We start from the raw sequence: 55,238 nt of genomic DNA on the forward strand, positions 1-55,238 counted from the left end.
CTACCTGATGAAGCAAGTGCTCGAAGGCCACGAGCCCACGCGCGCCACTCAACTGCACTTGGACCGCTGCCTGACCTGCCGCAACTGCGAGAGCACCTGCCCCAGCGGCGTGGACTACGGTCACCTGGTCGATATCGGCCGCAAGTTGGTGGACGCCAAAGTGCCGCGCCCCGCGGGCGAAAAAGCGCTGCGCTGGGCCTTGAAAGAGGGCCTGCCCTCTCCGCTATTTGCACCGGCCATGAAGCTGGGGCAATGGATGCGCCCGCTGCTGCCGCTCAGCCTGAAAAACAAAGTGCCCGCTCCGCAAGCTTCCGGCCAGTGGCCTGTGCGCAAGCATGCGCGCAGGATGCTCATGCTGGCCGGTTGCGTGCAGCCGGCCATGTCCCCCAATATCAACAGCGCGACCGCCCGTGTGTTGGATGCCGCAGGTATCCAACCGGTCTTGGCACCCGCAGCCGGATGCTGCGGCGCCGTCAAGTTCCACCTCAACGACCAGGACGGCGGCAAGGCCCAGATGCGTGCCAACATCGACGCCTGGTGGCCGCATGTGCTGGACGGTGTGGAGGCGCTGGTGATGAATGCCTCCGGCTGCGGTGTCACGGTGAAAGAATATGGCCACATCCTGCAGGATGACCCGGCCTACGCCGCCAAGGCGGAGCGCATCAGCGCCTTGACGCGCGATGTGAGTGAGTTGCTTCCCGAGCTAGTGCCCGTGCTCAAGCCCCGCCTGCAACTGGGAGCCGGCACGCCTGCCTTGGTGTTTCACCCGCCTTGCACCTTGCAACACGGCCAGAAGCTCAAAGGGGGTGTGGAAACCCACATGGCTGCGCTCGGTTTCACGGTGCGGGTGGCTGCGAATGAAGCCCACCTCTGCTGCGGCTCGGCAGGCACGTATTCGGTACTGAACCCCGAGATCTCCTACCAGTTGCGGGACCGCAAACTGGGCCAGCTAGCACCCCAGGCCGACGAAGTCATCATCAGTGCCAACATCGGATGCATCACCCACTTGCAGAGCGGTACCACCACCTCCGTTTCCCACTGGATCGAGGTGCTGGACGCGGCCCTCAGCCACCCCGCCTGACATAAGGGCGGCCTCGGGGCCGGCCTATGAGGCGGGGCGCCGGGCTTACAAGGCAGCCTGAATATCCTTCGCCAGGCTCGCCGGCGTGTCGGTGGGGGCGTAGCGTTGGACAACCTGCCCCTCTTTGCTGATCAGGAATTTGGTGAAATTCCATTTGATAGCCTTGGTGCCGAGAAAGCCCGGAGCCTCGGCGACCAGCCACTGGTAGAGCGGGTGGGCGCTTGCACCGTTGACATCGATCTTGGCCATCATCGGAAAACTCACCCCGTAATTGAGCTGGCAGAACGATGCAATTTCGTCGTTACTGCCTTTGTCCTGCGATCCGAACTGGTTGCACGGAAAACCCAAAACCACCAGCCCTTGAGCTGCGTACTCTTTATGTAGGGCCTCAAGCCCCGCAAACTGGGGCGTGAAGCCGCAGGCACTGGCCGTGTTCACGATCAGAATGGGTTTACCCCGGTAGGTGCTGAGTGGCACGCTGGTGCCCTGGATCGTCAAGGCTTCAAAGTCATAAATATCGGGCATGGATTTCCTTGGGTGCAAATGACGCTAGAGACGATACCAGTTGCGCAAAGTGCTTGTTTAAATCCGGCAATACGACGAAGATTTCGATGGGAGGAGAATTCAATTGCAAACCCCTGCTTGGCTTTTCCAGTGCGTGCAACGGTGGCGGTCTGCCCGGCTGGATGGTGCCTCGGTGCAGGGCGAGGCCACCATGGAGTCGCTGCGCCGCTACCGCACGATTGCGTGTTGCGTGCTTCCCTTGCACCTCGCAATTGCATGGATCTTTTCCCGCTTCAGCCCCCCGACCAGCCACCCCGAATGGGCCCGCTGGGCCGAGCTAGTGTCACTCTCTCACTGGTGCGCCGCAGCGGGTGTTGCGGTCAGTGGCTGGTGGGCCCATTGGTACCTGGTGAAGAGGCAGCGTGCGACAGGGGGGGCTGTTGCCTTGCAAATCGGGATAGCGGCAGCCTATTTGTACTTCGGGGCCCACGTGGCTTTGCTGGATCTGCGGTTTGAGACCGGTGCCGGTAGCTCGACCTTCATGGTGATTTGCGTCATGTTCGGGGTGCTGGCCCTGATGCGGCCAGCCATTACGGTACCGCTGTTCAGCGCGACCTATGTGATCTTTTCCTACCTGCTGGAAAACACCGAGGTCAACCCCAATCAGCTGCTGAGCCTGCGCGTTATGGCTTTCGTGGCGCCTGCGCTGGCACTGCTGACATCGACGATCAACTGGTCCCAGTATTCACGCGCAGTGCTGCTGCGGCGACAACTCCGCCGTAGCAACGAGGCCTTGCAGTTACAAAAACAGGAGTTGGCTTATTTGGCCGACCATGATGCATTGACCGGGCTCTTCAACCGCCGCGAATTCATGCGGCTGGCGGACATGGAGTTGCAGCGCGGGCGCAGGGTGCCCGCGGAGACCTCGGTGATCATGCTGGACATTGATTTTTTCAAGAAAGTGAACGACCAGTTCGGTCACCCGGGTGGCGATGCGGTGCTTCAGTCCACCGCTGCCACACTGCGCAAGGCACTTCGGGTCACAGACACTTTGGCCCGTATGGGCGGGGAGGAGTTCATTGTGTTGCTGCCCGGTACCGGGGAGGACGGTGCGCGGCTGGTTGCCGAAAAAATGCGGGAGGCGGTCGAGGACATGGTGACCCCGTTTGAAGCTGAAAGCATCGTGATCACGGCCAGCCTTGGTGTCAGCACGTTGCGTGCAACGGATTGGAGTGATTTTGAGGCGCTGTATGCCGCCGCCGACCGCGCCCTCTATGTGGCCAAACAGACCGGGCGCAACCGGGTGGAGTTCGCCGTGCCCGAATCTTCAGAGCGCAAGCCGCACCGCTAAAGTTCAGCCGTGCAGGTTGTCGTTGCGGGCGATGTCCAGAAGGTGATTGACCTCGTCCGCATGTTCGCGGCAGTTGCGCTCGTGCCAGCGCTTGATTACCCACATAAAGCCCGCCACCACAATGCCGAACGCGCTGATGGCACCAAATGCCGACAGCCCCATGCTGGTCGATAAGGCGTAGAACCCGCCTAGGCCCAGAATGCAGGCTTGCTCGTTGAAGTTTTGCACGGCGATGGAGCGGCCCGCGCCCATCAGGTTGTGGCCCCGGTGCTGCAGCAGGGCGTTCATGGGTACCACGAGAAAACCGCCCAAGCCACCCAGAAGGATCAGAAACGGTGCCGCAAGCCAGACGTTGTCGATAAAGTTCAGCAGAATCACCAGCAGCCCCATGGCAATGCCGAGGGGAATCACGTTCACCGCGTGCTCCAGTCGCATGCGCATCGAGGCGACCACGGAACCTACGGCGGTACCGATGGCTACAACACCCACCAAGGCAGAAGCCTGCGTCACGCTGTAGCCCAATGCGGCAGAGGCCCAAGCGAGCACGATGTAGCGCAGATTCCCGCTGACACCCCAAAAGAGCGTGGTCGTGCCCAGCGAAATCTGTCCCAGCCGGTCCTTCCAGAGCTTGGTGTTGCAGCTCCAGAAGTCCGGCAGCAAGGTCAACAGATTTTGGGGAAGGGCCCGCATGCTGACTCCGGTCTCGGGAATGCGGGTGTTGAACCAAGCTGCAATCAGGTACACAAAAATCAGTACACCGATAGCGGCTTCAGGAGCCGTGTCGATGCTGGTGGTGATGAACGGGAAATCAAACGACAACAGAGCGCTGGAGATCATCGGTCCTACCAGCTGCCCGCCCAGAAGTACGCCCAAAATAATGGAGGCAATGGTCAAGCCCTCGATCCAACCATTCGCTTTGACCAACTGGGAGGCGGGCAATAGCTCGGTCAGGATGCCGTATTTAGCAGGCGAGTAGGCGGCTGCCCCCAAGCCCACAATGGCGTAGGCCATGAGCGGGTGGGTGCCAAACAGCATCATCAAGCACCCGATGACTTTGATGCTGTTGCTGATAAGCATGACCTTGCCTTTTGGCATAGCGTCGGCAAAAGCCCCCACAAAAGGAGCCAACACCACATAAAACAGGGCAAACATCGGAACCAGTGCAGCTTGCTGCCACTCCGGCGCGCCAGAGCTGCGCAGTAACTGGACGGCTCCCACAAACAAGGCGTTGTCGGCCAGCGAGCTGAAGAACTGCGCTGACATGATGGTGTAGAAGCCGCGTTTCATGGGTAGGTGCTGGGCGCATTAGCGGAGCTAATGCGCCGGATATTGTTGTGAGTCTCCAAACGTGGGTCGGTTATAGCACGGCGCGGAATGTCAAAATCCGCCCGGTCCCTTGTTGTTCCTCACGCCATGCCACGTCCCATACTCGCCACCATCCACACCCAGGCCTTGCGCCACAACCTCGAAGTCTGCCGCCGTGCGGCGCCGGACTCGCGTATCTGGGCGGTGGTCAAGGCCAATGCCTACGGCCACGGCATTGAGCGCGCATTTGAGGGTTTGCGTGGCGCGGATGGCATTGCTTTGCTGGACCTGGAAGAGGCCCGTCGCGTGCGCCAACTCGGCTGGCGCGGGCCGGTGTTGTTGCTCGAAGGCGTGTTCGAGCAACGCGACCTGGAGCTGTGCTCCCGACTGGGCTTGTGGCACACCGTGCACTGCCAGGAGCAGATCGATATGCTGGCGATTCACAAGACCAACGAGCCGCACCGGGTGTTCCTCAAGGTCAACTCCGGCATGAACCGGCTGGGCTTCCAGCCCGAGCAGGTGCGCTCCGCCTGGACGAGGCTGAACGCTCTGCCGCAAGTGGACGAAATTTCACTGATGACGCATTTCAGCGATGCCGATGGCCCCAAAGGCATAGCAACGCAGGTGGCGGTATTCAAAAAGGCGACCGATGATTTGCCCGGTGAACGCACCGTGAGTAATAGCGCGGCAACTTTGCGGCACTCCGGCTCGGGCTTGGTGTCGGATTGGGTGCGGGCCGGTATTGCCACCTACGGCAGCGCACCCGACTACCCCGAGCACAGCATCGACCACTGGGGCCTGCAACCCACCATGACGCTTGCTGCAAAAATCATAGCAACCCGCGATTTGTCGGCGGGGGATACGGTCGGATATGGCTCTCATTTTGTGGCCGACAGGCCCATGCGTATCGGGGTGGTGGCATGCGGCTATGCAGATGGCTACCCCCGCATTTGCCCCACAGGCACGCCGGTACTGGTCAACGGCATACGCAGCCGCGTGGTGGGCCGCGTCAGCATGGACATGATTACCGTCGATCTCGACCCCGTTCCCGGGGCCGGCATGGGCAGTGAGGTCACGCTCTGGGGGCGTGCCGCCAATGGCGCGGTGTTGCCCATCGACGAGGTGGCCGTGCAGGCGGGCACCGTCGGCTATGAATTGATGTGCGCGTTGGCTCCGCGGGTGCCGGTGGTCGTGGCAGACGAGCCTGCATGAAATACGTGCCCATTCCCATTGCCATGCTGGAAGTGGGCCGCCCTTTGCCGATTGATATTTGGAGCGACACCGGACAGCTGTTGCTCAAACGCGGGCAGCCGGTCGTGTCGGAGCAGCACCGCAACAAACTCCATTCTTTCAATGCGTGCTCCACCCCGGGCGACGCCTTGGCGTGGCAGCGGGCCTACGAGCGCATGGTGCATGAAATGTTGCGCGACGGGGTCGATGTGCAAACCATCGCCAAAGCGCCCATGCCTGATCGCATTCGCGAAATGGACTATGTGGTCGGCACCCCGCTCAGCGGCGGTTGGCCCGATCTGCAGGATGTGCTGCGTGGCATCCTGTACCAAGGGGGGTTGGCCATCAACCCGATGCCCCGCTTGGGTGGTATTGCGCGCACGGTTCAAAAATTGGTGGCTTCTGACCCGGACGATGCCTTGTTCCGTTTGTTCCAAATGCTCAGCGATAACAGCCTGGGCTACTGCTCCACGCATGCTTTGTTGTGCGCCACCATCAGCCAGATCACGGCGGAGCGCCTGGGGCTCGATGCGAGCCTACGTGCCAATTTGCTGGATGCCGCATTAACCATGAACATCGGGATGGCGCGGGAGCAGGATAGTTTGTCGCGACAAGGGTCGCCGCCTACGGAGTGGCAACGGCAACGTATCCATGAACATCCGGAATTGAGCGCCCGCACGCTGCAGGAGTTCGGTGTTGATGACGCAGACACACTCGATCTCGTGCGCTGGCATCATGACCCTCAACATGCCGAGGCCCTGCCCAGAAACAGCCTGGCGCGCCGGATATTGGCCACGGTGGACGCGTTTGTGGCCAAGATGGCGGCCCGCAAGGGCAGGGCGCCCTTGCCGCCGATCGCTGCGGCCAAATCGATTTTTGCGGGTGCCCAGGGCGAGGCTGCGACCGTGGGCGCCGCACTGGCCACCACGACCGGCTTTTATCCGCCCGGCACCTTTGTGTTGCTGTCCAACGGAGATACCGCTGTCGTGGCCCAACGGGGTGTGCGAGCCAACACGCCCTGGGTGATTCCGGTGATGGATAAGAACAGCATGCCCATCATTCAGTACACCTGTCGCGATACCCAGGATCCGGCTTGGGGGCTGGTGACGCCGCTCAACTTCCAGAATGTGCGGATTGCGGTGACCGCGGACAAAGTGGTGCGCGCGCGCTCCCGCCTGCCGAAAAATCCCTGAGCCGTGATCGTTGCTCATGATATGTATTTATATACAGTATTATGAGCATCATGGCCAAAGACAAAACCATCTACACCTGCAACGAATGTGGCGGCACCAGCCCCAAATGGCTGGGCAAGTGCCCGCACTGCAACGCCTGGAATACCCTGATCGAATCGGTCGCCAGCAGCGACGCGCCGGCCAAAAACCGCTTTGCCGCGTTGGCCAAAACGGCCGAGGTGGCGGTGCTGTCCGACATTGAGGCGTCGGATGTGGAGCGCACCCCCACCGGCCACGAGGAACTGGACCGCGTGTTGGGTGGCGGCATGGTGGAGGGCGGCGTGGTGCTGATCGGTGGCGACCCCGGTATCGGCAAGTCCACCCTTTTGCTGCAGGCGCTCGATTCATTGCAGCGCTCGGGCAAGTCCACGCTTTATGTGACGGGCGAAGAGAGTGGGGCGCAGGTCGCTTTGCGCTCGCGCCGCCTAGGCTTAGACCACTCGCAGGTGAAAGTGCTGGCTGAGATTCAGCTCGAAAAAATCCTCGCCACGCTGGAGGCCAACCGCCCGGATGTGGCCGTGATCGACTCTATCCAGACCGTGTACTCCGAACAGCTCACCAGCGCGCCGGGCTCGGTGGCCCAGGTGCGCGAATGTGCGGCGCACCTGACCCGCGCGGCCAAGGCCAGCGGCACCGCCATCGTGCTGGTCGGCCATGTGACCAAAGAGGGCGCGCTGGCCGGGCCGCGGGTGCTGGAGCACATGGTGGACACGGTGCTGTACTTTGAAGGCGACACGCACAGCCAGTTCAGGTTGGTACGCGCCATCAAAAACCGCTTTGGTGCGGTGAACGAGATTGGTGTCTTCGCCATGACCGAAAAAGGCCTCAAGGGCGTGAGCAACCCCAGCGCCATCTTTTTGAGCCAGCACGCGGAGCCGGTGCCCGGCAGTTGCGTGATGGTCACGCTGGAAGGCACCCGCCCGCTCTTGGTCGAAATTCAGGCGCTGGTGGATATGGGCGGCCCGTCGCCCCGGCGTTTGAGTGTGGGTTTGGACAAAGACCGTCTGGCCATGCTGCTGGCCGTGTTGCACCGCCATGCCGGCGTGGCGTGTATGGACCAGGACGTGTTCATCAACGCGGTGGGCGGCGTGCGCATCGGCGAGCCGGCCGCGGACTTGGCGGTCATGCTGTCCATCACGTCGAGCCTGCGCGGCAAGCCGTTGCCCAAAGGCTTTATCGCGTTTGGCGAAGTGGGGCTGGCCGGCGAGGTGCGCCCCGCACCCCGTGGGCAAGAGCGCCTGAAGGAAGCTGCAAAACTCGGTTTCACCATAGCCGTGGTGCCCAAGGCGAATGCACCCAAGAAGCCCATCGAGGGCATGACCATCCATGCGGTGGACCGGGTGGAAGAAGCCATGAACGTAGTGCGCGGCTTGACCTGAGGCAACACGCGTCGGCCCGGGTTTACGTACACTGGCCGGCATGCGTTGGCTGACCAAAATCCCGGGTTCTATCCGCTCTGCTTCCGGGCTGGAGTGGGCCTTGTGGCGCAAGCTGCCCGCCATCTGGGCGGTAGGCACCGCGCTACCGCTCCTTGCTTTGGGCACCTACCACTGGCTGGCCGATGCCTCCACCCCTTCCGCGCAGCGCGCCCTGCAGTTGGCAGACTATGTGGTAGCGGGAATCGTGGTCTTCCACTGGACGGCGGTGCTCACCACCGCCATAGGCTGTGCGGTGGTCATGCTGATGAAAGGGCCCGCTTATGTCGCGGACGCCCTGGAAGTGAGCCACAGCGACCAGCCCCGCCTTGACCCAGAGGCCTGAAGCAGGTACCCCGAGCCGCCTTAAGACCCCGTTAATGTGGGCTTCCTACCATGCAGGACATGGAGGTTTACATGCACTGTTTTCGCCGCATTGGGCTGCCCCTGTTGGCAGCCGCCCTGTGCTCCACCGCGCTGTGGGCAGGCACACCCCCCGAGCAGCTGAACGCGCTGGTAGCCCAAGCGGGCCGCAGCCCCAACCCGACCCAGGGTCAGCAGTTCTTTAACGCGAAACACGGACGGGAGTGGAGCTGCGCGTCCTGCCACAACGCCTTGCCCACCGGTGAGGGCAAACACGCCAGCACCGGCAAGGCCATCACAGCGCTGGCACCGGCCTTCAACCCCGAGCGCTTTGCCGACCCGGCCAAGAGCGAAAAGTGGTTCCGTCGCAACTGCAACGACGTGCTGGCCCGCGAATGCACCGCCGCCGAGAAGGCTGACGTGTTGGCTTGGCTGATCAGCCTCAAGCGCTGAACGGTTGCGCCACACCCATTTCAAGGAATTTATGAAAAACAAGCCTCTAGCCCTTTTTAAATATGCGCGAGTAGCTCCTAAATGCATAGCAATTTTGATCTGGGCCAGCCTGTCGCTGGGCAGTGCCTGGGCCGACTCCAAAGGCCCTGTGGTGCCGCCCCTGCCCAAGTACCAAACCGAGTGCGCGGCCTGTCACATCGCCTACCCGGCGGGCATGTTGCCGGCCCCGTCCTGGAAGCGGCTGATGGGTTCGCTGGACAAGCACTACGGCACCGATGCCTCGCTGGACGAAGCCAGCGTGCGCGAGATCAGCCAGTGGCTGCAGGTGAACGCCGGCACCTATAAGCGGGTGCGCGAGGACCCGCCGCAGGACCGCATCACCACGTCCGCCTGGTTTGTGCGCAAGCACGATGAGCTGGACCCCGCCATCTGGAAACAGGCTGCGGTCAAGAGCGCGTCCAACTGCATCGCCTGCCACACGCGGGCCGACAAGGGCAGCTTCAGTGAACGTGACATTGCTTTCCCGAAAGGGCTGGATGCGCGCTTTCGCCGCAACTGGTCTGACTGACGCACTGCCAGAACTCCCACTTAAATCCGCCTTTTATTGCTCTGTTTGACGAGGCCCCTCATGACGACCACGACCTTTCCCTCCGGAGCTGCCCCCGCACAAGCTGCGCGCCGCCGCGTAGTGGACGCGCCCACCCGCGTCTTCCACTGGCTGTTTGCCCTGAGCTTTCTGGGCGCCTACCTCACGGCGGATGGCGAACGCTTTCGCCTGCTCCACATCACGCTGGGCTACACCATGGCCGGTTTGCTGGTGTTTCGCGTGTTGTACGGTCTGCTGGGGCCGCGCCACGCCGGCTTGGCTTTGTTGTGGCGCAAGCTCAGCGGGCTCTGGCCTTGGGCGCAGTCGCTCAAGGCCGCTGTGAATACCACTGCGAAAGCCGACACACCTCCGGCGGTGAACTGGCGCCAAGGGCAAAACCTGTTCATGGCGCTGGCCATCGTGGCCTTGCTGGTGCTGGTGTTGCCGCTCACGCTGTCGGGGTACGCCACCTTCCACGAGTGGGGTGATTTTCTGGGTGGCGACTGGATAGAAGATGTGCACGAGTTCTTTGGCAACACGGTATTGGCGGTGGTGCTGGCCCATATTGCTGCCATCGTGGGCCTGAGCCTGCTGCGCCGCAAGAATCTGGCAGCGCAAATGGTGACGGGCCGCGTCGATGGCCCGGGCCCGGACCTGGCCAAGCGCAACCATGCTTGGCTCGCGGCCCTGCTGCTGTGCGCCGTGTTGGCCTACTGGACTTGGGAGTGGCAGCAGTCGCCCCAGGGGCTGATTTCAGGCTCCGCAATCAGCGCGGTCATCAGTGGGCAAGGCGATGATGAAGACGACTGAGCCGATCACCATGCACAATCGTTTGATGAGTTTTCACGGAGTCCCTTGAATGCGCGTGTTGCTAGCCGAAGACGATGCCATGTTGGGCGACGGCCTGCGCGCCGGGCTGCGCCAGCTCGGCTTTTTGGTCGACTGGGTGCGCGATGGCCTGGCCGCCGAGCGCGAGTTGGCGGGCGGTGATTACACCGCCGCCGTGCTGGACCTGGGCCTGCCCGGCAAAGACGGCCTGGACGTGCTGCAGGCGCTGCGCAGCGCGGGCGTGGCCACCCCCGTGCTGGTGCTGACCGCGCGCGACGCGGTGCCCGACCGCATCCGTGGGCTCGATCTGGGTGCCGATGACTATGTGCTCAAGCCGGTGGACCTGCACGAACTGGCGGCACGCCTGCGCTCGCTGGTGCGCCGCTCCCATGGCGCAGCGCACGAGGTGTTGCAAGCAGGCGCAGTGGCGCTGGAGCCCGCTACCCGCCGGGTGCTCTGGCAGGGTGCGGAAGTGACCTTGTCCACCCGCGAATTCGATTTGTTGCATGCCTTGCTGCGCAGTGGCGGGCGGGTGCTATCCCGGGAGCAGCTGGAGCAGCAGATGTACAGCTGGGGCCACGAGGTGGAGAGCAACACCATTGAAGTGCACATCCACCACCTGCGGCGCAAGCTGGCGGCCGATGCCATCCAGACCGTGAGAGGCGTCGGCTACCGCGTGAACCCGCAGGCGGGCGCCTAATCATGGCAAGCGGTCGCTCCCTGCAACTGCGCCTCCTGGTGCTGCTGTCGGTCTCGCTGGCCTGCGTGTGGCTGGCGGTGGCGGTATGGACCTGGGTAGACGCCCGCCACGAGGTGGACGAGCTGATGGACAGCCACTTGGCCCAGGCTGCCGCCATTCTGGTGGTGCAGCCGCTGGACTTGGAAGACGACGCTGTGGCCGACGCCCCCGCCCTGCACAAATACAGCGCGCGCGTGGCGTTTCAGGTGTTTCACGAGGGCACGTTGGTGATGCGCTCGGCCAATGCCGGTACAGAGCCCTTGAGCCGTGAACGCCGTGGCTTCGACACGGTGCGTCGCGGCGGCGAAAGCTGGCGTGTGTTTGCTACCCGTGGTGCAGAAAGCGATGTGCAGGTGTATGTAGGGGAGCAAGAGAGCTCGCGAAACGACATTGTCTGGGCCATGCTGCGCGGCATGTTGCTGCCCATGGCTTTGGCCCTGCCGGTGTTAGCCGCCTTGCTGTGGTGGGCGGTGCACCGGGCGCTGCTGCCGCTGCGCGCACTGGGCCACACCCTGGGTCAGCGAGCCTCCGATGCGCTCAACCCGGTTGTGGTGCTCGACGTGCCTTCTGAAATGCAGCCGCTGGTGGCCGAGCTCAATAGCCTGCTGACCCGCATTGAGCGCATGGTGGCGTCGGAGCGGCGCTTCACCGCCGATGCCGCCCACGAGCTGCGCACCCCGATTGCAGCCATACGTGCCCAGGCGCAGGTGGCCATGGGGGCGGGAGACGATGCCGGTGAGCGCGAGCAGGCCCTGCGCAACACCTTGGCCGGCTGCGACCGCGCGACACGCGTGGTAGAGCAATTGATGGCCTTGGCACGGCTGGACGCGTCCGGGCAGCCTGCGGACTCTGGCGGGAAAGGCCATGGCAACCCTGCGGTGACGGACCTGTCTGCGCTGGCCCGCAGCGTGGCGGCAGACCTGGCGCTGCTGGCACTGGCCCGGGAGCAGGAACTGGTGCTGCATGCGCCCGAGCCCTGTGGCGTGGTGGCCGACGAGGCGCTGCTGCGTATGTTGCTGCGCAATGTGCTGGACAACGCAATCCGCTACGCCGGGACGGGGGCCCACATCCGGCTGGACATCAGGCCGGTGGCGGGCGGCGTGGAGTGCACGGTTCAGGACAGTGGGCCGGGGCTGAAGCCCGAGGACATGGCCCGCCTGGGCGAGCGTTTTTTTCGGGTGCTCGGGTCCGGGCAAACCGGCAGCGGCTTGGGCTGGTCGATCGTGCGCCGCATTGTGGCGGCCACCGGGGGGCAGGTGCTCACCCGGCAGTCCGCTGAATGGGGCGGGCTGGAGGTGCAGCTGCGCTGGCCTGCGGCCTGAAAGCCGCATATAGGCCAGGGAATCTCCGGCCGCGGCCCGGAGCCTGCGAAAATCGCCGGATGATGTTCCAAAAACTCCAACGTTTCTTGATACCTGCGGCCGCCCTGGTGGCCTTGTTCCTCGGCTACCGGCACTATGGCTGGCCCGGTGTGGCTTTGGTCGGTGGCGGCTTGATCATGTGGCAGTTGCTGCACTTCACCCGCATGCTGCAAGTGCTCAAACGCGCTGCCGACCGGCCCATCGGGCATGTGGACAGTGCCGTCATGCTGCATGCCAAGCTGCGCGCCGGTGTGCCTTTGCTGCATGTGGTGGCCATGACCCGCTCGCTCGGGCAGCTCGAATCCCCCAAAGACACCCAACCCGAGCGTTATCGCTGGAGCGACACCTCGGCCAGCTCGGTGCTGTGCGTGTTTGCCGGTGGCAAGCTCCAAAGCTGGGACCTGCAACGCCCTGCGCAAGATGACGCAGTGGCAGAGTCCGACCGTGCCGCGCCGGCGGCGTCGGCCTCGTAAAATCCCTTTTTTTGCAAATATCTGCAAACCCTTCTCTTCAAGGACACCCGATGAGCGTACTCCCACCTTCCATGTCTGATCGCGACGGCAAAATCTGGATGGATGGCCAGATGGTCGAATGGCGCGATGCCAAGATCCACGTGCTGAGCCACACGCTGCACTACGGCTGCGGTGCCTTTGAGGGCGTCCGTGCGTACAACACCGTCAACGGCCCGGCCATCTTCCGCCTGCAGGAGCACACCGAGCGCCTGTTCAACAGCGCCAAGATTCTGCGCATGACCATTCCCTTCACCCAGGAGCAGGTCAACGAAGCCCAGTGCGCCGTGATCCGCGAGAACAAGCTCGAATCCGGCTACCTGCGCCCCCTGACCTGGATCGGCGACAAAAAGCTGGGCGTGTCCCCCAAAGGCAACACCATCCACCTGATGGTGGCGGCTTGGCCCTGGGGCGCGTATCTGGGTGAAGAGGGCATGAAGCGTGGCATCCGCGTCAAAACCAGCAGCTACACCCGCCACCATGTCAACATCACCATGACACAGGCCAAGGCAGTGAGCAACTACACCAACTCCATCCTGGCCAACATGGAAGCCACCGACGACGGTTACGACGAAGCCCTGCTGCTCGATAGCTCCGGTTTCGTGTCCGAAGGCGCGGGTGAGAACATCTTTGTGATCAAAAACGGCGTGATCTACACGCCCGACTTGTCGGCCGGTGCACTCAACGGCATCACCCGTAATACCGTGTTCCATATCGCCAAAGATTTGGGCTTGGAAATCGTGCAAAAGCGTATCACCCGCGATGAGGTGTACATTGCCGACGAAGCCTTCTTCACCGGTACCGCCGCTGAAGTGACCCCGATCCGCGAGCTCGACCGCATTGCCATGGGCAAGGGCGACTACGTGGGCAGCCGCGGCCCCATCACCGAAAAAATCCAATCCGCGTTCTTTGACATCGTCAACGGCCGCAACCCGAAATACGCCCACTGGCTCACGAAAGTCTGAATATGTCCCAAGCAGTAGTTGAACTCAAGGCCAGCGACCTGAACCACCAGGGCGGCGTGTTCTGCCCCAGCCCGGTGGCGGGCATGCAAACCTGGAATACCCACCCTAAGGTGTACCTGGATGTGGGCCGCGCCGGCGAAGCCAAGTGCCCGTATTGCGGCACCGTCTATAAGCTGAAGGACGGCGAGCACTTCGCGGGTGGGCATTAAGTCCCTCGTCATCGCGCCCCAATGGATCGGGGACGCGGTGATGACCGAGCCGCTGCTGCGCCGCCTAGCGGCGCGGGGCGAGCGTATTACGGTCGCGGCAGTGTCTTGGGTGGCGCCGGTGTACCGGGCCATGCCCCAGGTGGACGAGGTGCTGGTCCTGCCTTTTGCGCGCGGAGGCGTCCAGTGGGCGGCGCGCCGGGCCTATGCCGCCGCCTTGCGTGGCCGGTTCGACCGGGCCTACGTCTGTCCCAATTCCCTGAAAAGCGCGCTGATTCCGCTCTGGGCAGGTATTCCTGTGCGCACCGGTTACTCCGGTGAGCTGCGTTTCGGGCTGCTCAACCGCCGCCTACCCAACCCGGCCAAAGACAGTCGACCGCCCATGGTGGCCTTTTACTCCGCCCTGAGCGGCGAAGCCGGCGTGGACCACGACCGGCCCGCGCTTCAGGTTGCGCCTGAAGCTATCACCGCCGTGTTGGTGCCGCGTGGCTTGCAGCCGCAAGGTTTTTATGTGGTGGCGCCCGGTGCGGAATACGGTCCCGCCAAGCGCTGGCCTGCGAGTCACTTTGCTGCCATGGCCGAAAGGCTTGAAAAGCCGGTATTGCTGCTCGGTTCTGCCAAAGACGAAGCGGTGTGCCGCGAGATTACAGACGCTGTGAATGCGCTGCGCCCCGGCCATTGTGTGAACCTGGCCGGACGCACCAGCTTGGACGAAGCGGTGGCGCTGATCGCCGGGGCGCACGCCATGGTGAGCAACGACTCCGGGCTCATGCATGTGGCGGCGGCCTTCGGCGTGCGGCAGGTGGCGATTTTCGGATCTTCGAGCCCGCTGCATACGCCACCGCTGAACCCGTCGGCCTCGGTGGTGTGGCTCAAGCATGAGCCAACTTACGAACCCCCTCTGGATTGCGCACCGTGCTTCCAGCGGGAGTGCCCACTGGGCCACACGCGGTGCCTCAACGACATTACCCCCGACAAGGTGCTATTAATTTTGTAGCTTCATGCGCATATTCTGCAAGGGCTGCGGGCTGATTTTGCATAAAAAAAAGCCACCCGAGGGTGGCTTTATAAAGTCCCCGGAGGGACGTCGTTGGAACCTGTTGAAGGAGGCCTATGGTTGGCCTTCTCTTCTATCCTTGTGAACTGTGACAGCAGCTGGGATGAATTTTCCAGCGGACTAGGGTTTCTGGGTATCCCCCATTCGGGTGAATTTGCACGTTTTTATCAACTTTTTTTCGCGCCTTTCCCTTTTACAGGGTCAAAGTCCAGTCGGCACGGTGCCGAGTGTTCGATATTCGCACGGCATTGGGCTCGTCGGTGCTGGCGATCCAAGCGCGGGCGGCGATCTCAGACCGTCCGAACTGCATGTGGCGTGCCAGCAAGCGGGCGTGTCGCACCTCGGCATCCAGATCCAGGTACCAGGCCTCATCCAGCAATCCTCGGACCTGTTGCCACGGCCCTTCCTCAAGCAGCAGATAGTTTCCCTCGGTGATGATGAGCGGCGTGTCTGCTGCGATCGCAATGCTGCCGGCCACCGGCTCCTCCAGACGACGGTCGAAATCAGGCGCATAAACGGTCTCGCCGGGGCGCTGGTGACGCAGACGCTGGAGCAGGTTCACAAAGCCTGCGCTGTCAAAAGTCTGCGGGGCTCCTTTGCAGTGACGCAGGCCTAGCCGGTCGAGCTCCCGGTTGGCAAGGTGAAAGCCATCCATGGGCAGGGTTTGGCTGCGGCCTGTAAAGCGCTGCTGGAGTGCCTGTGCGAGAGTGGATTTGCCTGCCCCGGGCCCGGCTGCTATTCCCAGAATCACCCGCTGACCGGACGCCAAAAGCGCATCTATGCGCCCCACGGCTTCCGGGGGGAGAGCCACTTCCGGCGGGACTCCGGAATCCGATTTATTTGAGGAAAGATTAGGGTTTTCGATAATTAAAGTAACTTGATTTAATAACGACATGGAGTCTATAGTCGCAGCACGCCGAATCCAGTGCGTAGTTCCCCGGGGCATTTCTCCGGGGTTTCCTAACCATAAGTGTCGTACCGACCGAGGAGACTTGAATGAAAAAATCCACCCCACTGATCTTGTCCGCATTGGCTTTGGCAGCATCCGGCGCATTTGCCGCCAACGAACCGGTGATCGGCCTGATCACCAAGACTGAAACCAACCCCTTCTTCGTCAAAATGAAAGAGGGCGCGACTGCCGAAGCCAAGAAAATGGGCGCCAAGCTGCTGACAGCGTCCGGCAAGAAAGACGGCGATACGGCCTCCCAGATCGCGGCCATTGAAAACATGACCGCCCGCGGTGCCAAGACCATTTTGATTACGTCCTCCGGCGACGCCATCTTGCCCGCCGTGAAAAAGGCGCAAGCCAAGGGCGTGCAAGTCATTGCACTGGACAGCCCGTTCGACGGTGCTGATGCACTGTTTGCCACCGACAACTACAAAGCCGGCGAGCTGATTGGTCAGTACGCCAAGGCAGCACTCGGTGGCAAGCCTGCCAAGATTGCCATGTTGGACTTGTTCCCCGGTCACCCCGTGGGAGCCCAGCGCCACAACGGCTTCATGAAGGGCTTCGGACTGCAGGCCAACGATGCCAAGTCCAATGAGCTGTCCAAGACCGCTGAAACCGTGTGCGCCGCCGACACCGATGGCAACCAGGCCAAGGGCCAGACCGCCATGGAAACCTGCTTGCAAAAAGATCCGGCCATCAACGTGGTCTACACCATCAATGAACCCGCTGCTGCAGGTGCTTACAACGCACTGAAGAAATCCGGTAAAGAAAAAGGCGTCTTGATCGTGTCGGTGGACGGCGGCTGTGCCGGTGTTGCCGACGTGGGCAAGGGCGTGATTGCAGCGACTTCGCAGCAATACCCCCTGAAGATGGCCGCTATGGGTGTTGCTGCTGGCGTGGAATACGCTAACGGTGGCAAAAAGGCCAGCGGCTATGTCGACACCGGTGTGACCCTGATCGCAGGCAAGGCCGTGGCGGGTGTGGACAGCAAAGATGTGAAGGTCGGCACAGACCTGTGCTGGGGCAAGAAGTAAGTTGAATCCGGACTGAATCACACTTCAGTCCCCCGGGGCCCGGCACGCCGTACACACCACGGCCGGGTCCTGTGCATTGTGGGCAGGGCGCGCAGCGCCCACCCGTTTTACAGCGTCAATGGCGCACACCGTACCTCACCATGGCAAAGACCAACACCAAACAAATTCCATGGGCCATGCTCGGCCCCTGGCTCGCCTTGCTGGCGGCATGCGCGTTCTTCACGACGCAATCAGACCGGTTTCTGACGGGCGAGAACCTGTCCCTCGTCCTCCAGCAGGTGATGGTGGTCGGCCTGCTGGCCATCGGCCAGACGCTGATCATCCTGACAGCGGGCATCGACCTGTCCTGCGGCATGGTGATGGCGCTGGGCGGCATTGTGATGACTAAATTCACCATGGACCTCGGCATTCCCCCTGTGTGGGCCGTGGTCTGCGGCATTTTGGTGACCGCGTCTTTCGGCTTGCTCAATGGCTTGTTGGTGACGCGGGTCAAGTTGCCCTCGTTCATCGTGACCCTGGGCACCATGAACATCGCTTTTGCGATAACCCAGATTTATTCCGAGGCGCAAACCGTGGGCGACCTCCCCGAGACGATGACCGCCTTGGGTAACACCTTCAACATCGGCGGCACCTCGGTAGCTTGGGGCACCGTGGTCATGTTGGGCATGTACCTGCTGGCTTGGCATTTGTTGCGGGACACCGCAGCCGGTCGCCATGTCTACGCGGTGGGCAACAACCCCGAGGCCGTGCGATTGAGCGGCATTTCGGTAGACCGCGTGCTGCTGGGCGTCTATGTACTGGCAGGTGTGTTGTACGGGGTGGCTGCCTTGCTGTCGGTCGCACGGACCGGAGTGGGCGATCCACAGGCCGGGCAAACCGAAAACCTCGACGCCATCACGGCGGTCGTGTTGGGCGGAACCTCTTTGTTCGGCGGGCGCGGCATCATTCTGGGCTCGCTGGTGGGCGCGGTCATTGTGGGCGTGTTCCGCAATGGGCTGACCCTCATGGACGTGGCCTCCGTGTATCAGACCTTGATCACGGGCATTCTGGTGATTCTGGCTGTTGCTGCCGACCAACTTTCACGCAAGGGAGCACGCTAATGAGCAGCCCAACAATCGTTCTCAAAGCCAGCGGACTGGTGAAGCGCTACGGCGGCGTGACCGCCCTGGATGGCGTGGACTTTGAACTTCGCGCCGGCGAAATTCTGGCGGTCATCGGCGATAACGGCGCCGGCAAATCAAGCCTGATCAAGGCACTATCGGGCGCGGTCGTGCCGGACGAAGGCAAGATGGAGCTCGACGGCAAGCCGGTCGCGTTCCGCTCGCCGATCGACGCCCGACGTCACGGCATCGAAACGGTCTACCAGGACCTCGCCGTGGCGCCCGCCATGTCCATCGCAGAAAACCTCTTCTTGGGGCGCGAACTCCGACGCCCCGGTGTGCTGGGCAGCGTGTTCCGCTCCCTGGATAAAAAGCGCATGCTGGAAGAAGCCATTACCCGCATGAACGACCTCAAGGTCGGCATCCGCTCCATGACCCAGGCGGTGGAAACACTCTCGGGAGGCCAGCGCCAATGCGTGGCAGTCGCCCGCGCGGCGGCCTTTGCACAGCATGTGGTCATCATGGATGAGCCCACGGCGGCACTTGGCGTGAAGGAGGGCAACATGGTGCTCGAATTGATACGCCGGGTCCGTGACAAAGGGCTGCCTGTGATTCTGATCAGTCACAACATGCCCCATGTCTTTGAGATTGCGGACCGCATCCACATTCAGCGACTCGGCAAACGGGCCTGTGTCGTGAATCCGAAAGCGATCAGCATGAGCGACACCGTGGCGGTGATGACGGGCGCCAAGGCGGTTGAAGACCTGCCGGATACCGCATTGGCGTGAGGATGCTGGAGCGGGCTTGGGCCTAGGATCGGGGAACACCCCTAAAAACAATTCAGCCCATGGTGAGGTTCCTAGGTGAAAATCCGAAAACCATGAATCTTGCCGACCCTCTTCCAAACGCCCGTCTTGAAGCCCTTGCCCCCCCCGGGGCATTGAGCCCGCCGGTACTGCGGCCGCGAGGATCTAACCACGTCGGCATGCGCCAGTTCAACGAGCGGGTGGTCCTGCAAGCGGTGCGCTTGAATGGCAGCTTGCCCAAGGCGGACCTCGCGCGCTTGACCGGCCTGACCGCGCAAACCATCGGCCTGATCACAACCCGCCTGGAAGACGACGGCCTGCTGCTCCGTCAGGACCGTGTCCGCGGTCGCATCGGTCAGCCCTCGGTGCCCATGGCACTCAATCCGGACGGTGCGTTCTCGCTGGGGATCAAGATCGGCCGGCGCAGTGCCGACTGGCTGTTGGTCGATTTCACCGGGGCGGTTCGCGTGCGCGAAACCCTGTCCTATGACTTTCCTGATGCGGAGGCCTTGCTTCCGCAGGTGCAAAGCCGGATGTTGGCTATCCAAGAGGGCTTGGGCCCACTGGCCCAGCGCATCGTGGGCGTCGGCGTAGCCGCCCCTTTCAACTTAGGAGGCTGGCACAAAATGCTGGGACTCTCCGCGTCGGTATCGGACCAATGGAACCACATCGACCTGGCCGCGCAGGTGCAGGCCATGACCGATGTGCCGGTGAGCTTCGCCAAAGACACACAGGCGGCCTGTGTCGCGGAGCTCGTCTCCGGGCGCGGGCGCGATTTGAAGAGTTTCCTCTACCTGTTTGTGGACACGTTTGTGGGCGGCGGCCTGGTCCTCAATTCGCATTTGCACGGTGGTATTCATGGCAATGCGGGCGCCGTGGCCTCGTTGCCCTTGCAGGTGGCCAGCGGTGGCGCGGTGCCGGAGCAGTTGCTGGCCCATGCCTCGCTGTGGGAGCTGGAGCAGCATTTCAAAGGGCAGGGGCTGGACCCCACGGCGGCCTACGACGACCGCGCTCTGGAAGGGGCCTACGCCCCCCTGACCGAAGCCTGGATTTCCAGCGCAGCCCAAGGTCTGGCGCAGTGCGTGGTGAGTGGAACTGCATTTTTGGATCTGGATGCGGTGGTGATTGACGGCTCCTTCACCCGCGCCATGCTCAAGCGACTGATTGAGCAAACCACCTTGGCCCTGCGCAATTACGACTGGGAGGGCTTGTGGCCCGCCAAGGTGATTGCCGGGAGCATCGGCTCCGATGCCCGCGCTTTGGGCGGCGCGCTCTTGCCCTTGCATGAAAACTTTGCGCCGGACCGTGACCTGTTTCTCAAGGTCACGGCCTGAGGCTTCAGGCCGATTTCAGCGGTAGGCGGATCTCAAAACAGGCGCCCCCTTGCGGGCGGTTGGTGCACCGGACGCTGCCGCCATGACGCTCGGCAATCGACTTGACCAGGGCGAGGCCGAGACCCACGCCGCCCTCGCGCTCCGATGCACCGGGCAAGCGGTAAAAAGGTTCAAAAATGCGCTGTTGCTGTTCCACAGGAACGCCGGGGCCCGCGTCACACACCTGAATCACCGCCCACGCCTCGTCTTCCCGCAAGATCAGATGCACGTCCCCGGCCCCGTAGCGCCGGGCGTTTTCTAGGAGGTTGCGCACCGCCCGGCGGATGAGCTTGGCGACGCCGGGCACCTCCAGATGGGCCAGCGTGACATCGAGCAGCGCTTGGTTGCGGGCACACTCTTCCGCGGCCAGCCCTACCAGGTCCACCGGCTCTACGGTGCCGAGATCGGCTTCTTTGGCGTCCAGGCGGCTGGCCAGCAAGATTTCTTCAATCAGCTGGTCGAGCTCGGCAATATTGCGTGCAACTTCTTGCTTGAATGCCGGGCTTGGCGTGCTTCCCATCAGCTCCAGACCCATGCGGATGCGGGCGAGGGGGGAGCGCAGCTCGTGCGAGGCATTAGCCAGGAGGGACTTTTGGGATGCCAAGAGGGTGTCCCGCGCCTGAACCAGGGTTTCAATCTGTTCTGCCGCATGGTTGAAGCGTGCGGCCAAAAAGCCGACCTCGTCGTCACCCTGCATGGGCACGCGGGCAGCCAGATCTCCATTGCCCCAACGCTCCACCCCGTTTTGCAGCGTTTCGAGTCTGCGTGTAAGGCGCCGAATGATGGGGTAGGTGCCCAGTGCCACCGCCACAGCAACCAGCGCGAGTGTCCAGACAAAACCGAAGGGGGCGCGCAAGGTGTTGTTGGGCGGGCGCGGCAGGTGCAGATGAATAGTTTGGCCGTCTGCCATGCGCACTAGAAACTCGGGGCCTCGCCCGAAGCGGCCCGGGCGGTCACTGTCCCGTTCGTCGGCGTTGTCATCCTTGCTATCGGTGGGCGGGGGCTGGTCCCCCAGATCAAGGCCGGGTACCGGAGGGGGGCGACTCAGGCGGGCCCGACCACTGCCAATCACTTCGCCAAACTCATTGCGCACCACCACCTCCCGCAGCGGGGGCTCGCTGGTCATGCGCCAAACCCAACCGACCAGCAAGGTCAGCACCATCACCGTGAGGACGACGGCTAACCAGATGCGGACGTAGAGTTTGTGCAGCATGAGCACTTAATCCTGCTGGCGGGCGAATACGTAGCCGACACCGCGCACGGTCAGGATGCGCTTGGGCTCCTTGGCGTCGGCCTCAATGGCGGCGCGGATACGCCCCATGTGCACGTCAATGGAGCGGTCAAAAGCTTCTAGCTCGCGGCCCCTCACGGCTTCCATGATCTGGTCGCGGGTCAGCACCCGCCCCGCACGCTCGGCAAGTGCGACGAGCAGGTCAAACTGGTAGGAAGTGAGCTCGCAGGCCGCACCGGCCACGGTCACGGTGCGCGCATCGCGGTCGATTTCCAGCGTGCCGAAGCGCAGTGCTTTGGTGTTGGCGGCAGGGGCTTCTCCCTTGCGCCGGAGGATGGCGCGAATGCGTGCCAACAACTCCCGGGGTTCAAACGGTTTGGGCAGGTAGTCGTCAGCACCGATTTCCAGGCCGATGATGCGATCCATCGCGTCGCCTTTGGCGGTCAGCATCAGCACAGGTACTTGTCCGGTGGAGCCGGGCAGTGCGCGGATGCGGCGGCAAATCTCCAGGCCGTCCATGTCCGGGAGCATCAAATCAAGAATGACCAGGTCTGGCGCTGCTACGCCGCTGTCGGCAGCCATGCGGGCCAGTCCGCTGTGCCCATCGCCCGCATGGGCGACAGAGAATCCGGATTGTTCGAGATACTCGGCCACCATGGAGGCTAACCGGGCATCGTCTTCGATCATGAGGAGGTTTTGAGGCATCTTTACAGTCTAGCGGTGATGCCCCTGCGGGGGATACGCCGGCCTTGAAGATTCCGTAAAGTTGGGTAAATTTTGCTATCAAATAAATAGCTACTCGCGCAGGTTTAGTCTGGGCTAGAGGCCGTTTTTATGCGTGAAGCCAGCCATACGAGGACGAGAACGGGGAGTCCTAAGCAGGCGGTGACCGTGAAGAAGGTGGAGTAACCAAAGTGGTCGACGAACTGTCCGGAGAAGCCTGCCAGGAACTTCGGAAGCAAAAGCATCATGGAACTGAACAGAGCGTATTGGGTCGCCGAATACTGAACGTTGGTGAGCGATGAGAGGTACGCAATAAATGCAGCACTTGCGATGCCGCTGGAGAGGTTATCAGCCGAAATGACCAGCACTAAAGCGCTGAGGTCGTGGCCGCGTGTGCCCAGCCAGGCGAACAGCAGGTTGCTTGCTGCGCTTAGCGCAGCACCCAGCATCAGGACCCTCATGACACCCAAACGTAAGGCCAGCACACCACCCACAAAAGCACCCAGCAACGTCATCACCACTCCGAAACCCTTGCTGATGGCCGCGACCTCGTCTTTGCTGAAGCCCATGTCTACGTAAAACGGGTTGGCCATGATGCCCATGACCACATCGCTGATGCGGTAGCTCGCGATCAGTGCGAGTATCAAGGCCGCATGCCAGCCGTAGCGACCCAGGAAGTCGGAGAAAGGGGCAATCAGCGCGCTTTGTAGCCATTCCGCAGCGTTCCGTGCCGGCGGTTGCGGCAAATGTGCCGGCTCGCGTGAAAGCAACACCGTCAGTACGCCGGGCAACATGCTGACTGCCATCACCAGATAGGCGGTGCGCCAGGCACTGTATTGGTAAAGGGCTGCGCCGGGAACTTCCGCGCGTGCGGCAATCCACAGGGCGCCCGCACCCGCCCAAATCATGGCCAGTCGATAGCCTGCTTGGTAGGTCGCCGCCAAGGCGGCCTGGTGTTCAGCGTCAGCGGACTCAATGCGGAAGGCGTCTAGTGCGATGTCCTGTGTCGCCGAGCCAAAAGCCACAGCGACTGCACACCAGACCATGGGCGCCAGCGCCCTTGTCGGGTCAGTCAGTGCCATCATGGTCAGCGCGGTCATGATGATCATTTGCGACAAAAGCAGCCAACTGCGTCGGCGACCGAAATAGGAGGTCAAAAGGGGAATCGGCAATCTGTCCACCAATGGTGACCAGACCCATTTGAAGCCGTAAGCCAATCCCACCCAGCTCAGAAAACCAATGGTGGTGCGGTCAACTCCCGCTTCTCTCAGCCAGAAACTCAAGGTGCCGAACACCAGCAGTAGCGGCAGTCCTGCTGAGAACCCCAGCGCCAGCATGCGAAGAGATGCCGGCTCGGCATAGACCTTGAAACTGGATAGCCACCTGGTGGTGACGGGAGGCACGGAGTGAGGAGCGGTCATCCAAGAATAATACCGGCCCCGCGCCGGAGCGAAGTGCAGGCCAGACCCGCCAGCGGATAAAAAAAACGGGATCCAGCTTGGCCTGGATCCCGAACCCGTTCGTCTTCCTTCTTGTTATGGACTGTTGATGGGGTGATCCACCCCCGTTTAGAAGGTCTTGCGCAGAGAAACTTCTGCTCCTTCACCAGTTCGGTCGCTCTTCTCTGAGCCATTGGCATTGAATCGTTTCTGGTTGTCACGCACCAGGGAGAAGTGAACGCCTGTTGTGGCATCCAACATCCATGCGTAGCCCAATCCGATGCGCAAGCTATCTTGGTCCGAGCTGGCGTCGGTGGCCGATTTGCGCGAGCTCTCATCGATCGTTCGCAAGGACGCCCTGATTTCACCCGGACCGTAGGGAATGCGAACGCCAAATGTGGTGACGGCTTGTGCGCCCGTACCCGTGATATTGGCGTTGCTAGAGCGCGCATACGTGGCCCCGACCCGGACGATTCCGAAGTCGTAGTAGGCACCCATGGAGATGGTGTCCATGGTTTTTTGCGTGGTGGTGTCCCACTTATCTTGTTCTTGCTGGAGGCCCAAAGCTGCAGATGCGGGGCCGTCGTTGTATGCCAAATGGGCGCCGATGCCATTGGCCGCAGTCTTCTCCCCCTTGCTGAATGTCAAGCCCGCATTGAAACCATTGGCGGTGGGAGAGGTGTAATAAACCGCGTTATTCCACTGATTGGCTGCAAGCGCACCTCGGGTTCCATTGGATGCATAGCTATCACCGACAAAGGCCTCGTAGCGACCGGCTGTACTCACAGCGTATTGGGGCGAATGTAAACGGCCGAGCTTTACTTCACCGTACTTCTTACTAGCCAGGCCGACCCACGCTTTGTCTTTGAACAAAGGATCGGTGCTGGCAGTGGCTCCTGTATCAGCAAAAAAGCGCATTTCCAACATAAAGAAGCTGCTCAGATCATCATTGATGTTCGATGAACCGGAGAAGTTCAGCCGGGCATTCGAGCCTTCGTCGACAGCCTCGGAGGAGGTGGTTTCTTTGGAGAGGTCTGACGGGATGGCGCTTCTCAGGCCCACATCGACACGACCCGAAATCTTCAAAGGAATGGTGGATGTGACTGCCACGGGAACTGAGGCGGGTGTGGCTACGGGGGCGGCCGTCTGGGCAAAAGCGTTGCTGATGAGCGCGCTCAAAGCGAGCGGCGCCAGGATAAGTTTGGATGGCGACAAGTGGTTTCTCCTCGGTGTAGTAATGGGAAGTCATTCTGCTTAAATAGTCAGACGTCAGATGACTTGCGATAGTCTAAGGAGAAAGATGTCTTGTCAAATTAGTAAAAACCCTGCCGAGAAACCGAGGCACGCCTCACGGTGTCTGCTGGAGGTTGATTTTCTGTCGCAGGCGCTCGCGACTATTGCTGAGGTGCATGTGCATGGCGGCTTTGGCGCTCGCAGCGTCTTGTCGTGCAATGGCGTTGTAGATGGCTTCGTGCTCCCTCTGCACCACTTCTTTGCCATCTGAAAGAATGGGCAGAGGCACGCCGAACTGTCCCGTGCTTCCGCCTGGAGGATTTTCAACGCCGGCCTGCGTGTGGGATCGTAGTGTTGCGCTCCCAAGGTTGCTCAATACCTCCAGAAAATACTGATTGCCCGTGGCAGAGGCTACCTCGGTATGAAAGCGGTAGTCGTCTTCCGTGGTGCTGGCGCCTGCAGCCAGGTGCGACCGGTAGTCTTGCAGTGCGCGGTGCATTGTCTGGAGCTGTGCATCAGTGCGCCGCAGAGCGGCGAGGTGCGCGGCTTCAGATTCGAGACTGATACGAAGCTCAAGCATGGCGAGTGTCTGCTTAATATGGATCTCGGCGGGGGGGCTAGAGAGAAGGGGTGGGGTGGATGAGCGCTCCAAAACAAAGGTTCCGATGCCGTGGCGCGTCTTCACCAAGCCACTGGCTTGCAGGCTGGACATGGCCTCACGGATGACCGTTCTGCTGACTTCGAACTCTCGCATGAGGTTCGGTTCAGGCGGGACCCGGTCTCCGGGCTGGAGCTCTCCGCTGAGAATTCGTGCCTGCAGACTGTCTACAACACGCTGTGGTTGGCTTTTGGTCACGCTGCCGCGCTGGGTGGTGCTGGATGTCATGCTGGCCGGATTCTACGAACTAATGGTGGCGAAGAGTGCAGGGGATATCTGGTGAGTTGATGTGGAGACCTAGGGTAAGTACTGTTAACTCATCAGACGTCTGACTGTACATTGACTGGCAATCGGAATATTGAGGAAGTGACATGAAAATTGAAAAAGTAGAGGGGGTCGTGTTTTCTTATCCAACGCGTCGCGCAGTGGATGAGGATGGGCACTCACATCCGGGTCCGGAAGTGCTTGCGCGAATGGCAATGATCACGATCCATGCGGACACGGGAGATAAAGGATATGCGTTTGCTCCACCTGAGGTGGTGCGCCAGCACGTGTTAGATGCCTTTGTGCGACCAGTACTGATCGGGCAGCACCCGCTCCAGCGTGAAAAGCTTTGGAAGTCACTGGAGCACAGGCAGCGTGGAAGCGCCGGTCAGTTGACCGATCGCGCGTTGGCCGTGGTGGAGCAAGCACTGTGGGACCTCGCTGGGCGGGCTTTGAATACGCCGGTCTACCAGCTGATAGGTGGCTATCGGGACAAAGTACCAGCCTATGCCAGCACGATGTGTGGCGACGAAATACCCGGCGGACTCTCTACCCCGGAGGACTACGCAGCCTTTGCAGAGCGACTGGTGGCGCGGGGATACAAAGGCATCAAGATCCATACGTGGATGCCGCCAGTGCGCTTTGCGCCCAACCCGGAAATGGACATCAAAGCCTGCGCTGCAGTTCGGGAGGCCGTGGGCCCTAACATTGCATTAATGATTGACGGCTATCACAACTACAGCCGGATAGATGCACTGCGCATTGGGCGAGAGCTTGAAAAACTGAACTTCGCGTGGTTCGAAGAAATGATGAACGAACAAAGCATGGAGTCCTATGCTTGGTTAGCGCAGCAACTGGACATCCCGATACTGGGTCCAGAGAGCCTTTCCGGCAAACACTACAGCAGGGCCGCGTGGATTGCGAACGGAGCGTGTGACATTTTGCGTGCAGGGGTGCCCGGTGTAGGAGGAATAACGCCGGCACTGAAGGTGGCACACCTTGCGGAGGCATACGGGATGGATTGTGAAGTGCATGGCAACGGTGCCGCCAATCTCGCCGTCTGCGCTGCGATTAAAAACTGCAAATGGTATGAGCGCGGGCTACTGCACCCCTTCTTGGAGTACGACGACGTACCAGCCTATCTCCACTCTTTGTCAGACCCCATGGATGATGACGGCTATGTCCATCTTTCTCAAAAACCCGGGCTAGGCGAAGACATTAATTTTGAGTACATCCAGGCTCACACAGTTGCGACCTATTAAAGGATGTCCATGCCGTTTAAAGGAGTGACCTGCCATGTATGAAAACAAGAAGCTCGGATTCTTGTTCGTGCTGCCCTTCTTGATAGGGGTCCTGGGCTTCAAGCTCTTTCCCTTTGTGATGAGCTTTGCCCTCAGCTTCACGCAATACGACTTTATAAATCCACCGCAGTACATCGGCCTCGAAAACTACCAAGAGCTGGCGCAGAAGGATCCGCTGTTTCGACAATCACTCTCGGTGACCCTGCTCTTTGTGGTGCTCGGGGTGCCATTGAGGGTTGGCTTTGCGCTTTTTATGGCGCACGTGCTGAACTTCAAGTTACGCGGTATCAACTTCTTCCGATCAGCGTATTACCTACCGTCCATCTTGGGAGGGTCCATTGCGGCGGCCATCATGTGGCGATTCATCTTTTCACAGAATGGGTTGGTCAACATCGTGATGGCAAAGCTAGGCATGCAGCCCATCGCCTGGCTTGCAGATGAGCACTACGCGCTCTGGACGGTGGTTCTGCTGTTCACATGGCAGTTCGGATCGGCCATGGTGATCTTTCTGGCAGCATTACAAAATGTGCCGACCTCTTTGTATGAAGCTGCTGAAATCGATGGTGCGAGCAAGACACAACAGTTCTTCCGCATCACGGTTCCACTGATTACGCCGGTCATATTTTTCAACCTGATCATGCAAATGGTGCATGCATTTCAGGAGTTCAACGGGCCCTACATGATCACGGAGGGAGGACCGTTGCACTCCACCTATGTCCTCTCCCTTTATATCTACGACCAGAGTTTCAAGTACTTCAACCTTGGCTACGGCAGTGCGCTCTCATGGGTGTTGTTCGCCCTAGTCGCCAGTCTGAGTGCAATTTCATTTTTCACATCGAAATACTGGGTGTTTTACTCCGGTGAAAAGGAGCGCAAGTGACATTCTCTGACGTCAATGCAATGAAGCAACAGCGGCAGGAAAAGATCAGTGCGTTTGTTCGCTACGCCGTTCTGCTGGTGATGGGCCTGGTAATGCTGTACCCCATGATCTGGCTGGTGGGCGCCTCGTTCAAAAGCAATGCGGAAGTCTTCACCGAAATAGGTTTCTGGCCGAGTCGTTTTGACTTCTCGGCGTACGCAAAAGGTTGGAAAACCAGCTCTGAGTACACCTTTGCTACGTATTTTCTGAACTCATTCCTGATCATCATCCCCAAGGTGGTCGTGACCGTGATTTCGTGTGTGCTGGTAGCGTATGCGTTTGCCCGCTTTGAGTTCTGGGGGAAGAAATTTCTGTTTAGCGTGATGGTGGGCACCATGATGCTGCCGCTGATCATTCTGAGGCTGCCCCAGTACCTCATGTTCAAAGAATTCGGCTGGGTGGACACCTATCTGCCGTTGATTATTCCTTCGGCCTTTGCAACAGACACCTTCTTTGTTTTCATGCTGGTGCAGTTCCTGAGAGGTATTCCCCGGGACATGGAGGAAGCTGCTCAGATCGATGGTTGCAATGCATTGCAGCTGCTGTGGTACATCCTCGTGCCCATTTTGAAGCCCGCCATTATTTCAGTCGTGGTGTTCCAGTTTATATGGAGCATGAATGATTTCATGGGCCCCCTGATCTATCTATCGAGCGTCGAAAACTACCCCGTATCGCTGGCTTTGAAAATGAGCATTGGCGCTACAGAGGAGGTGGAGTGGGCCAGTGTCATTGCAATTTCAGTAGTGGCCTTGGTTCCATCGTTGGTGGTTTTCTTCCTGGCGCAACGCCATTTCATTGAAGGTGCCGCCAGCAGCGGCATCAAAGGTTAACGAGGAGCCTAGCGTGGCGCAACTGCAATTAAAAAAACTTGAGAAGACATATCCCAACGGATTCAAGGCCGTGCACGGCGTAGACCTGGATATCCGCGATGGCGAGTTCATGGTCTTTGTGGGTCCGTCCGGATGCGCAAAGAGCACCATCCTGCGCATGATCGCAGGCCTTGAGGGTATCAGTGGCGGCGAGCTTCTGATCGGCGGCAGGGTAGTGAATAGTCTTGCGCCCAAGCAACGTGGCATTGCCATGGTGTTTCAAAACTACGCCCTCTATCCACACATGAAGGTTTATGACAACCTCGCTTTTGGCCTCAAGCTCGCGGGTACGAGCAAGGCAGAAATCGACACGCGGGTGCGTGAAGCGGCGCGTCTACTCGAAATGGACCATCTCTTAGACCGCTTTCCAAAGCAACTCTCGGGGGGGCAGGCACAGCGGGTAGCTGTAGGGCGGGCAATTGTTAAGCGGCCGGAAGTGTTCTTGTTCGATGAGCCGCTTTCAAATCTGGATGCCAAGCTTCGCGCCTCCATGCGGGTGCGACTCACCGAACTACATCGCACTCTGCGTGAGCGCGGACAACCATCCACGGTCGTCTATGTAACGCACGACCAAGTCGAGGCCATGACCATGGGCGAGCGTATTTGCGTGCTGAAGGACGGTGAAATTCAGCAGGTCGATACGCCCACTGCGCTGTACGAGCGGCCAGCAAACGTCTTTGTAGCGAGCTTTATCGGTTCCCCGGAGATGAACATCATCCCTGCCGATGTGGACGCTGACAGCAGGAGCTTTCGCATAGGCAGCGTTGCCCTTCCGGTGCCACAGGATCGACTTCCGCGGGTCGAGCGCCTTGCCCAAGTGAACTTCGGCATTCGACCGGAACATATCACCGCAGGCGGGCACTCTGAAGCGACGGTTCATATGGTGGAGGGAACGTTGCGCTTCATGGAGCACATGGGGAGCGAGGTCTATATCCACTTTTCGTTGGGCGACACACCCTTAACTGCGCGTGTTCCTTCTGACCAACTGCGCGAACTGGCGGGCAAATCGCGTGGAGACAAACATCTATTCGGGTTCCAACTGGGCGCCTGCCATGCCTTTGACAAGGACAGTGGGCTCAACTTGTTCCTGTGACTTAGTTCAATACCAATAAGGAGACAATAATGAAACGACGTTACCTAGCCGCAGCAGTAGCTGCACTCGTACTCGCATCTGCTGCAAGCGCGCAAGAAACCACTACCTTGCGGTTTTCATGGTGGGGCGGCGGTGCGCGCCACGATGCAACGCTGAAGGCGATTGCAGCGTTTGAGGCCAAGAACCCTGGCGTCAAAATCAAGGCCGAATACATGGGCTTTGGCGGGTACCTTGAGCGCTTGTCAACCCAGTATGCCGGTGGCAGTGAACCCGACATCATGCAGATCAATTGGGCATGGCTATCAACTTTTTCAAAAACTGGCGAGGGCTTTCAAGACTTGTATAAGTACAAGTCCTTGATCGGCCTGAACCAGTTTTCGGATGCCGATCTGCAGAGCGGTGTCGTCAATAAAAAGCTGAATGCACTGCCTGTTTCCTACACCGCTCGGGTCATGCTCTGGAATCGAGCCGCGTACGAACGTGTGGGGCTGAAAATGCCTGCCACCTGGGATGACCTTTTTGCGGCTGGGCCTGTGTTCAAGCAAAAGCTCGGAGAAAAGGCCTACGCCATTGATGGTGAGCTGTACGACATGATTCTTCTGTCGCAGACCTACATCATGCAAAAGTATGGGACGCCCTACGTCAGCCCGACTGCGCCTAAGGTGGCTATGAGCGAAGCTGCTGCACTGGAGTGGGTGCAAGTCTACAAAAAGCTCGTGGGTAACAATGTGGCGGTTCCCTTGCCAGTACGAGCATCTCTAGGTGGTGCGGAGAAACCTACAGAGCAGCAGCAGGATTGGGTTACGGGGAATTGGGCGGGCAACTACACCTGGGATAGCGTGATCGGCTTACGGGCCAGCACGCTGAACAAAGAACAAAAACTGGATGTTGGCGATTTCTTGACTTTGCCTAACGCCAAGAACACCGGCATCTTCGGGCGCCCCGCCTTGATGTTTGCGGTTAGCAAAAAAACCAAGCAACCCGAAATCGCTGCGAAGTTCTTGAACTTTATGGTGACTGATCCAGAGGCCATAGGAATTCTCGGACTCACTCGTGGTGTTCCCACCTCAGACAGTCAGTTCCGAACCATTGTTCGAACTGATGCGTTGCAAGGAACGGAGCTCAAGGCCTTTCTACAGATCAAGAAGCAAAAAGACACCGGGAAGATCGACACACCTTCGCCACTATTTGAGAACGCGCGCTTCAATAAATTCATGCGCGACGTTTTTGAAACCGTAGCCTATGGCAAGACCAGCGACCAGGAGGCCGCCAAGCGACTGGTGGAAGAGGGTAACGCCTTGTTGCAGCGGATTAAATAATTGGACTATTCATGAGAAAAGCAAGCGCGAGGCACTTTCAGTTTTCAATTCGACAAGACCCGGATACCGGGGCGAAAGTCACACGGCTCACTCCACAAGACGTTGCGTGCCATCGCACGTACTTCTACCAGAAGTGCTTCACCAATAACGGCGAAGGCTTAGTCTTCGGTGCGCGCTTCGGTGGGCACTGGAACTACCATTTGCTGGATCTGCGTTCTCAAATTGCAACGCAACTGACGGACCAAGCGGGCGAAAACACCTTTGGCGGCTTCCTCAGCCCGGCTGGAGATTATTTGTATTTCGTACGTGCAGAGCGACAGCTGATCCGCTTGGAGATTGCCTCATTGAAAGAGGAGTGCGTCTATACCGTTCCCCCTGATTGGGTCGGATACGGTACTTGGGTCGCGAACAGTGCCTGTACCAAAATGGTGGGTATTGAGATATTGGCTAAAGACTGGTTCCCACTGAGTGATTGGAAAAAATTCAGTGAAATGTTCCACTCGAAACCTCGTTGCCGGTTAATCAAAATTGACCTGCTCACTGGAGAGCGTACGGTCATTCATGAGGAAAACCAGTGGCTGGGTCACCCGCAATATCGGCCATTCGATGACAACACGGTCGCTTTTTGTCACGAAGGTACTCACGATCTCATCGATGCCAGAATGTGGTTCATCAATGAAGATGGTACGAACCTGCGCTGCGGCAAAGAGCACGAGGCGGGGGAGAGTTGCACCCATGAGTTCTGGGTACCAGACGGTTCCGTGATGGTCTATGTGTCGTATTTCAAGGGCCAGACTGACCGCGCAATCTGTGCTTTGGATCCTGAGACGCTTGAAACCAAAAGACTTGCGTCAATGCCGCCATGCTCTCATTTGATGAGCAATCAAAACGGGCGACTGATTGTGGGCGACGGTTCCGGCACTCCCGCTGATGTTTCCGATGGGGCAGCACACAAGGTGCAGAACGATCCTTATTTGTACTTGTTTGATTTGAATGCCGGCAGCATGCGCCGTATTGCGCGCCACGATAGCTCTTGGCGCGTTTATCAAGGAAACAGGCAGGTAACCCATCCGCACCCTTCTTTCACGCCGGACGAACTGCAGGTGCTCTACACCACTGACGCTGCAGGCGAGCCGGGAATTTATCTCGCGGATTTGTGAGTGAAACTTTCGTTAGGAGCTTCTGATGTCGATGGCCGTTGATTTCCGCAAGTGGGTTCTGTTGATGTGTGTCTGCAGTGTTCTGGGCTGTACGACAAGTGGTGTTTTCCAGTCGGGTGCCCATCTTGTTTCTGATTCGACTGACCGCGCGGATGGATGGGCCGCAGCCGAGGGCGGGACACGCGGAGGGGAGGGTGCTGCACAGGAACATCGGCTTGACGTTTACAGTCGCGCAGAGCTTGTCGCCGCTTTTCAACGCGCGGGTTCACAACCGAAAGTCGTTCGAATTCATTCCCGTATTGACCTGAGTGTGGATGATGAAAATCGCCCATTGGGTGCCGCAGACTATCGCGACCCGGCTTTTGATTTTGATGCTTACCTACAGGCGTATGCGCCGGCTACTTGGGGAAAGAAACCCTTAACCGGATCGCAAGAGGAAGCGCGACTCCGGTCTTCCTCCAACCAAGCTGCGCGAGTCGTAATCCGTGTTCCTTCAAACACCACGTTACTGGGCGTCGGGACCGATGCCATGTTGGTGCATGGCATGTTGCTTTTGGATAAGGTCGATAACATCATCATCCGAAACATTCATTTCGCAGACGCCTATGACTATTTTCCAGCTTGGGACCCTAAGGACAATGCCAATGGTGAGTGGAACTCGGAGTACGACAATGTGAGCCTACGTGGCGCTACACACGTCTGGATCGACCACTGCAGTTTTAGCGATGGGGCGCGCCCAGATCATCTGGCCCGAATTGCTTTGGGGCGGCCCATGCAGCATCACGATGGGTTGTTAGATATTACTCAGCAGTCCAACTGGGTAACGGTGTCCTATAACCACTTTAAGCAGCACGACAAGACCAACCTCGTGGGCTCCAGCGACGCTCAAGTTCTGGATGCTGACAAGCTCAAAGTTACGTTCCATCACAACTTTTGGGAAAACACGAGAGAGCGGGCGCCGCGGGTGCGCTATGGTCAGGTCCATGTGTACAACAACCTGTATGTTGCTGACGCAGTCGTTCCTTTTGTACACGGATACTCAATTGGGGTCGGCGTGCATTCAAAAATTTTCAGTGAAAACAATGTCTGGGAGACCGCACCTCAAATTCAGGCGGCAGCATTGACCAAACTGTGGAAGGGAAGCGCCTTTTTTGATCGAGGCAGTCTGCACAACGGCCGCGCTGCTGAGTTGTTGAGTGGGCTCCGAGGGGCAAATCCAGCGGCTGTTATCAGTGCCGATGTAGGTTGGGCACCCACCCTGCACGGTCACGTCGATGCCAGTGAAGATGTGGCACGAATCGTACGTGCTTCGGCCGGAGCAGGGCGCAGATGAAGACTAGCCTGCGTAGAGCGCGCCTGTAGAAACTCCTTCCACGGGAATAATAGTGGCTATGACTACTATTTCTCCCACCAAGTTTTCGAGAGTCATGTGTGGCCTAGCCTTGACTTTTGTACTCGCATCGGCTTCGCTCAGTCACGCCCGTGAAGGCGTTGAAGTGGGAGCGAATTCGGCTTTCAGCAAATTGGTGCCCGCTGGCGAGATTGAGCAGTCCGCGGCCCAGCAATATGCGCAGATGCTCGCGCAAGCCCAGGAGCAAAGAGCGCTGGCGGGTAGCGAGCATCCCCAGGTTCAGCGCCTGCGGGCGATTGCGCGGCGGATCATCCCCTACGCCAACGAGTGGAATCCCCGCGCCAAAGACTGGCGGTGGGAGGTCAACCTGATCGGATCCAAGCAAATCAATGCTTTCTGTATGCCGGGCGGCAAAATCGCGTTCTACACGGGCATTCTGGATACCCTGAAACTCACCGACGACGAGGTTGCCATGGTCATGGGGCATGAAATCGCCCACGCGCTGCGCGAACACGCCCGTGAACGCATGGGCAAAACTGCGGCTACCGGACTCGGGGCCAATTTGCTGTCGCAGGTGCTGGGTTTAGGGCAGGTCGGCCAGACGGTGACTCAATACGGGGCGCAATTGCTCTCTCTCAAGTTCAGCCGGGAAGATGAGTCAGAGGCCGACTTGGTGGGCTTGGAGCTCGCGGCCCGCGCCGGCTATGACCCGCGCGCAGGCATCACGCTGTGGCGGAAGATGTCGGCCGCCAACAAAAACGCTCCGCCGCAATGGCTATCGACCCACCCTGCAGGCGACACCCGGATCGCCGACATGGAAGCGGCGATGGCGCAGGTCGTTCCGCTCTATGACAAGGCGAAGAAGCCTGCCAAACCTTCACAGCAGTGAGTTCTTGTGCTGTTGGGTAAAAGCACAGCCACCCCGGGACTAGTCCGCGTGGACTATTGTTCCAAAACGGCGCCACAACGAAAATTACAACCTATTACATATTCACGGAGGGCGTTATGCGCACAACAATCAAGTTTATTGCCGGTGCTTTGTTGCTCGGCGGTCTGATGGCAGGTCAGGCGTTTGCTACTGCGGCGCCCACATTTTCGATCGTAGACACAAGCAAAACTAAGACGATAAACCTGAGTGCGACGTCATCTTCGGATCGCTTTGATGTTGCGATCCCCACAAATTTCAGCCTTTCTGGCGTCAAAACCGGAAGTTTTCTGAGCTTGAGCAGCGCGGCCAGCTTGGCTTTCACATTTGTTGGCGAAGAGGCTGGCTACAACAACGTGTTTGGTGCGATCAAGTTCAAACCGCTGGATGTCGGCTTGTTTTCTAACAACGCTTCTACCCCCGGTGCGACATCCTTCACATTTTCTAACGTCGCGGCGGGTCAATTGAACTTCGGCTTTTTGTCCAATGCCATGGCGAGCATGTTTTACGGCAACGGCAGCACCAGCATCGGACTGAAGTTGAGTGCAGACAAGCAAAGCGCATTGCTTATGTTCAATGACTCTTATAAGCGCGACAGAGATTACGACGACATGGTTGTCAAAGTTTCCATCCTGACAGCCGTTCCAGAGCCGGAAACCTATGCGCTCATGCTGGGCGGCTTGGCTCTGCTAGGTGCAGTTGCACGCAGAAACCGCAAACAGGCATGACACTGTTTTAACAACAAAAAAGAGCCCTAGCAGGGCTCTTTTTTGTATGGGTCTCCGCAGAGGAGGAGTGGTTAAAAACTGATGTCGTAGTCCACCGTAATCGGCGCGTGGTCGGAGAATTTCTCATTCTTGTAGATGGATACCGCCCTAGCTGCGGCTGCCGATGTCGGCGTCGCTAGGTGATAGTCCAGCCTCCACCCTACATTCTTGGCATATGCCTGCCCGCGGTTGCTCCACCAGGTGTAGCAATCGTCGGTGGCGGTAGGTTCCAGTTGGCGATAGACGTCGACCAGTCCGCCATCGCTCAGTAGCTGGCTCATCCAAGCGCGCTCTTCTGGGAGGAAGCCGGAGTTTTTCTTGTTGCCTTTCCAGTTCTTCAGGTCTATCTCCTGGTGCGCGATGTTGATATCTCCGCACAGGATGAACTCCCGCTCACTGCGCAAGCGTTGTAGATGGGGGTACATCTCGGCCAGGAAGCGAAACTTAGCCTGCTGCCGCTCCTCTCCCGAGGAGCCACTGGGAAAGTAGGCGCTGATGATGGAGAGTTTGCGGGCTGGCGTGTCAAACCGCAGCTCGGTATAGCGGCCCTCAGTATCGAACTCGGAAGACCCGTAGCCAATACAAACTTCGCTGGGTTCGTGGCGACTGTAGACCCCCACGCCAGAGTAGCCTTTCTTTTCTGCGAAATGAAAATGGCCGGTCAGCGCGCCGAAGGATTCAAATTTCCCCGCCACATCGGCTGCTTGGGCTTTGACTTCCTGCACGCAAATACAATCAGGTTGCGCTTGGGCAAGCCAGGCTTCTAGGCCTTTGCTGGTGGCGGAACGGATGCCGTTCAGGTTCAGGCTGGTTAATTTAAACAAGGATTTCCCCATGTCGGACAAAGACCCGTTGGCTCAAGAATTTGTACAGTTTGCTATCGAATGTGGCGTGTTGCGGTTCGGCGAATTCAAAACCAAAGCCGGTCGCATGAGCCCCTATTTTTTCAATGCCGGTTTGTTTGACGATGGTGCCAAACTGGGGCGTCTGGCCGGATTTTATGCGCAGCGTTTGATCGACAGCGATGTCGAGTTTGACATGGTGTTCGGGCCCGCTTACAAGGGCATTCCATTGGGGGCCGCGGTGGCGATTGAGCTGGCGCGTCGGGGGCGCAATGTCCCGTTTGCCTACAACCGCAAGGAAGCCAAGGACCATGGTGAAGGTGGCACCCTGGTCGGCGCCCCACTGAAGGGGCGCGTGTTGATCGTAGATGACGTCATGTCCGCTGGTACCGCAGCGCGCGAGTCGATTGCCATTATTCAGGCTGCGGGCGCGACACCGCACGCGGTATGCATCGCCCTCGACCGGCAGGAAATGGCCACAGAAAACGGCAAGGATGTGCCCTACAGTGCGTTGCAGTATGTGCGCGAACAGTTAGGCTTGCAGGTCTGTGCCATTGCGAAGCTGGCTGATTTGATGCAGTATCTTCAAGCAAGTCACGGTTCCACGGAGGATGCTGAGCGCGTGTTGGCCTACCGGCAGCGTTATGGCGTAGAAGAAAGCTAATTCATGAAGCAGTCAATGATGTCGGGCCCTGCCCGTTGGGTGTTCATTCTCTTGGGGTTGGGTGCTACAGCTTCCGCCCAAGTGGCCCCTCCCGTGAGTGGTGGTGTCTACACCTGCGTGGATGCCAAGGGGCGCAAACTGACTGCCGACCGCCCGATACAAGAGTGCATTGACCGGGAGCAGAAGATCCTCAATCCCAGTGGGACGGTGAGGGCCAAGGTAGGCCCTAGCCTCACGGCCAAAGAGCAGGCAGACATAGAGGCCAAAGAAAAGCGCGAGGCCGAGGAGCGCAGCAGGAATGCCGAAGAAAAGCGCCGTGACCGGGCTTTGCTAGTGCGCTACCCCGCTAAAGCTGTGCACGACCAAGAGCGAGCGGACGCACTCGCACAAATTGCCGTGGTGGTGAAAGCGGCCACCAACCGGCTGGACGAGCTCGCCAAACAACGGGTTGCGATCGATGCCGAGATGGAGTTCTACAAAAAAGACCCCACCAAAGCACCCGCGTATCTGAGGCGCCAGCTCGAAGAAAACTCGCAAAGCCAAGGCGTGCAACGCCGCTTTATCGGCGAGCAGGAGGCCGAAGCCAAGCGGGTCAATGCCCGTTTTGATGACGAGTTGGTCCGGCTGCGACAGCTATGGGCTGCCGCAGCCGCTGTGCCTAAGTAAAGGTATTCAGCCTGCTAGTTTGCTTCGTAAAAGGTCGTTGACCTGTTGCGGGTTGGCCTTGCCTTTGCTGGCCTTCATGATCTGGCCAACCAGGGCATTCAGTGCCTTTTCATTGCCGCCTTTGAACTCCGCCACATTCTTGGCGTTCGCAGCAATCACCTCGTCCACGATCGCGGCCAACGCGCCGGTGTCGTTCATTTGTTTGAGGCCTTTGGCCTCGATCACTGCATCCACATTGGCGCTACCTTCCCAAAGCGCATCAAACACTTGTTTGGCGGCGCTATTGGAGATGGTGCTGTCGGCAATGCGTGTCAAGAGTTGCGACAGCAGATCGGCACTCACCGGCGACTGATCAATCCCGAGGTCTTGGCCATTCAGGCGACGGGCCAACTCACCGGTGATCCAGTTGCTGGCCAGCTTGGCCTGGCCGCTGGCTTTGGCGGCTATTTCAAAATAGCTGGCCAGTGCGAGGCTCTGCGTAAGTTGGGTAGCGTCGTACTCACTCAGGCCGTAGTCAGCTTGGAAGCGAGTTGCCATAGTACGAGGCAATTCAGCCATTTGCCCCCGTATTGTCTGAATCCATTGCTCCGAAATACATAGCGGCGGCAGATCGGGGTCTGGAAAGTAGCGGTAGTCGGCGGCGTCTTCTTTGGTGCGCATGGCACGTGTTTCACCCGTATCGGGATTGAAGAGTACGGTGGCCTGTTGGATCTCCAGTCCATCTTCTATCTGTTCGATTTGCCAGCGCACCTCGTAGTCAATCGCTTGCTGCATGAACTTAAAGCTGTTCAGGTTCTTGATCTCGCGCCGGGTTCCCAAAGGCTGGCCGGGTTTGCGGACAGAGACGTTGGCATCACAACGGAATGAGCCCTCTTGCATGTTGCCGTCGCAAATGCCGATCCAGGTCACGATTTTGTGAAGCTCTTTGGCGTAGGCCACTGCTTCGGCGCTGGAGCGCATATCGGGTTCGGTCACGATCTCAAGCAGCGGGGTGCCAGCGCGGTTCAGATCGATGCCGCTTTGTCCGATGAAGTCTTCGTGCAAGGACTTGCCTGCGTCTTCTTCCAAGTGCGCGCGCACCAGGCGCACCGTTTTTTTCTCATCACCGAGGAAAAACTCGACAGCGCCACCTTGCACCACCGGAATCTCAAACTGGCTGATCTGGTAGCCCTTGGGCAGATCCGGGTAAAAGTAGTTCTTGCGGGCAAAGATGCTGCGCGGGGCAATGTGGGACCCGATGGCTAGACCAAACTGGATAGCCCGCTCCACAGCGCCTTTGTTCATGACCGGCAAGGTGCCGGGCAAGGCCAAATCCACTGCGCAAGCCTGGGTGTTGGCTTCAGCGCCGAACGCGGTGCTGGCGCGTGAAAAGATTTTGGATTGGGTGGAGAGTTGGGCGTGTGTCTCAAAGCCAATGATGACCTCGTAGCCATGCACCAGCGGGCCGGTAGGGCGGCCTTGTTGTAGTGATTCGAATGTGTTCACGGTCTCACTCATGTTCAGAATCCTGTGGGCTTCGCCAGGTGGTAATCGGTAGCTTGTTGAAAGCGGTGGGCAACATTGAGCAGGCGGGCCTCGTCCAGATAGTTACCCAGCAATTGCATGCCGATGGGCATGCCTTTGTCAGCCTCGGCTTGGGCAAAGCCGACCGGGATACTCATGCCCGGCAGCCCCGCCAGCGAGCCGGACAAGGTGAAGATATCGGCCAGATAGTTGGCAACCGGGTCATCGGATTTTTCGCCGATTTTCCAGGCGACAGTGGGGGCTACCGGGCCTGCAATGACGTCGCAGTCTTTGAACGCATTCTGGAAGTCGTCGGCAATCATGCGGCGGATTTTTTGCGCCTGGAGGTAATAGGCGTCGTAGTAACCATGGCTCAGTACATAGGTGCCGATCATGATCCGGCGTTTGACTTCGTCGCCAAAGCCCTCCGCACGCGTCTTTTTGTACATGTCGGCGAGGTCGCCGTAGTCATTGGCCCGGTGGCCGAACTTCACACCATCAAACCGGCTCAGGTTGCTCGAGGCTTCCGCCGGGGCAATGATGTAGTACACCGGGATGGAGAGCTCGGTTCGTGGCAATGCGATGGGCACGAGCTTGGCACCCAATTGTTCGTACTGCTTGAGGGCGGCATTCACAGTGGATCGGACATCGTCCGACAAACCGTCGCCAAAGAACTCCCGGGGCACGCCGATGCGCAGCCCTTCGATGCTGTCGTTGAGCTTGCGCGAAAAGTTTTCGACCGGCGTGTCGAGTGACGTGGAGTCGCGGTCTGCATCGGGGCCGCACATGGCGGACAGCAGCAAAGCGCAGTCTTCCGCGCTGCGAGCCATGGGGCCTGCTTGGTCCAGGCTGGAGGCAAAGGCCACCATGCCGTAGCGTGAAGCGCGGCCATAGGTTGGCTTGATGCCGGTGATGCCGCAGAACGCCGCCGGTTGGCGAATGGAGCCACCCGTGTCCGTGCCTGTGGCGGCAGGGGCCAGGCGGGCCGCGACAACTGCGGCACTGCCGCCGGAGGAACCGCCCGGAATCCGCGTGGTATTCCAGGGATTACGCACCGGTTGCACCGATTCGCTGCCCAGCGGGGCAATCGCAGTGTTCTCGTTGCTGGAGCCCATGGCGAATTCATCGCAATTCACTTTGCCCAGCGTTACGGCTCCGGCCTCCGCCAGTTTTTGGACTACGGTCGCGTCGTAAGGCGAGCGATAGCCCTTGAGCATGCGCGAACCCGCAGTGGTTGCGAAATCGCGGGTGACAAAAATATCTTTGTGCGCGAGAGGCAGGCCGTCCAAAGGGCGCGCGTTGCCGGTGGAAATCCGGGCGTCTGCTGCGCGCGCTTGGGCCAGGGTGGCCTCGGGGTTGCTGTCCACGTAAATACCGAGCGCGCTATGCGTTTGGCTGCGGTCCAAAAAATGTTGCGCTAACTCGGTGGCGGAAACTTGTTTGTTGGCAAGCGCCGTGACCAATTCCTGGGCGCTGAGGTCGTGGGGTGCGCGGGTGGCAAGAGGAGTCGTCATAAATGTAGGGGGTGTTACTCAATAACCTTGGGCACCAAAAAGAGGCCGCGCTCGACGGCCGGGGCGCTGCGCTGGTTGTCTTCGCGCTGGTTGGTCTCGGTTGCCAAGTCGTCGCGCAAGCGCAAGGTGATGTCCTGAATCGCAGCGACCGGGTGGGCCAAGGGTTCAATGCCCGTGGTGTCCACGGCGCGCATCGCTTCCACGATTCCAAAAAAACCGTTCAATTGCGTCAGCATGCGCTCACTTTCGGCGGGCTGAAGTTCGAGTCGCGCCAAATTGGCGATGCGGGCGATATCGGAAGATGTCAAGGACATGGGTGTAGAAGAGTTGAAACCGGGGGTAAATCGTGTCAAAGCACCGATTCCTCCGAGAGTTATTCACAGGCGATGGGTTATTATCCTGCCTTTGGCTGGAGACTCGGAAAACCGCGGTCTTTGACGCCAAACTTACGGATATTGAATTGTTAAAACCGGTGACGCAGCGCCGAGGCGTGCTGTGTGCCTGAGAGGAAATGTAATGTTTGGAGCTTTTCGTCAGTACTTTTCTACTGACTTGGCGATTGACCTTGGCACTGCCAACACCCTGATTTTTGTACGCGATAAAGGGATCGTCCTTGACGAACCTTCCGTGGTGGCCATCCGCCACGAAGGCGGACCGCAAGGCAAAAAGACGATTCAGGCCGTCGGCCGCGAAGCCAAAGCCATGCTGGGCAAGGTGCCCGGCAACATCGAGGCTATCCGCCCGATGAAAGACGGCGTGATCGCCGACTTCACCGTGACTGAGCAGATGCTCAAGCAATTCATCAAGATGGTGCACCCCCGTGGCGTGTTCAAGCCCAGCCCGCGCATCATCATTTGCGTGCCTTGCGGCTCGACACAGGTGGAGCGCCGGGCGATCCGTGAGTCCGCTTTGGGCGCAGGCGCCAGCGACGTGTATTTGATTGAAGAGCCTATGGCAGCGGCTATCGGCGCAGGACTTCCGGTTGCGGAGGCCAGCGGTTCGATGGTGGTTGACATCGGCGGCGGTACCACCGAGGTGGGCGTGATCTCTTTGGGCGGCATGGTCTACAAAGGCTCTGTGCGCGTAGGCGGTGACAAGTTCGATGAAGCCATCATCAACTACATCCGCCGCAACTACGGCATGCTGATTGGCGAGCCCACCGCAGAAGCGATCAAGAAGCAAATCGGATCGGCCTTTCCCGGTTCCGAAGTCAAAGAAATGGAAGTCCGCGGCCGCAATTTGTCCGAAGGCGTGCCCCGCAGCTTCACGATTTCTTCGAACGAAATCCTGGAAGCGCTCACCGATCCGCTGAACAACATTGTTTCTGCGGTCAAGAACGCCTTGGAGCAAACCCCCCCCGAGTTGGGTGCAGACATTGCCGACCGCGGCATGATGTTGACCGGTGGTGGCGCCTTGCTGCGTGACCTGGATCGCTTGCTCGCAGAAGAGACCGGCCTGCCGGTTCTCGTGGCGGAAGACCCGCTGACCTGCGTGGTGCGCGGATGCGGCATCGCACTGGAGCAGATGGAGCGCCTCGGCTCCATTTTCACCAGCGAATAAGCCTCACCCAGCCCGGACGCAGCGATGCCACTCGGTACGCTGGACAGAGATCCTCCACCCTTTTTCCGCCAGGGCCACTCGGCCCTGTCTAAGCTCGCCGTCTGCAGTGCTTTGGCGCTGCTGTTGATGGTGTCGGACGCTCGCTTCAAAGTGATGCAGCCCTTGCGGGTGGCTTTGGCTGCGGTGCTGTACCCGGTGCAGTGGCTGGCCCTTCAGCCCGTAGAGGGTGCTGGCCGGCTCGGGAACTACTTCTCAACGCTGGCCTCGGCTGAAACGGCCCAGGACGAGGCTCGCCGCAAACTCAGTGTGCAGTCACAGCGCGCCAACCTGGTCGAACAGCTCGATCTTGAGAACCAGCGTTTACGCAAGCTGCTCGATTTGTCGACACGCTTGAGCTCGGAATTCCGGGCGGCGCAGGTCATTTATGACGCGGCCGACCCCTACACCCGCAAAGTCATTATCGACAAGGGCTTGGCCCACCGCATGGTCGTGGGCTCGCCCGTGCTGGATGAGTCCGGCGTGATTGGGCAGGTCACCCGCATCTACCCTCTCGTGAGCGAAGTGACCCTGATTACTGATAGGGATCACGCAATCCCTGTGCTGAATGTGCGTACGGGTGCCCGGGGTGTTGCCTTTGGTGACACATCGTCCCACGCGGATGCGCTGGAGCTGCGCTACATGGCGGCCAATGCCGATGTAGCGGTGGGTGATTTGCTGACGACCAGCGGAGTGGACGGCGTTTACCCGCCGGGTCTGCCCGTTGCGCGGGTGGAACGAGTCGAGCGAAAAGTGGATGCCGTGTTTGCGCGCATTTACTGCGTGCCTCTGGGCTTGGTGTCTGGCGCAGAGCATGTCATCGTGCTCGATCCACTGGGCAACAAAGTACCTGAGCGGCCCCCGCAAGATGCTGCGGCTGCGCCTGCAGGCAAAGGAGCTAAGCCATGATCATGCGCCCGGGCCAGCAGCTTTTGCTTCCGGCCAGACCTCTCTTTATCTGGACCAGTCTCTTGGCGGCGCTTCTGCTGAACATGCTCCTCAATATGGGGCTGTGGGGTCGGTCGGCATGGATGCCTGACCTGGTGGCCTTGGTGCTGGTGTTCTGGACCGTGCACCAGCCGCTGCGCATCGGAATCGGGGCCGCGTTTGTTTTCGGCCTGTTGATGGATGTTCACCAAGGGGCATTGCTAGGACAACATGCCCTGTCTTACACAGTGCTGAGTTTTCTCGCGATTGCGGTTCACCGCCGTTTGCTGTGGTTCTCGGTGCCATCCCAAGCGGCCCAGGTTCTGCCCTTGTTTATTGCCGCGCACGGGTTGGAGCTATTGCTGCGCATGGTGGGCGGTGGTGCGTTCCCTGGTTGGTCATTGCTTTTGGCGCCACTGTTGGAGGCGGCTTTGTGGCCGGTCGCTAGCATTGTGCTGTTGGCCCCCCAGCGCCGTGCGCCGGACCCAGATGCCAACCGGCCTTTGTAAAGCGGCCTCTCATGACTGAGTTGCGCAATGTGCAGGCTGATCTCGCGCGTTTCCGGACGCGGGTCTTCGCCATCAGTGTTCTGGTGGTGGTTTGCTTCGTGCTACTTTTCGCACGGCTTGTGTATCTGCAAATATTTCGCCATGAAGATTTACGTGCCCAAGCAGAAAGTAACCGGACGTCCATAGTCCCTATCGTCCCTAACCGCGGCTTGATACAAGACCGCAATGGCATTGTGCTGGCGAGCAATTACTCGGCCTACACGCTCGAAATTACGCCGTCCAAAAGTCGTGGCGTCGAGATCACTCTGGAAGAGTTAGCGCAGGTGGTTGACATCACGCCGCGCGACCGGCGCCGGTTCAAGAAACTCATGGAAGAGTCCAAGAGTTTCGAGTCCGTGCCGATCCGGACCCGGCTCACCGATACGGAGGTTGCCCGCTTTGCTGCGCAGCGGTTCCGTTTCCCCGGGGTAGAAATCAAGGCACGGCTGTTCCGAAACTACCCTTATGGTGAACTAGCCAGCCACGTGATCGGGTACATCGGCCGCATTAACCGCGCCGAGAAAGAGAAGATCGACGACAGCGAAGACCAGGCCAATTACCGCGGCACCGAATACATCGGCAAGCTGGGCGTCGAACAGAGTTTCGAGTCGGTATTGCACGGCACGACTGGCGTAGAGCGCATTGAAACCTCGGCAGGGGGGCGCGCGGTCCGCAAGCTGGCGAGCAACCCGTCGACACCGGGCAACGTTGTGATGTTGTCAATCGACATCAAACTGCAAAAGCTCATCGAAGACATGTTCGGCACCCGCCGGGGGGCACTGGTCGCCATGGACCCCAAGACGGGTGAAGTGCTGGCCTTTGTGAGTAAGCCGACGTTTGACTCTAATTTGTTTGTCGAAGGCATTGACCAGGAAAACTGGCAGATGCTGAACGAATCCATCGACAAGCCGCTGCTCAATCGTGCACTGCGGGGCACCTATCCGCCCGGCTCCACGTACAAACCTTTCATGGCCCTGGCGGCTCTGGAAACCGGAACCCGCACGCCGCAGACACTGATCAACGATCCGGGCTTTTACATGTTCGGCGGGAATCGCTTCGGCAGCCCGGAGAACGAGCGGGGCGGCATCATGGACATGCGCCGCGCCATTGTGGAGTCGAGCAACGTGTATTTCTACTCCCTGGCCAATGAACTGGGGGTGGACACCATGCATGACTTCATGGCGCCACTGGGTTTCGGGCAGCTTACCGGCATTGATATCAATGGTGAAGTGCGCGGAATCCTGCCCAGCCAAGCGTGGAAGCGCAAATACTACAAGCGTCCGGAGCATCAGAAGTGGTACGCGGGCGAGACCATTTCTCTGGGTATCGGGCAGGGCTACAACAGCTTCACCATGCTGCAAATTGCCCAGGCGGTCTCCATCATTGCCAACAACGGGGTAAAGCACAAACCCCAGCTGGTGATTGCGACGCAAGACGCTACCACCCGCGTGCGCACGCCCGTGGCGCCTGAGCCGGCGATCGATCTGGCTTACAAGCCCGAAAACCTGAAAGTCATTCGTGACGCCATGGTGGGCGTGACCCAAGGCGGCACAGGAACCCGTGTGTTTGCCGGTGCCGGATACGTCAGCGGTGGAAAGACCGGCACGGCGCAGGCAGTGAGCCTTGCAAAAAACCAGAAGTACAACGCATCGGCAATGGAGGAGCACCAGCGGGACCACTCCCTCTATGTGGCGTTCGCGCCTGCGGAGGATCCCAAGATCGCCCTCGCCGTGATCGTGGAGAACGCCGGTTTCGGTTCAGCATCGGCGGCACCGATCGCGCGGCGGACCTTCGATTACTGGTTGTTGGGGCAATACCCCAGCGAGGAGGATCTCGTAGCCGTCAGCCAAGGGAAGGCGAGCGCGCCTATCGGAAAACCCCGGGTCGCGGCTGACCTACCCTGGCCGCCCAGCCGCTGAAACCGCTCACCAGCCGCGCAGAAAAGCGTCGTACGCGGTTTTCAGGATCAAGGCCGACACGACGGCGATGAACACGGAACGGACAAAACCGGTACCGTGCTTCAAGGCCAGATGGGTTCCGGCCAGGCTGCCGGCGACATTGGCCAGGGCCATGAACACGACATAGTGCCACCACACATGCCCCGTCAGCCCGAACAGCAACAAGGCCGCGGAGTTGGAGGCGGTATTGAGTAATTTGGCGCCGGCCGAGGCATGCAAAAAGTCGTAGCCCAAGAGCCGCACCAGCAGGAAGACAAAAAAGCTTCCAGTGCCGGGGCCGAAGAAGCCGTCATAGAATCCTATCAGTCCCCCGATGGAGCAGGCCACCAGAACTTCGTGCCGTCCACTGAAGCGGGGGGCATGGTGGCGGCCTAGTTCTTTTTTGGCCAGGGTGTAGCCCAGAACCAGCACCAGGATCAAAGGCAGGGCTCTACGCAAATACTCCGGTGAAATCTGCGTCACGACCCAAGCGCCGCTCAGGGCGGCCGCAAAGCAAACAGCGGTGGCCGGCAGCAGTGCCCTCCACGGAAGAGACACCTTACGGTTGTATTGAACTGCGGCAAAAGCGGTGCCGGCCACCGCAGCCCCTTTGTTGGTGCCGAAGAGGGTTGCCGGTGCGGTGTGGGGAAACAAGGCAAACAAGGCCGGCGTGAGGATCAGGCCGCCACCGCCCACAATCGAATCAATAAATCCGGCCAAACCGGAGGCGAGCGAGGCAATGAGCAATTCCATGCGGCCATTGTCGCACCCGGGGGAGGGTGAAAATTGCTATCAAAACTATAGCTAGTTGCGCATATTCCACGAGGGCTACAGCTGGTTTTGATGTGCAAAGAAAAAAGCACCGGGGTTGCCGGTGCTTTTGTGAGGCTGCATCGTTATGTGCAGAATTATTGGAAGTGTTCTTAGCCGTCTCCTCGGCGTCGTTTCATGCCCGGCCTTGTGGGCCTCGCAGTTGCTGTTCGGTTCAGCGTTGGCATGAAATGTAGCCGTCCCGACGGGCTGGCGGCATCAGGACAAACCCTCTATTGCCGTGGGGTCGCATCTTCTGCAATCCACTGGGCTGCTTTCTCCGCAATCATCAAGGTGGGGGAGTTGGTATTTCCGCTGGTGATGAGCGGCATGACGCCTGCATCCACGACCCGCAAGCCCGATACACCGCGCACCTTCAGCCGGCTGTCGACCACCGCCATCGGATCGTGGTCAGGGCCGTCGACCCGCCCCATTTTGGTGGTGCCCACCGGATGGAAGATGGTGGTGGCAATATCACCCGCGAGTTGTGCCAGCTCGGCATCGCTCTGGAATTGGATACCGGGCTTGTATTCCTCGGGCTGGTATTTTTGCAAGGCCGGTTGGGCCACGATACGCCGGGTGACCCGCAGGGAGTCGGCGGCCACCTGGCGGTCCTCGTCAGTGCTGAGGTAGTTGGGCGCGATCCGTGGCGCGGCGGCAAAGTCGGGGGACTGTATCTCGACGGTGCCGCGGCTGGTGGGGTTCAGGTTGCACACACTGGCGGTGAACGCATTGAAGGTGTGCAGTGGCTCCCCGAACGCCTCCAGGCTGAGTGGCTGCACGTGGTACTCCAGGTTCGGATGCGGCATGTCCGGCCGGCTGCGGGTGAAGGCGCCGAGTTGACTGGGTGCCATGCTCATGGGGCCGCTGCGTTTGAGCGCGTATTCCAAACCGATTTTGGCCTTGCCCCAGAGGCTGTTGGCCTGGGTGTTGAGCGTGGTGGTGTTCTTGACCTTGAACACCGCACGAATCTGCAGGTGGTCCTGCAGATTAGCGCCCACCCCCGGGGTGTCTTGCAGCACGGGTACACCGTGTTGTTGCAGCAGTGCGGCCGGGCCGATGCCCGAATGCTGCAGGATGCGCGGCGACGCAATGGCGCCGGCACACAAGATCACCTCGGCGCGAGCGGTCGCCACGACCATCTCGCTTCCGTTCCACACCTCGACCCCGGTGCAGCGCAGCGGAGCGCCACTGGAGCCCTCTGCAGATGCGGGTTCCAGCACGAGTTTGGCGACCTGTGCCGAAGTCCACAGCTCAAAGTTGGGGCGGCCGTAACACATGGGGCGCAAAAAGGCCTTGGCGGTATTCCAGCGCCAGCCGGCTTTTTGATTCACCTCGAAATAGCCGACCCCTTCGTTGTCGCCGCGGTTGAAGTCGTCGGTCGCAGGAATGCCGGCTTGTTGCGCTGCCTGGGCAAAGGCATCGAGCACGTCCCAGCGTAAGCGCTGCTTCTCTACCCGCCACTCGCCGCCTGCCTGGTGGTGCCGGAGCACCTTGCCGTAGTCGGTGGTGTTGTTCTTGAGCAGTGCCGAGGGGGTTCCTTTGGCGCCATGCAGGGCGTTGGCACCCGCGTGGTGGTCTTCATGCAGTTTGAAGTAGGGCAGGCTGTTGTCCCAGTTCCAGTGGGCGTCGGCGGTGAGCTGTGCCCACTGGTCATAGTCGCGCGCCTGTCCCCGCATGTAAATCATGCCGTTGATGCTGCTGCAGCCGCCCAAGGTCTTGCCCCGGGGGTAGCGCAGGCTGCGTCCATTCAGGCCGGCCTCCGCAGCGGTCTGGTACAGCCAATCGGTGCGGGGGTTGCCAATGCAATACAGGTAGCCCACGGGGATGTGAATCCAGTGGTAATCGTCTTTGCGGCCGGCTTCGATCAGCAAGACCCGCTTGGAGGCATTGGCGCTCAGGCGGTTGGCGAGCAGGCAGCCCGCGGTTCCTGCGCCGATGATGATGTAGTCGAAGGTGGTGTCGTTGTTCATGGCTGTGTCGGTGGTCTTGGGCGTTGCGCCCGGGGCGGCATGGAGGGGCCGGCTCACGTGCCGGTCCAGTTCGGCTTGCGTTTCTCCTGGAAGGCCTTCTGGCCTTCACGGGCGTCATCGGTCAGGCTGAACAGCGCGATCTGACTCTCGGTAAAGGCCATGGACTCCTCAAAGGCCATGGTCTCTACCGACTTCATGGTGTAGAGCCCTCTGCGGATAGCCGCGGGCGACTTGTCCAGAATCCGGTCCAGCAGCCATTGGAGCTTGGCATCCACATCGTCATCTACGTGGTTTACCAGCCCGTAGGTCAAGGCCTGTGCGCTGGTAATCGGTTCGCCGGTGATACACATCTCAGCCAGCACCCGACGCGGCACAAGGTGCTGCAATACCGTGAGCACCTGTGCCGGAAACACGCCGACTTTGACCTCCGGCAGCCCGAAGGTGGCGTGTGTGGCGGCCACCGCCATGTCACACATGGATAAAAGCCCCATGCCACCGGCCAGACAAAAACCATTCACCCGCGCAATCAGCGGAATATGGCTGGCGCGCGCCGCACGCAAGAGCTGTGCGAGGTGCGCATGGGGTTGCGAAAAATCGCCGGTGAATACCTTGGAGGCCTGTAAGTCCGCCCCCGAGCAAAAGGCCTTGGGCCCTGCGCCGGTCAGCACAATGGCGCGTATGCCCGCTTGGTGCTGGGCGTCGTGGATCGCCTTGGCCAAGCCGGCAATCACACCATGGCTCATGGCGTTGCGGCGCTCCTCGCGCTGGATGGTGAGCCACAAAACAGCGTCGCGCCGCTCTATGCCCAACTCAGGGGTCAGGCTTTCGTTTTCTTGCATGGTTCGTTTGTCTCCTGCAGGTATTTTGCTTGCTTTGCTACGGGGGTGTCCGGATCTGAGCGGGTACCATGCGCACCTTAGCCACTCAGAGTACCCGATCCGTGGAGGATACCCAGCCCGCACTCAGCATCACCCAGGACCCCGACGGTCTGCGTGTCACTTTGCGCGGCCACTGGACGGCGGATGCCCTCTCGGCTCCGGCGGCATGGCAAGCGCTCGAAGCCCAATGGCAGCGCGCCCGCCCCACCGCCGAGGCGGCCCCCGACGTGGTGTGGGATGTACGCCCCGCCCAGCGCATGGACCACACCGGCGCCCAAGCCCTCTGGAACTTCTGGCAACGCCATTGGCCCAAGCGGCTCGAAGCGGGGCCTGTGCAACAGGCCTTGCTGGACCGGGTGGCCCGCTTTTCTGTGCCGCCCCCGCCGGCAGACCGTAGGGATTGGCATGCCTTGCTCATGGCACTGGGCCGCCGCTTGGCAGGCATTCAGTCCCACCTGGGTGGGCTGCTGCGCATGACGGGGCAACTTCTGTTGGACAGTGTGCAGTTGGCGCGCCACCCCTTGCAAGGCCCTTGGCGCGATGTGTCGGGCCACCTCTACCGCATCGGGGCCACCGCCTTGCCCATCACGGCACTGGTCGGTTTTCTGATCGGGGTGGTGTTGGCGTACCTGATGTCCAAGCAGCTGCGGCAATACGGAGCCGACAGCTTTATCGTCAATATTCTGGGCATGTCCCTCATCCGGGAGCTCGGACCGGTGCTGGCTGCCATTTTGGTGGCGGGCCGCTCGGGCTCCGCCATCACGGCCCAAATCGGTGTGATGCGGGTCACCGAGGAGCTGGATGCCATGCGCGTCATGGGTATTCCTAAAGGCTTCCGCCTGGTCATGCCCCGCACGCTGGCGATGGCGGTGGCCATGCCTTTGGTGGCGGTATGGACCACGCTGGCCGCCTTGCTCGGCGGCATGCTGGCCTCTGACCTCAGCATGGGGCTCACACCGGCTTACTTTCTGTCGGCCCTGCCCAAAACAGTGGAGATTGCCAACCTCTGGTTGGCGCTGGGCAAGTCGTGTGTGTTTGGCGTCTTGATAGCACTCATTGCCTGCCACCACGGCCTGCGCGTTAAGCCCGATACCCAGAGCCTGGGGGAGGGCACCACCGCCTCGGTCGTGAGCTCCATCACCATGGTGATACTGGTGGATGCGCTGTTTGCGGTTGTTTTTAAATCGGTGGGCCTATGAGCGACGCTGCCAACCCCATGGTGCACATCGACAAACTGTGGTCGGTCTTCAAAACGCCGGGTGGCCCCACCGTGATCCATCAGGACTTGGACCTGACGGTGGAGCAAGGCGAGTTGCTCTCGATCGTGGGCGGCTCCGGCAGCGGCAAAACCGTGTTGCTGCGGCAGATGCTCGGCCTGGAAACGCCCGCCCGGGGCTCGGTCACCGTGCAGGGCCGGCCTGCCGCCGAGCTGGGGCGTGCGGGAGCGTCGAGCCGGGTGGGCATGTTGTTCCAGCACGGGGCCTTGTTCTCCGCGTTCACGGTGTTGGAAAACATTGCCTTCCCGCTGCGCGAGCGCGGTACGCTGCCTCCGTCGCTGGTGCGTGATGTCGCCATGGTCAAGTTGCAGATGGTGGGGCTGGACCCCGCCCAGGCGCACAAAATGCCCTCTGACTTGTCCGGCGGCATGATCAAGCGGGTGGCGCTGGCCCGGGCCCTGACCATGGACCCGCCTTTGCTGCTTTTGGATGAGCCCACTGCCGGCCTCGACCCCGACAGTGCGGACGCGTTTTGCGCGCTGCTGCAAAGCCTGCACCAGGAGTTGGGGCTGACCGTCGTGATGGTGACGCATGATCTGGATACTATTTTCGAACTCAGTACACGGATCGCCGTGGTGGCCGACAAGCGGGTGGTGCTGAACGCCGCACCGCCGGAGGTGGTGGCTTTTGAGCACCCGTTTGTGCAGGATTTTTTCAGGGGTGGACGCGGGCGCCGTGCGCAGGCGCTCTTGCATTCGCCCTCCAATGCAGGTTAGATCGACAAGGTATGGAAAACAAATCTCACGCCCTGGCTGCCGGGGTTTTTGTGGTGGCGCTTCTGGCCATGCTGACCGGCTTGGCTTTGTGGCTGACCCGCGACACTACCGAGCAGCGTATCTATGAAATATCGAGCGCCGAAGGCGTCACCGGCCTGCAGCCCCAGGCAGCCGTGCGCTACAAGGGCGTGCTCGTCGGGCGGGTGACTAGCATCGCGCTCGACCCGCAGCAGCGCGGCAATGTGTTGCTGCGCATCGCTGTGAACGAGGCAGCGCCTATTACCCGCACCACCTTTGCGGCGCTGGGTTTTCAGGGCGTGACCGGCCTGGCATTCGTGCAGCTGGATGACAAAGACGAGGGCAGCCCCGCGCTGGTGGCAGAGGGTGACAACGCCCCCCGCATTCCCATGCGTGCCAGCATGGTGTCGCGGCTGAGCGAGCAGGGGGGCAATTTGCTCACCCAGCTGGAGCAAGCCAGCATCCGCATGAACGGACTGTTGGCCAACGACAACCAGAAACAGCTCATGGGCGCGATCAGCAACCTGAGCGATGCCGCCGCCAACATCAGCGCCCTGACCAAACGGGCCGACCAGGTGCTGGGTGCCGACGGCACCCCCGCGGCCATGAACCTGCCCCATATGGTGGCCCAGGCGGATGCCACGCTCAAGAGCATTCAGGTCACGACCGAGCGGCTGGGTGCCAGTGCCGACGCGGTCCGCAACTCCGCCACCGAGTTCCAGCGCACCTCGAAGCGCATGAGCGACCCCGGTGGCACGCTCGACAAAATCGGGCAGAGCACCGATGCGCTGGCGAGCACCAGCCGCCAAATCCAGATTCAGCTCTTGCCACGACTGAACCGCACGGTCGAAGACACCGGCCGCACGGCCCGCCAGGTCGGCCGCGCTGTGGAGGGGCTGAATGACAACCCGCAAAGCGTGTTGTTCGGGCGAACTGCGGGCCAGCCCGGCCCCGGCGAGCCCGGTTTCGTGGTGCCGGCCACGGCGCCTTGATGTTTTTGATGATGAGTTTGCTATGAATAAAAGAGCTACTGGCGCATATTCCATAAGGGCTAGAGCCTGTTTTGGCTTGTTTTTGGTGGCCCTGCTGGCCGCTTGCTCTGCGCCGCGGGGCGTGACCACGGCCGTCTACGACTTCGGCCCGGGCGCGGTAGAGCCGCGACCGCAGAACCGCATGGCGCCATTGCCCCTGTTGGTCATGGCCGACGTGCAGGCCCCCATTGCGCTCGAAGGGGCGGCGGTGCTGTATCGCCTGAATTACGCCGACGCGCAGGTCCTGCGGCCCTACAACCAAGCTCGCTGGAGCATGCCTCCGGCCTTGCTCTTGCGCCAACAACTGCGTGGCGCGCTGAGTGCGCAGCGACCGCTGCTCAATGCGAATGAAGGGGTTCCCAGTCCGGCCGGTGCCTTGGTCTTGCGCCTGGAGCTGGAAGAGTTCAGCCAGCTGTTTGACAGCCCCGAGGTCAGCCGCGGCGTCGTGCGGATGCGGGCCACGCTGCTGCAAGCGGGTCCGGCGGGCGAGAGCCTGGTGGCCCAGCGTACGCTGGTGAGCAGCAGCCCGGCCCCCACGCCAGACGCGCCGGGCGGCGTGCGGGCCCTGACGGTGGCAGCCCAAGCCGCCATCACACAGCTCGACGATTGGGTGCAGCAAACGCAGGCCTCGTTGCCCGCCAAACCCTGACCCAAGGAGCCCTGCCGTGGCAGACCTTCTCACCTTGCAGTCCCTGCCCTTGTTTCCCCTGAACACGGTGCTCTATCCCGGGGGGAGTCTGCAGTTGCAGATCTTCGAGGTCCGCTACCTGGACCTCATCGGCCGTTGCCATAAAACCGGCGCCCCGTTTGGCGTGGTGTCGCTCACCCAGGGGCAGGAGGTGCGCAGCCCCGAGCCGTCGGGTGAGGGGTTTGCGAACGAGGCCTTCGTCGACATCGGGACCTTGGCGACGGTGGCCGAGTTTTCGGCGCCGCAGGCCGGTCTGATGGTGGTGCGCTGTACCGCCGGTGAGCGGTTTCGCATCACCCGGCGCGAACGCCTCAAGCACGGCCTGTGGGTGGCGGATGTACAAGGCCTGCCCGCCGACCGCGCAGTGCCCGTGCCGGACGATTTAAAGGCGGTTGCCCAAGCGCTTGAATCTTTGCTGGACAGCCTGCGCGAGCGCCATGGCGCAGCCCAACTACCGGTGCAGGCCCCTTACCGGTTTGACGACTGCGCCTGGGTGGCCAACCGCTGGTGCGAGTTGCTGCAGCTTCCCCCCGAACTCCGGCAGGGCCTGATGCAACTCGACAATCCCTTGCTTCGTTTGGAGTTGGTGGGCGACTTTCTCAACCGCCACGGCATCGCGGGCGTTTGAGCTCGCCGGGGCTGGCCTAACGCCCACCCAGTACCGGAAAGAGCTTGGTCAGCCCGTCGCTCATGACCTCAACCGCCAAGGCCGCCAGAATCAGGCCCATCAGACGGGTCATGACGTTGATACCGGTTTTGCCGAGAATGCGCGCAATCGGTTGGGCGAGCGAAAAGCACAGGGCCGTGGCCAATGCGACCACCACGCCATAGCCGACCAAGGTGCCGAGTTGAAAAAACGTCTTGGCCTTGTCCGCGTAAATCACCACGGTCGACATGCTGGCCGGGCCGGTGAGCAATGGAATGGTGAGTGGAACGACCGCAATGCTGGCGCCCATGGCGGCTTTCTCTGCGCCGTCCTGCAGTTCGTGGCTGCTAGGCTTGGCTTCGGCGGGCTGCGCGTTCAGCATATTCAGGGCACTGGTGAGCAGCAACATGCCGCCACCCACTTGAAAGCTGGCCAGCGAGATGCCGAAGAACTCCAAAATCTGCAGGCCCAGCAAGGCGCTGATGGCAATCACCACAAACGCACTGAACGAAGACACCCAGATGGTGTTGCGCCGCTGCTCACTCGAAAACCCTTGGGTGTAGTGAATGAAAAATGGCACGATCGCCAGCGGATTCACGATAGCCAGCAGGGTCACCAGAGGTTTGAGGTCCATAGCACGTTCCGGTTGGGGGTTGCCGATAGCGGCAGAGGCACGCATGGTAATGCACCCTGACGGTGCGCGCATCGGGAAAAACTGCTACACCCACCCTTGAGTTTTTGAAGGAGCAATCACCATGCAGCACCGGGTTTTGATGGGCGCGATCGCAGGAGTGCTCTGGCTTTCGCAAGTGCAAGCGGCCGACTATGCGGGCCCTCTGTTTGACGCCCACCTGCACTACAACATCGAGGCCCAGCAAGCCCATCCGCTGGAGGACGTGCTGGGCCGCATGCAGCGCAGCGGGGTGCGGGCGGTGCTGGCCAACTCCCGCCCCAACGACGGTACCCGGACCTTGGCGCAAGCAGCCGGGCAGACCCGGGCCGCGGGCGTGACGGTGGTTCCCCTGGTGCGCCTGTACCGGGACCGGGCCGACTACGACAACTGGTTCCGGGACCCGACCATCGCCACTATGGTCGATACCGAGCTGGCCCGGGGCACTGCGTCCAGCCCTTACCGGGGGCTGGGCGAGTTTCACCTCTACGACAGTGCCAATGCCCGTGGCCCCGTAGCGGTGCAGCTGATGGCACGGGCCGAGCGTGAGGGGCTCGTGGTGCTGGCCCATGTGGATGACGTGGCCATCGACGGCTTGCTGCAGGCCACACCCTCGGCCGGCCAGCGCAGCCGCC

Annotated in this window: 56 protein-coding genes (1 of these 56 cut by a window edge); 40 read left to right on the forward strand and 16 right to left on the reverse strand. The window is 60.3% G+C overall.

The genetic code is table 11. The annotated features are described in order from the left end of the window. Window positions 1–1,081, forward strand: a 1,081-nt coding sequence (glcF, locus tag QZW03_RS10835; protein WP_296510012.1) for a glycolate oxidase subunit GlcF, incomplete at its 5' end; no start/stop codon positions are given. 45 nt (window positions 1,082–1,126) lie between these two features. On the opposite strand, the gene QZW03_RS10840 is transcribed toward glcF, so the two are convergent. Continuing rightward, window positions 1,127–1,606, reverse strand: coding sequence for a glutathione peroxidase (locus tag QZW03_RS10840; RefSeq protein ID WP_296510013.1), 480 nt, complete (start codon window positions 1,604–1,606; stop codon window positions 1,127–1,129). Between the two features lie 103 nt (window positions 1,607–1,709). Between QZW03_RS10840 and QZW03_RS10845 the strand changes: the two genes are divergently transcribed. Then, on the forward strand, window positions 1,710–2,936 hold the full coding sequence (locus QZW03_RS10845) for a GGDEF domain-containing protein (RefSeq protein WP_296510014.1): 1,227 nt from the start codon (window positions 1,710–1,712) through the stop codon (window positions 2,934–2,936). A 3-nt stretch (window positions 2,937–2,939) separates the two neighbouring features. Here QZW03_RS10845 and lplT read toward each other — a convergent pair whose 3' ends face one another. Next, entirely contained in the window at window positions 2,940–4,223 is a 1,284-nt protein-coding gene (gene lplT, locus QZW03_RS10850; RefSeq protein WP_296510015.1) for a lysophospholipid transporter LplT, read from the reverse strand. 126 nt (window positions 4,224–4,349) lie between these two features. Between lplT and alr the strand changes: the two genes are divergently transcribed. The 13 genes from alr (at window position 4,350) to waaF (ending at window position 15,125) form a co-directional block, all read left to right on the forward strand. Beyond that, window positions 4,350–5,453: an alanine racemase gene (gene alr, locus QZW03_RS10855; RefSeq protein WP_296510016.1), complete on the forward strand. Its 1,104-nt coding sequence runs from the start codon at window positions 4,350–4,352 to the stop codon at window positions 5,451–5,453. Then, entirely contained in the window at window positions 5,450–6,664 is a 1,215-nt protein-coding gene (locus QZW03_RS10860; RefSeq protein ID WP_296510017.1) for a hypothetical protein, read from the forward strand. The genes alr and QZW03_RS10860 overlap by 4 nt, the downstream gene beginning before the upstream one ends. A gap of 50 nt (window positions 6,665–6,714) precedes the next feature. Next, window positions 6,715–8,082: a DNA repair protein RadA gene (gene radA, locus QZW03_RS10865; RefSeq protein ID WP_296510018.1), complete on the forward strand. Its 1,368-nt coding sequence runs from the start codon at window positions 6,715–6,717 to the stop codon at window positions 8,080–8,082. A gap of 40 nt (window positions 8,083–8,122) precedes the next feature. After that, window positions 8,123–8,464: a hypothetical protein gene (locus tag QZW03_RS10870; protein ID WP_296510019.1), complete on the forward strand. Its 342-nt coding sequence runs from the start codon at window positions 8,123–8,125 to the stop codon at window positions 8,462–8,464. A gap of 71 nt (window positions 8,465–8,535) precedes the next feature. Continuing rightward, window positions 8,536–8,934, forward strand: coding sequence for a DUF1924 domain-containing protein (locus QZW03_RS10875; protein WP_296510020.1), 399 nt, complete (start codon window positions 8,536–8,538; stop codon window positions 8,932–8,934). A gap of 31 nt (window positions 8,935–8,965) precedes the next feature. After that, complete coding sequence (locus QZW03_RS10880) at window positions 8,966–9,502, forward strand: diheme cytochrome c (protein ID WP_296510021.1); 537 nt, start codon at window positions 8,966–8,968, stop codon at window positions 9,500–9,502. Window positions 9,503–9,562: 60 nt separating this feature from the next. After that, window positions 9,563–10,330: a cytochrome b/b6 domain-containing protein gene (locus QZW03_RS10885; protein WP_296510022.1), complete on the forward strand. Its 768-nt coding sequence runs from the start codon at window positions 9,563–9,565 to the stop codon at window positions 10,328–10,330. A 49-nt stretch (window positions 10,331–10,379) separates the two neighbouring features. Beyond that, entirely contained in the window at window positions 10,380–11,048 is a 669-nt protein-coding gene (locus QZW03_RS10890; protein WP_296510023.1) for a response regulator transcription factor, read from the forward strand. 2 nt (window positions 11,049–11,050) lie between these two features. After that, window positions 11,051–12,409: an ATP-binding protein gene (locus QZW03_RS10895; protein WP_296510024.1), complete on the forward strand. Its 1,359-nt coding sequence runs from the start codon at window positions 11,051–11,053 to the stop codon at window positions 12,407–12,409. A gap of 59 nt (window positions 12,410–12,468) precedes the next feature. Next, a complete protein-coding gene (locus tag QZW03_RS10900) occupies window positions 12,469–12,921 on the forward strand; it encodes a glycerate kinase (protein ID WP_296510025.1) in 453 nt (150 codons plus the stop codon). A 50-nt stretch (window positions 12,922–12,971) separates the two neighbouring features. Further along, window positions 12,972–13,922 (forward strand): branched-chain amino acid transaminase, encoded by a 951-nt coding sequence (locus tag QZW03_RS10905; RefSeq protein ID WP_296510026.1) that lies wholly within the window; start codon window positions 12,972–12,974, stop codon window positions 13,920–13,922. A 2-nt stretch (window positions 13,923–13,924) separates the two neighbouring features. Beyond that, window positions 13,925–14,131 carry a zinc-finger domain-containing protein gene (locus QZW03_RS10910; RefSeq protein ID WP_296510027.1) on the forward strand — a complete coding sequence of 69 codons (207 nt, stop codon included), beginning with the start codon at window positions 13,925–13,927 and terminating at the stop codon, window positions 14,129–14,131. Beyond that, on the forward strand, window positions 14,121–15,125 hold the full coding sequence (gene waaF / locus QZW03_RS10915; RefSeq protein WP_296510028.1) for a lipopolysaccharide heptosyltransferase II: 1,005 nt from the start codon (window positions 14,121–14,123) through the stop codon (window positions 15,123–15,125). The genes QZW03_RS10910 and waaF overlap by 11 nt, the downstream gene beginning before the upstream one ends. Window positions 15,126–15,378: 253 nt before the next feature. Here the strand turns inward: waaF and QZW03_RS10920 are convergent, their stop codons facing one another. After that, window positions 15,379–15,996: a nucleoside/nucleotide kinase family protein gene (locus QZW03_RS10920; RefSeq protein ID WP_296510029.1), complete on the reverse strand. Its 618-nt coding sequence runs from the start codon at window positions 15,994–15,996 to the stop codon at window positions 15,379–15,381. Window positions 15,997–16,181: 185 nt separating this feature from the next. Here QZW03_RS10920 and QZW03_RS10925 point away from each other — a divergent pair, with 185 nt between their 5' ends. The 4 genes from QZW03_RS10925 to QZW03_RS10940 all read left to right on the forward strand — a co-directional run bounded on the left by QZW03_RS10925 (window position 16,182) and on the right by QZW03_RS10940 (window position 20,408). Next, entirely contained in the window at window positions 16,182–17,168 is a 987-nt protein-coding gene (locus QZW03_RS10925; protein WP_296510030.1) for a sugar ABC transporter substrate-binding protein, read from the forward strand. Window positions 17,169–17,308: 140 nt separating this feature from the next. Beyond that, a complete protein-coding gene (locus tag QZW03_RS10930) occupies window positions 17,309–18,268 on the forward strand; it encodes an ABC transporter permease (RefSeq protein WP_296510031.1) in 960 nt (319 codons plus the stop codon). Then, a complete protein-coding gene (locus tag QZW03_RS10935; RefSeq protein WP_296510032.1) occupies window positions 18,268–19,056 on the forward strand; it encodes an ATP-binding cassette domain-containing protein in 789 nt (262 codons plus the stop codon). Before QZW03_RS10930 ends, QZW03_RS10935 begins: the two co-directional genes overlap by 1 nt. A gap of 197 nt (window positions 19,057–19,253) precedes the next feature. Next, on the forward strand, window positions 19,254–20,408 hold the full coding sequence (locus QZW03_RS10940) for an ROK family transcriptional regulator (RefSeq protein WP_296510033.1): 1,155 nt from the start codon (window positions 19,254–19,256) through the stop codon (window positions 20,406–20,408). 4 nt (window positions 20,409–20,412) lie between these two features. Here QZW03_RS10940 and QZW03_RS10945 read toward each other — a convergent pair whose 3' ends face one another. The 5 genes from QZW03_RS10945 to QZW03_RS10965 form a co-directional block, all read right to left on the reverse strand. Beyond that, the gene (locus QZW03_RS10945) at window positions 20,413–21,660 is read right to left on the reverse strand and encodes an ATP-binding protein (protein WP_296510034.1); all 1,248 of its coding nucleotides are present in this window, start codon (window positions 21,658–21,660) and stop codon (window positions 20,413–20,415) included. A 6-nt stretch (window positions 21,661–21,666) separates the two neighbouring features. Continuing rightward, entirely contained in the window at window positions 21,667–22,383 is a 717-nt protein-coding gene (locus QZW03_RS10950) for a response regulator transcription factor (RefSeq protein ID WP_296510035.1), read from the reverse strand. A 104-nt stretch (window positions 22,384–22,487) separates the two neighbouring features. Further along, window positions 22,488–23,822 carry an MFS transporter gene (locus QZW03_RS10955; RefSeq protein WP_296510036.1) on the reverse strand — a complete coding sequence of 445 codons (1,335 nt, stop codon included), beginning with the start codon at window positions 23,820–23,822 and terminating at the stop codon, window positions 22,488–22,490. Window positions 23,823–23,969: 147 nt separating this feature from the next. Then, a complete protein-coding gene (locus QZW03_RS10960) occupies window positions 23,970–25,055 on the reverse strand; it encodes a porin (protein WP_296510037.1) in 1,086 nt (361 codons plus the stop codon). 133 nt (window positions 25,056–25,188) lie between these two features. Further along, window positions 25,189–25,959 carry a FadR/GntR family transcriptional regulator gene (locus QZW03_RS10965; RefSeq protein WP_296510038.1) on the reverse strand — a complete coding sequence of 257 codons (771 nt, stop codon included), beginning with the start codon at window positions 25,957–25,959 and terminating at the stop codon, window positions 25,189–25,191. Window positions 25,960–26,102: 143 nt separating this feature from the next. Here QZW03_RS10965 and QZW03_RS10970 point away from each other — a divergent pair, with 143 nt between their 5' ends. The 9 genes from QZW03_RS10970 to QZW03_RS11010 all read left to right on the forward strand — a co-directional run bounded on the left by QZW03_RS10970 (window position 26,103) and on the right by QZW03_RS11010 (window position 35,660). Further along, on the forward strand, window positions 26,103–27,257 hold the full coding sequence (locus tag QZW03_RS10970; protein WP_296510039.1) for a mandelate racemase family protein: 1,155 nt from the start codon (window positions 26,103–26,105) through the stop codon (window positions 27,255–27,257). Window positions 27,258–27,291: 34 nt separating this feature from the next. Further along, complete coding sequence (locus QZW03_RS10975; RefSeq protein ID WP_296510040.1) at window positions 27,292–28,176, forward strand: sugar ABC transporter permease; 885 nt, start codon at window positions 27,292–27,294, stop codon at window positions 28,174–28,176. Further along, the gene (locus QZW03_RS10980; RefSeq protein ID WP_296510041.1) at window positions 28,173–29,045 is read left to right on the forward strand and encodes a carbohydrate ABC transporter permease; all 873 of its coding nucleotides are present in this window, start codon (window positions 28,173–28,175) and stop codon (window positions 29,043–29,045) included. Before QZW03_RS10975 ends, QZW03_RS10980 begins: the two co-directional genes overlap by 4 nt. 13 nt (window positions 29,046–29,058) lie before the next feature. Further along, on the forward strand, window positions 29,059–30,177 hold the full coding sequence (gene ugpC, locus QZW03_RS10985) for a sn-glycerol-3-phosphate ABC transporter ATP-binding protein UgpC (protein ID WP_296510042.1): 1,119 nt from the start codon (window positions 29,059–29,061) through the stop codon (window positions 30,175–30,177). 29 nt (window positions 30,178–30,206) lie between these two features. Then, window positions 30,207–31,496 carry an ABC transporter substrate-binding protein gene (locus tag QZW03_RS10990; protein WP_296510043.1) on the forward strand — a complete coding sequence of 430 codons (1,290 nt, stop codon included), beginning with the start codon at window positions 30,207–30,209 and terminating at the stop codon, window positions 31,494–31,496. Window positions 31,497–31,507: 11 nt separating this feature from the next. Next, the gene (locus tag QZW03_RS10995) at window positions 31,508–32,656 is read left to right on the forward strand and encodes an oligogalacturonate lyase family protein (protein WP_296510044.1); all 1,149 of its coding nucleotides are present in this window, start codon (window positions 31,508–31,510) and stop codon (window positions 32,654–32,656) included. A gap of 25 nt (window positions 32,657–32,681) precedes the next feature. Then, window positions 32,682–33,989: a hypothetical protein gene (locus tag QZW03_RS11000; RefSeq protein ID WP_296510045.1), complete on the forward strand. Its 1,308-nt coding sequence runs from the start codon at window positions 32,682–32,684 to the stop codon at window positions 33,987–33,989. A gap of 94 nt (window positions 33,990–34,083) precedes the next feature. Continuing rightward, window positions 34,084–34,896, forward strand: coding sequence for a M48 family metallopeptidase (locus tag QZW03_RS11005; RefSeq protein WP_296510082.1), 813 nt, complete (start codon window positions 34,084–34,086; stop codon window positions 34,894–34,896). 116 nt (window positions 34,897–35,012) lie between these two features. After that, the gene (locus QZW03_RS11010) at window positions 35,013–35,660 is read left to right on the forward strand and encodes a PEP-CTERM sorting domain-containing protein (protein ID WP_296510046.1); all 648 of its coding nucleotides are present in this window, start codon (window positions 35,013–35,015) and stop codon (window positions 35,658–35,660) included. A gap of 71 nt (window positions 35,661–35,731) precedes the next feature. On the opposite strand, the gene QZW03_RS11015 is transcribed toward QZW03_RS11010, so the two are convergent. Beyond that, window positions 35,732–36,523 carry an exodeoxyribonuclease III gene (locus QZW03_RS11015; protein WP_296510047.1) on the reverse strand — a complete coding sequence of 264 codons (792 nt, stop codon included), beginning with the start codon at window positions 36,521–36,523 and terminating at the stop codon, window positions 35,732–35,734. 10 nt (window positions 36,524–36,533) lie between these two features. Here QZW03_RS11015 and pyrE point away from each other — a divergent pair, with 10 nt between their 5' ends. Both pyrE and QZW03_RS11025 read left to right on the forward strand, forming a co-directional pair. After that, complete coding sequence (pyrE, locus tag QZW03_RS11020) at window positions 36,534–37,205, forward strand: orotate phosphoribosyltransferase (RefSeq protein WP_296510048.1); 672 nt, start codon at window positions 36,534–36,536, stop codon at window positions 37,203–37,205. A gap of 3 nt (window positions 37,206–37,208) precedes the next feature. Beyond that, the gene (locus QZW03_RS11025) at window positions 37,209–37,871 is read left to right on the forward strand and encodes a DUF4124 domain-containing protein (protein ID WP_296510049.1); all 663 of its coding nucleotides are present in this window, start codon (window positions 37,209–37,211) and stop codon (window positions 37,869–37,871) included. A 6-nt stretch (window positions 37,872–37,877) separates the two neighbouring features. On the opposite strand, the gene gatB is transcribed toward QZW03_RS11025, so the two are convergent. The 3 genes from gatB to gatC are packed head-to-tail and all read right to left on the reverse strand — an operon-like array spanning window position 37,878 to window position 41,202. Continuing rightward, the gene (gene gatB / locus QZW03_RS11030) at window positions 37,878–39,368 is read right to left on the reverse strand and encodes an Asp-tRNA(Asn)/Glu-tRNA(Gln) amidotransferase subunit GatB (protein ID WP_296510050.1); all 1,491 of its coding nucleotides are present in this window, start codon (window positions 39,366–39,368) and stop codon (window positions 37,878–37,880) included. A 2-nt stretch (window positions 39,369–39,370) separates the two neighbouring features. Beyond that, window positions 39,371–40,888 carry an Asp-tRNA(Asn)/Glu-tRNA(Gln) amidotransferase subunit GatA gene (gatA, locus tag QZW03_RS11035; RefSeq protein WP_296510051.1) on the reverse strand — a complete coding sequence of 506 codons (1,518 nt, stop codon included), beginning with the start codon at window positions 40,886–40,888 and terminating at the stop codon, window positions 39,371–39,373. Between the two features lie 14 nt (window positions 40,889–40,902). After that, window positions 40,903–41,202 carry an Asp-tRNA(Asn)/Glu-tRNA(Gln) amidotransferase subunit GatC gene (gene gatC / locus QZW03_RS11040; RefSeq protein ID WP_296510052.1) on the reverse strand — a complete coding sequence of 100 codons (300 nt, stop codon included), beginning with the start codon at window positions 41,200–41,202 and terminating at the stop codon, window positions 40,903–40,905. Window positions 41,203–41,404: 202 nt separating this feature from the next. On the opposite strand from gatC, the gene QZW03_RS11045 reads away from it, so the two are divergent. The 4 genes from QZW03_RS11045 to mrdA are packed head-to-tail and all read left to right on the forward strand — an operon-like array spanning window position 41,405 to window position 45,878. Then, on the forward strand, window positions 41,405–42,448 hold the full coding sequence (locus QZW03_RS11045; RefSeq protein ID WP_087495517.1) for a rod shape-determining protein: 1,044 nt from the start codon (window positions 41,405–41,407) through the stop codon (window positions 42,446–42,448). A gap of 24 nt (window positions 42,449–42,472) precedes the next feature. Beyond that, on the forward strand, window positions 42,473–43,393 hold the full coding sequence (gene mreC / locus QZW03_RS11050; protein WP_296510053.1) for a rod shape-determining protein MreC: 921 nt from the start codon (window positions 42,473–42,475) through the stop codon (window positions 43,391–43,393). Then, window positions 43,390–43,920, forward strand: a complete 531-nt coding sequence (mreD, locus tag QZW03_RS11055; protein WP_296510054.1) for a rod shape-determining protein MreD — start codon at window positions 43,390–43,392, stop codon at window positions 43,918–43,920. The genes mreC and mreD overlap by 4 nt, the downstream gene beginning before the upstream one ends. A gap of 11 nt (window positions 43,921–43,931) precedes the next feature. Then, the gene (gene mrdA, locus QZW03_RS11060; protein WP_296510055.1) at window positions 43,932–45,878 is read left to right on the forward strand and encodes a penicillin-binding protein 2; all 1,947 of its coding nucleotides are present in this window, start codon (window positions 43,932–43,934) and stop codon (window positions 45,876–45,878) included. Between the two features lie 6 nt (window positions 45,879–45,884). Here mrdA and QZW03_RS11065 read toward each other — a convergent pair whose 3' ends face one another. From QZW03_RS11065 to QZW03_RS11075, 3 genes are all read right to left on the reverse strand, one after another. Next, the gene (locus QZW03_RS11065) at window positions 45,885–46,649 is read right to left on the reverse strand and encodes a TSUP family transporter (RefSeq protein WP_296510056.1); all 765 of its coding nucleotides are present in this window, start codon (window positions 46,647–46,649) and stop codon (window positions 45,885–45,887) included. A gap of 290 nt (window positions 46,650–46,939) precedes the next feature. Beyond that, window positions 46,940–48,679, reverse strand: coding sequence for a GMC family oxidoreductase N-terminal domain-containing protein (locus QZW03_RS11070; protein ID WP_296510083.1), 1,740 nt, complete (start codon window positions 48,677–48,679; stop codon window positions 46,940–46,942). Between the two features lie 53 nt (window positions 48,680–48,732). Continuing rightward, window positions 48,733–49,518 carry an enoyl-CoA hydratase/isomerase family protein gene (locus QZW03_RS11075; protein ID WP_296510057.1) on the reverse strand — a complete coding sequence of 262 codons (786 nt, stop codon included), beginning with the start codon at window positions 49,516–49,518 and terminating at the stop codon, window positions 48,733–48,735. Between the two features lie 68 nt (window positions 49,519–49,586). On the opposite strand from QZW03_RS11075, the gene QZW03_RS11080 reads away from it, so the two are divergent. Genes QZW03_RS11080 through QZW03_RS11100 form a run of 5 tightly spaced genes read left to right on the forward strand, consistent with a single transcriptional unit; the run spans window position 49,587 to window position 53,915 of the window. Next, window positions 49,587–50,756 carry an ABC transporter permease gene (locus tag QZW03_RS11080; protein ID WP_296510058.1) on the forward strand — a complete coding sequence of 390 codons (1,170 nt, stop codon included), beginning with the start codon at window positions 49,587–49,589 and terminating at the stop codon, window positions 50,754–50,756. Continuing rightward, window positions 50,753–51,550 (forward strand): ATP-binding cassette domain-containing protein, encoded by a 798-nt coding sequence (locus QZW03_RS11085; protein WP_296510059.1) that lies wholly within the window; start codon window positions 50,753–50,755, stop codon window positions 51,548–51,550. Before QZW03_RS11080 ends, QZW03_RS11085 begins: the two co-directional genes overlap by 4 nt. Before the next feature lie 11 nt (window positions 51,551–51,561). Then, on the forward strand, window positions 51,562–52,560 hold the full coding sequence (locus QZW03_RS11090; RefSeq protein WP_296510060.1) for an MlaD family protein: 999 nt from the start codon (window positions 51,562–51,564) through the stop codon (window positions 52,558–52,560). 22 nt (window positions 52,561–52,582) lie between these two features. Then, window positions 52,583–53,248, forward strand: coding sequence for an ABC-type transport auxiliary lipoprotein family protein (locus tag QZW03_RS11095; protein WP_296510061.1), 666 nt, complete (start codon window positions 52,583–52,585; stop codon window positions 53,246–53,248). A gap of 16 nt (window positions 53,249–53,264) precedes the next feature. Continuing rightward, a complete protein-coding gene (locus QZW03_RS11100) occupies window positions 53,265–53,915 on the forward strand; it encodes an LON peptidase substrate-binding domain-containing protein (protein WP_296510062.1) in 651 nt (216 codons plus the stop codon). 16 nt (window positions 53,916–53,931) lie between these two features. On the opposite strand, the gene QZW03_RS11105 is transcribed toward QZW03_RS11100, so the two are convergent. After that, window positions 53,932–54,567, reverse strand: a complete 636-nt coding sequence (locus QZW03_RS11105) for a MarC family protein (RefSeq protein WP_296510063.1) — start codon at window positions 54,565–54,567, stop codon at window positions 53,932–53,934. Between the two features lie 139 nt (window positions 54,568–54,706). Between QZW03_RS11105 and QZW03_RS11110 the strand changes: the two genes are divergently transcribed. Continuing rightward, on the forward strand, window positions 54,707–55,238 hold the 5' portion of the coding sequence (locus QZW03_RS11110; RefSeq protein ID WP_296510084.1) for an amidohydrolase family protein. Its footprint extends 353 nt past the window's final position; only the first 532 of its 885 coding nucleotides appear in the window; the start codon lies at window positions 54,707–54,709; its stop codon lies off the right edge, out of view.

The sequence above is a fragment of the Rhodoferax sp. genome (assembly GCF_013297935.1).
In the GTDB taxonomy this organism is placed as follows: Bacteria; Pseudomonadota; Gammaproteobacteria; order Burkholderiales; family Burkholderiaceae_C; genus Allorhodoferax.

What these genes read in the sequence shown, in the direction of transcription:
- QZW03_RS10840 (WP_296510013.1), bottom strand. Translation starts at nt 1,606, where the DNA reads ATGCCCGATATTTATGACTTTGAAGCCTTGACGATCCAGGGCACCAGC.
- lplT (WP_296510015.1), bottom strand. Translation starts at nt 4,223, where the DNA reads ATGAAACGCGGCTTCTACACCATCATGTCAGCGCAGTTCTTCAGCTCG.
- alr (WP_296510016.1), top strand. Translation starts at nt 4,350, where the DNA reads ATGCCACGTCCCATACTCGCCACCATCCACACCCAGGCCTTGCGCCAC.
- QZW03_RS10860 (WP_296510017.1), top strand. Translation starts at nt 5,450, where the DNA reads ATGAAATACGTGCCCATTCCCATTGCCATGCTGGAAGTGGGCCGCCCT.
- radA (WP_296510018.1), top strand. Translation starts at nt 6,715, where the DNA reads ATGGCCAAAGACAAAACCATCTACACCTGCAACGAATGTGGCGGCACC.
- QZW03_RS10870 (WP_296510019.1), top strand. Translation starts at nt 8,123, where the DNA reads ATGCGTTGGCTGACCAAAATCCCGGGTTCTATCCGCTCTGCTTCCGGG.
- QZW03_RS10875 (WP_296510020.1), top strand. Translation starts at nt 8,536, where the DNA reads ATGCACTGTTTTCGCCGCATTGGGCTGCCCCTGTTGGCAGCCGCCCTG.
- QZW03_RS10880 (WP_296510021.1), top strand. Translation starts at nt 8,966, where the DNA reads ATGAAAAACAAGCCTCTAGCCCTTTTTAAATATGCGCGAGTAGCTCCT.
- QZW03_RS10885 (WP_296510022.1), top strand. Translation starts at nt 9,563, where the DNA reads ATGACGACCACGACCTTTCCCTCCGGAGCTGCCCCCGCACAAGCTGCG.
- QZW03_RS10890 (WP_296510023.1), top strand. Translation starts at nt 10,380, where the DNA reads ATGCGCGTGTTGCTAGCCGAAGACGATGCCATGTTGGGCGACGGCCTG.
- QZW03_RS10895 (WP_296510024.1), top strand. Translation starts at nt 11,051, where the DNA reads ATGGCAAGCGGTCGCTCCCTGCAACTGCGCCTCCTGGTGCTGCTGTCG.
- QZW03_RS10900 (WP_296510025.1), top strand. Translation starts at nt 12,469, where the DNA reads ATGATGTTCCAAAAACTCCAACGTTTCTTGATACCTGCGGCCGCCCTG.
- QZW03_RS10905 (WP_296510026.1), top strand. Translation starts at nt 12,972, where the DNA reads ATGAGCGTACTCCCACCTTCCATGTCTGATCGCGACGGCAAAATCTGG.
- QZW03_RS10910 (WP_296510027.1), top strand. Translation starts at nt 13,925, where the DNA reads ATGTCCCAAGCAGTAGTTGAACTCAAGGCCAGCGACCTGAACCACCAG.
- QZW03_RS10925 (WP_296510030.1), top strand. Translation starts at nt 16,182, where the DNA reads ATGAAAAAATCCACCCCACTGATCTTGTCCGCATTGGCTTTGGCAGCA.
- QZW03_RS10930 (WP_296510031.1), top strand. Translation starts at nt 17,309, where the DNA reads ATGGCAAAGACCAACACCAAACAAATTCCATGGGCCATGCTCGGCCCC.
- QZW03_RS10935 (WP_296510032.1), top strand. Translation starts at nt 18,268, where the DNA reads ATGAGCAGCCCAACAATCGTTCTCAAAGCCAGCGGACTGGTGAAGCGC.
- QZW03_RS10940 (WP_296510033.1), top strand. Translation starts at nt 19,254, where the DNA reads ATGCGCCAGTTCAACGAGCGGGTGGTCCTGCAAGCGGTGCGCTTGAAT.
- QZW03_RS10945 (WP_296510034.1), bottom strand. Translation starts at nt 21,660, where the DNA reads ATGCTGCACAAACTCTACGTCCGCATCTGGTTAGCCGTCGTCCTCACG.
- QZW03_RS10950 (WP_296510035.1), bottom strand. Translation starts at nt 22,383, where the DNA reads ATGCCTCAAAACCTCCTCATGATCGAAGACGATGCCCGGTTAGCCTCC.
- QZW03_RS10955 (WP_296510036.1), bottom strand. Translation starts at nt 23,822, where the DNA reads ATGACCGCTCCTCACTCCGTGCCTCCCGTCACCACCAGGTGGCTATCC.
- QZW03_RS10965 (WP_296510038.1), bottom strand. Translation starts at nt 25,959, where the DNA reads ATGACATCCAGCACCACCCAGCGCGGCAGCGTGACCAAAAGCCAACCA.
- QZW03_RS10970 (WP_296510039.1), top strand. Translation starts at nt 26,103, where the DNA reads ATGAAAATTGAAAAAGTAGAGGGGGTCGTGTTTTCTTATCCAACGCGT.
- QZW03_RS10975 (WP_296510040.1), top strand. Translation starts at nt 27,292, where the DNA reads ATGTATGAAAACAAGAAGCTCGGATTCTTGTTCGTGCTGCCCTTCTTG.
- QZW03_RS10990 (WP_296510043.1), top strand. Translation starts at nt 30,207, where the DNA reads ATGAAACGACGTTACCTAGCCGCAGCAGTAGCTGCACTCGTACTCGCA.
- QZW03_RS10995 (WP_296510044.1), top strand. Translation starts at nt 31,508, where the DNA reads ATGAGAAAAGCAAGCGCGAGGCACTTTCAGTTTTCAATTCGACAAGAC.
- QZW03_RS11000 (WP_296510045.1), top strand. Translation starts at nt 32,682, where the DNA reads ATGTCGATGGCCGTTGATTTCCGCAAGTGGGTTCTGTTGATGTGTGTC.
- QZW03_RS11005 (WP_296510082.1), top strand. Translation starts at nt 34,084, where the DNA reads ATGTGTGGCCTAGCCTTGACTTTTGTACTCGCATCGGCTTCGCTCAGT.
- QZW03_RS11010 (WP_296510046.1), top strand. Translation starts at nt 35,013, where the DNA reads ATGCGCACAACAATCAAGTTTATTGCCGGTGCTTTGTTGCTCGGCGGT.
- pyrE (WP_296510048.1), top strand. Translation starts at nt 36,534, where the DNA reads ATGTCGGACAAAGACCCGTTGGCTCAAGAATTTGTACAGTTTGCTATC.
- QZW03_RS11025 (WP_296510049.1), top strand. Translation starts at nt 37,209, where the DNA reads ATGAAGCAGTCAATGATGTCGGGCCCTGCCCGTTGGGTGTTCATTCTC.
- gatB (WP_296510050.1), bottom strand. Translation starts at nt 39,368, where the DNA reads ATGAGTGAGACCGTGAACACATTCGAATCACTACAACAAGGCCGCCCT.
- gatA (WP_296510051.1), bottom strand. Translation starts at nt 40,888, where the DNA reads ATGACGACTCCTCTTGCCACCCGCGCACCCCACGACCTCAGCGCCCAG.
- gatC (WP_296510052.1), bottom strand. Translation starts at nt 41,202, where the DNA reads ATGTCCTTGACATCTTCCGATATCGCCCGCATCGCCAATTTGGCGCGA.
- QZW03_RS11045 (WP_087495517.1), top strand. Translation starts at nt 41,405, where the DNA reads ATGTTTGGAGCTTTTCGTCAGTACTTTTCTACTGACTTGGCGATTGAC.
- mreC (WP_296510053.1), top strand. Translation starts at nt 42,473, where the DNA reads ATGCCACTCGGTACGCTGGACAGAGATCCTCCACCCTTTTTCCGCCAG.
- mreD (WP_296510054.1), top strand. Translation starts at nt 43,390, where the DNA reads ATGATCATGCGCCCGGGCCAGCAGCTTTTGCTTCCGGCCAGACCTCTC.
- mrdA (WP_296510055.1), top strand. Translation starts at nt 43,932, where the DNA reads ATGACTGAGTTGCGCAATGTGCAGGCTGATCTCGCGCGTTTCCGGACG.
- QZW03_RS11065 (WP_296510056.1), bottom strand. Translation starts at nt 46,649, where the DNA reads ATGGAATTGCTCATTGCCTCGCTCGCCTCCGGTTTGGCCGGATTTATT.
- QZW03_RS11070 (WP_296510083.1), bottom strand. Translation starts at nt 48,679, where the DNA reads ATGAACAACGACACCACCTTCGACTACATCATCATCGGCGCAGGAACC.
- QZW03_RS11075 (WP_296510057.1), bottom strand. Translation starts at nt 49,518, where the DNA reads ATGCAAGAAAACGAAAGCCTGACCCCTGAGTTGGGCATAGAGCGGCGC.
- QZW03_RS11080 (WP_296510058.1), top strand. Translation starts at nt 49,587, where the DNA reads ATGCGCACCTTAGCCACTCAGAGTACCCGATCCGTGGAGGATACCCAG.
- QZW03_RS11085 (WP_296510059.1), top strand. Translation starts at nt 50,753, where the DNA reads ATGAGCGACGCTGCCAACCCCATGGTGCACATCGACAAACTGTGGTCG.
- QZW03_RS11090 (WP_296510060.1), top strand. Translation starts at nt 51,562, where the DNA reads ATGGAAAACAAATCTCACGCCCTGGCTGCCGGGGTTTTTGTGGTGGCG.
- QZW03_RS11095 (WP_296510061.1), top strand. Translation starts at nt 52,583, where the DNA reads ATGAATAAAAGAGCTACTGGCGCATATTCCATAAGGGCTAGAGCCTGT.
- QZW03_RS11105 (WP_296510063.1), bottom strand. Translation starts at nt 54,567, where the DNA reads ATGGACCTCAAACCTCTGGTGACCCTGCTGGCTATCGTGAATCCGCTG.